The following is a 51,190-nucleotide window of genomic DNA, read 5'->3' on the forward strand; positions in this document are numbered from 1 at the left end:
CCACCCCCCAGGTCATTGGTTCGACAGGGGGGAACAGTCATGCCGGGCCCGGAGGCCAGCGGCCCTCTTGCAGGACCGCGAAAAACATAACGGGGGGAGCGGTGGATGAGGGCAAGGTCAGTGCAGTTCCATGCCGACGGGGCCGGCGGTACGGCGCCGGACGAGTACCTCGTACGCGCCGGCTACGCGCTGGGCGCGGACGACGGCTCCATCGCGGACGCCCGTAACCACGCCGCCGCCCTTCTCGACCGGGCCCGCGACGACCATCAGCTGCCGATGCCGGGGCGCACGACAGATCTCGGCCAGCTGGTGGTCAGCGAGCTGGTCACCAACGCCCGCACATACGCTCCCGGCCCGGTCCTGACGGAGCTGCGCGTCACCGTTGAGGCCGTGGAGGTCGTCGTGTGGGACAGCAGCCCCACCCTTCCCGCGGCGAAGGCCGCCGATCCGAGCCGGATCGGCCAGCACGGCCTGGAGCTCGTCAAAGCCGTGACCGAGGACCTGTCCACCGATCGGGAGCCGGTCGGCAAGCGCATCACGGCCCGCATCACCCTGTCCGACGCATCCGGCACCGCCGCCTGAGGCAGCGGCGGACCCCTGGACGAACGAGCGCCGCGACCGGACCGGCGCCCGCAGCGAAGTGGCCGGCCGGGCCGGTCGTCCATCCGCGGCGAGCGCGCCATCGCCGCCGCCTCCGGCCAGGGAGGCTCGCATTCAGTGCGGTCAGGAACCCGACGACCGGCTCCGCACCGCCTGCCGGACGCCTACCGTCCCGCCCTCCCGAACACCGGCTGCCGTGCCTGTACGGAACTTGCCGTCGAGCTCGGTGCCCGCCCGCAGCCGGACGAGCGTGGCCGCGCGGAACACCGGCAACGCCGCCGTTGTGTATCGGGTGACCTGTTGTCGCCTGCGCTGTGGGAACGGGTCGGGTCGGCCTTGCACCTTCTGCTGCGTGGCATCGGTGTCCGCTACGGCGTGCCAGTGAGCCCGCCCAGTACGTCGTACATCTGCTGTGGTGTCAGGGGCACCACGGGCAGCGGCCGTTGCGCGGCTTCCGAGCGCAGCCCGTCCAGCAGGAAGGCGACGTGGCGGCGCCAGGCGTCCGGCGCGGGGTCCGCTTGCGCGCGAGCGAGCAGGGCGCTGGTGGCGAAGACGACCATGAGGTCTTCGCTGATGAAGGACGGGTAGTCGTAAGGCAGCGTGGGCGGTTGTCCTGTGGTGCCTGCCGGGTTGTCCTCGTATCGGTTGCGTCGTCGTGGGTGCGCGGTTCGGGAACGGACTGGTCGGTCGCGTCTTCCGGCTCCTGGTGGGTGGCCTGCGGTGCGGCCCCGGGTCGTCGCTCATGCCGCCGTCCACGGCCACGAAGAGGTGGTCGCCCGTGCGCTTGACGGCCAGTACGCGGTGGGGGGCGACGCCCGCGGGGCCGACGATCGCGCATCCGGGTTCGATGATCAGGCGGGGCTCGGGCAGTCCGGCCGTGGCACACGCGTCGGCCAGCTCCGCGCGGACCCTGCGGGCCAGCGCCGCCAGGCCCAGGACCTGTTCGCCGGGACGGTAGGCGATGCCGTGGCCGCCGCCGAGGTCGAGTTCGGGCAGGACCAGGCCGTGCTGCTCGTGCAACCGCGCCATCAGGCCGACCATGCGTCGCACGGCGAGGAGGTAGGGCTTGACGCCGGTAATCTGGGAGCCCAGGTGGCAGTGCAGGCCCGTCAGGCGCAGTCGGGGCTGGTTCGAGGATGCGGGTGATGGCGTGCTGGGCGTAGCCGTCGGCGATCGACAGGCCGGACTTCTGGTCGTCCGTGCCGGTGCGGATCTTCTCGTGGCCGCCGGTGCTGATCCCGGGCACCACGCGGACCACCACCTTCTGGTGCCCGCCCGGGGCCACGGCGGCGGCCAGCCGTGCGATCTCCGAGAGGTCGTCGACGACGACGCGGCCGACGCCGAGGCGCAGCGCCGCCTCGAGGTCGCGCGGTGATTCGGCGTTGCCGTGCAGCACGATGCGTTCCGGTGGGAAGCCGGTGGTGACGGCGGTTTCGAGTTCGCCGGCGGAGCAGACGTCGAGGCCGAGGCCCTCCTCGGCCGTCCAGTGAGCCATGGCCCGGCACAGGAACGCCTTGGCGGCGTAGAGGATCTCGGCGTCGGGGAAGGCGTTGCGGTAGGCGCGGCAGCGTGCGCGCACCTCGGCCTCGTCGAGGACGTAGACGGGGGTGCCGAAGCGGCCGGCGATGTCTGCGAGGGATACGCCACTGGCTGTGTTGCTTTCTCGGGGAGGCGTTTCTCGACAACTGTGGGAGGCGCTTCGAAGACCCCTGAGTGATCAACATCGATGAGTTTCAACGTCGCTCATCTGTGCACCCTCAGGGTCACGCCGTTGCCGGCCGAAGGAGCGGGGCGAGGGCGGTGCGCAGGTCCGCGAGTCGGCGGTAGAGGATTCCTGTCATACCGAGGCGGATGGCGGCGTCGATGTTCTCCTGCCGGTCGTCTATGAACAGACATCGGTCCGCTTGGGCACCGGCCTGCTGCGCTGCGATCTTGTATATGCGCAGGTCCGGCTTCGCGATGCCTGCCTGAGAACTGTTGACGATGGCGTCGGCAAGGTCGGTCAGTCCGAGCTGCGCTAGATCTTGGTCCAGCCACGCCGTTGCGTTGGTGACGAGGATGAGCGGGCAGCCTCGTGCCCCAGCTCGCCAAGACGCTCAGCGTGCCGACCCCGGCCGTACGCAAGCCGGGCTCGGTGTGGACCGAGCTGCCCCGACCGGTGAGCGCCGGCGCCGAACCGGTCGGGCACGTCCGCCTCGGCTACGCCCGCGCCTCGACCGCCCGACAGTCCCTCGATGCACAACTCGACTCCCTCGCCGAGGCCGGGGTGACCCGCGTCTTCTCGGAGAAGATCTCTACCCGCGCCACCCGGCGCCCCGAGCTGGAGGCCGCCGTGAAGCTCGCCGGAGAGATCCGCTCCTCCGGCGTCGCCGTGACCCTCGTCGTCCACGAGCACAAACGGCTCGGCCGCGGCATCGAACTCGCCATGCTCGCCGAAGAGCTGAAGGCGAGCGACGTCGGCCTGGAGTTCCTCACCGGAGAACTCAAGGGCTCGCACGACCCGTCCGGGATCGTGTTCACCGTGCTCGCCGCGATGTCCGGCATGGAGCGCGAGTACATCCGCGACCGCACCCTCGAAGGCCACGAGTCCGCCCGCAGGCGCGGCAAGACCATCGGCGGCGCGGGCGTCACCGACGACTCCATGCTGTCCATGGCCCTGCACCTACGCGCCCAGGAGATGAGCCTGCGCGACATCGCCAAACGGCTCGTCATCACCACCGGCGCGAAGAAGGGTCAAAACCCGTCGCCCGCCACCGTCATGCGGATGCTCCGCGAGCATGACGAGCAGGCCGCCCCAGCGGTGAGCACGTGATCACCCGCTACTTTGCACCATGGGTCAGAGATAGGACGCCGGGGCCTCCGTACCGCTCACGGCCACGACGCTGCTGCTGTACGCCAACACCACCCTGCTCCGGGCGGCCGGGATCCACGAGGTGCCGCGCACCTGGGAGGAGGTGGAGGCCGCCTGCGCTGCGGTCACCGGCCCGGGAGGCGGTGCGCAGCACGGCATCACCTGGGCGAACGACGGCTGGGTGGGCCAGCAGGCGGTGGCGCAGCAGGGCGGGCTGCTGGCCGACCGGGCCAACGGGCGGTCCGGGCGCGCCCGGACGGTCGACCTGGCCTCCAAGGAGCTGCTGCGCTGGGCCGAGTGGTGGGCCGGGCTCCATGAGCGCGGGCACTACCTCCGCACCGGCGGGCCCTCGGACTGGGAGGGGGCGTTCGGCGCGTTCGCCGAGCAGCGGGTGGCCCTGGTGCTCGACTCCTCCAAGGCCGCCGACGACCTCGTACGGTGCGGGGCGCGGGCGGGGTTCACCGTGGCGGCCGCGCCGATGCCCCGCGCCGCGGCGGCCCCGTACGCGGGCAATCCCGTCTCGGGCGACTCGCTGTGGCTGGCCCGGGGGCTCGACCCCGTCAAGCGGGACGGGGCACTGGCCCTGATGCAGTATCTGATCGGCCCGGAGCATGCCGCCGGCTGGCACCGCGACCACGGTTTCGTGCCGGTGACGGGGGCGGCGTACGCGTCGCTGGAGGAGTCCGGCTGGTTCCGTGAGCGGCCGCACCAGCGGGTGGCCACCGAGCAGCTCGGGCTCTCGGACCGTTCGCCGGCCGCGCTGGGCCCGCTGCTCGGCGAGCTCCCGGGCGTCCACGACGTCATGGCGCGGGCGATGGACGAGGTGCTGCTGCGCTCGGCGGACCCGGCCCAGGTGTTCGCCCGGGCCACGGCGGAGGCGCAGGCGCTGCTGGACGGCTACCACGAGCGGCTCGGGCTCTGACGTCTGTCCTCCCCGTGGTGGCCGGGCCGAGGGGCCCGGGTGACGGCGGGGCGGGCGAGGGCCCGGCCGGACGGCCGGGCCCTCGCGTCGTGCGCCGTGCATCAGCCCTTCAGGAAGGCGGTGATCTCGGGTGCGACCTTCTTGGGCGCCATGACGACGGCGCCGTGGTTGACACCGGGCAGGACCCGGTGCTCGGCGTCGGGGAGGACCCCGGCGAGGGCCTCGCCGGCGCGGCGCATGGAGTCGCCGCTCTTGCCGCCGGTCAGCACCCGGGTCGGTACGGTCGCCGGCGACCAGTCGCCGGGGGAGAGCGGTTCGCCCCGCTGGGTGTCGCCCATGACGGCGATGTCGTAGGGCAGGGTGTGGGCCATGCCGGTGAGCGTGCGCCACACGCCGGGCATCAGCCGCATGGAGGCGACGGCGATGCCGGGCATGCCCTGGACCTTGGTCATGAAGAACTTGACCGCTTCGGCGCGCCGGTCCTCGGCCAGCAGGGTGTTCACCTGCCGGGCCAGGTCCCTGGGCGGGCCGTCGTCGCCCGCGGCCACCACGAAGGGCGGTTCGAAGAGCGCGAGCCGGTCGATCTTCAGTCCGGCCACGGCGGCGCGCAGGGCGAGGACGGCTCCGGAGGAGGAGCCGAACAGCGAGGCGCTGCCGCCCGCGTGGCCGATCAGGGCCGCGATGTCCTCGATCTCCCGCTCGACCGCGTAGTCGGCGGCGTCCCCGCTGGCGCCCCGGCCCCGGCGGTCGTAGTTGATGACCGTGAAGTGCTCGGCCAGCAGGGCGGCGAGCTTCTTGGTGTCGGAGCGGTCGGCCAGCGCGGAGGCCACCAGGATCACGGCGGGCCCGGACCCCGACTGCTCGAACGCTATGTCGGTGCCATCGGCGGAGACGACCCGTCCTTCGGTGGTGGCCGCCTTGGTTCGGGTTGCGGACATGTTCTCTCCGGTTGGTGTGATGCGGTGTCGGTGGTCGGGCGGTGTCCCGCGCGAGGGGGCCGGGCCCGCGGCCGCGAGGGGCCGCGGGCCCGGCCGGCCGCTAGGCACAGTAGCGGGCCAGGTGCTCGCCCGTCAGGGAGCCGTCGGCGGCGAGGAGTTCCTTCGGCGTGCCGGTGAACACGATCCGGCCGCCGTCCTTCCCGCCCTCCGGCCCGAGGTCGACGATCCAGTCGGCCTGGGCGATCACATCGAGGTGGTGCTCGATGACGATCACGGTGTTGCCGGCGTCGGCCAGCCGGTTCAGCAGGGTGAGCAGCGTGTCGATGTCCGACAGATGCAGACCGGTCGTGGGCTCGTCCAGGACGAACACGCTGCCGGTGCGGTGCAGCTGGTCGGCGAGCTTGATGCGCTGGAGCTCCCCGCCCGACAGGCTGCTGAGCGGCTGGCCGAGGCCGAGATAGCCGAGGCCCACGTCGACGAGGGCGCGGAGCCTGTCGTTCAGCGCCTTCTCCGGGAAGAACTCCACGGCCTCGGCCGCGGGCATCTCCAGCACGTCGGCGATGGACTTCCCGCGCAGCCGGTGCTCGAGGACCTCCTCCTTGAAACGGCGGCCCTCGCAGACGGCGCAGTGGGTGGTCACCGGGTCCATGAACGCCAGCTCGGTGATGATGACACCGCGGCCCTGGCACTCCTCGCAGGCGCCCTTGGAGTTGAAGCTGAACAGGGCCGCGTTGGCGCCGGTGGCCTTGGCGAACAGCTTGCGCAGCGGGTCCATCAGCCCGAGGTAGGTCACCGGTGTGGAGCGCGAGGAGGCGGCGATGGCGGACTGGTCGACGAAGACCGCGTCCGGGTGCGCGGCCATGAACGCCTCCCCGATGAGGCTGCTCTTGCCCGAGCCGGCGACCCCGGTGACGGCGGTGAGCACCCCGGCGGGGATGTCGACGGAGACGTTCTTGAGGTTGTGCAGGGCGGCGTCGGTGACGGACAGCTTCCCCGTGGGCTCGCGCACGCTGTCCTTGATCCGCCCGGTGCGGCGCAGGCTCGTGCCGGTGAGCGTCTGCGCGGACCGCAGGTCCTCGTAGCTGCCCTGGAAGACGATCTCGCCGCCCTGCGCGCCGGCCCGCGGGCCGACGTCGACGATGTGGTCGGCGACGGCGATGACGTCCGGGTCGTGCTCCACGACGAGCACCGTGTTGCCCTTGTCGCGCAGGGCCCGCAGCAGGTCGTTGAGCCGGCCGACGTCGCGCGGGTGCAGGCCGATGCTCGGCTCGTCGAAGATGTACGTCATACCGGTCAGCTCGCTGCCCAGCAGCCGGACCATCTTCAGCCGCTGTCCCTCGCCGCCGGAGAGGGTGCCGGTGGGCCGGTCCAGGCTGAGATAGCCCAGACCGATGCCGATGACGCGCTCCAGGGCGGCGCGCGCGGCGGCCACCAGGGACGCGGCCTCGGGCCGGTCGACCGCGGCGAGGGCGCCGACGAGTTCGCCGATCTCCATCCGGGAGAAGTCGGCGATGTTGTGGCCGTCGATCCGGCAGGCGAGCGCCGCCGGGCCGAGCCGGGCGCCCCGGCAGTCGGGGCAGACGCCGTCGGTGATGAACTGCTCGACGGTCCGGCGCTTGCGCTCGCTCAGGGAGCTCAGGTCCCGCTTGAGGTTGAGCCGGGTGAACCGGTCGGCCAGGCCCTCGTAGGCGGTCTGGAACTCGGTGCTCTTGGTCTTCACCGTCACCTTGCCGCCGGTGCCGTGCAGCAGGGTGTCCATCTCCTCCGCCGTGTAGTCGGCGAGCGGCTTGGCCGGGTCCAGCCGGCCGGAGCGGGCCCATATCTGCCAGTCCGGGCTGCCCACCTTGTACTCCGGGAACAGCACGGCGCCGTCGTCCAGGGACCTGGACCTGTCCAGCATCCTGTCCAGGTCCAGGGTGACGCTCTGGCCGAGGCCGTCGCAGCCGGGACACATGCCCTGCGGGTCGTTGAAGGAGAAGGCCGACACGGGCAGCGGTCCACCGTCGCCACAGGAGCCGAAGCGGGCGAACAGGGCCCGGATCAGCGGCTGGATGTCGGTCATGGTGCCGACGGTGGAGCGGGCGCTGCCGCCGACCGGCTTCTGGTCGACGACGACCGGGGTGGTCAGGTTCCCGATGCGCTCCGCCGCGGGGCGTTCGTACTTCGGCAGCTGGTTGCGGATGTACCAGCTGAAGGTGGCGTTGAGCTGCCGCTGGGCCTCCACCGCGACGGTGTCGAAGACGATCGAGGACTTCCCCGAGCCGGAGACCCCGGTGAAGACCGTGATCTTGTTGTGCGGGAGGGTGAGGGACACGTCCTTGAGGTTGTGCACCCGGGCACCGGTGATGCTGATGCCGTCGGCATCGCCCGGTGGCTGTGTTGCTTTCTCGGGGAGGCGTTTCTCGACAACTGTGGGAGGCGCTTCGAAGACCTCTGAGTGATCAACATCGATGAGTTTCAACGTCGCTCATCTGTGCACCCTCAGGGTCACGCCGTTGCCGGCCGAAGGAGCGGGGCGAGGGCGGTGCGCAGGTCCGCGAGTCGGCGGTAGAGGATTCCTGTCATACCGAGGCGGATGGCGGCGTCGATGTTCTCCTGCCGGTCGTCTATGAACAGACATCGGTCCGCTTGGGCACCGGCCTGCTGCGCTGCGATCTTGTATATGCGCAGGTCCGGCTTCGCGATGCCTGCCTGAGAACTGTTGACGATGGCGTCGGCAAGGTCGGTCAGTCCGAGCTGCGCTAGATCTTGGTCCAGCCACGCCGTTGCGTTGGTGACGAGGATGAGCGGGCAGTGCTTTCGAGCTTGCCGGAGGAGGTCCACGACGGTTCCGTCCGCCCAGAAGTCGGCATCGGCGAAGGCCCGGGCGAGAGTACGAGCGGTAGGCAGGGACACACGAGAGGCCAGGTTGTCGGCTATGGCATCCTCCCACTCGGTTTTGGTGATGCGTCCGAGCAGCAACGGCATGTCGACCTCCGGCGCGTAGCCAACGGCCGCGGTACTGCCCTCAGGCAATCCCGCCTCACGCTCGAGGCGGGCGACCTCGGTCATGTCGTAGAAGCGGACGACGCCGTCGAGGTCGCACAAAATGGCGTCGAAGGGCAGAGGGTGGCTGTCGGCCGGCGATGTCGTCACTCGGCATGAATAGCATCCCGGCGATCAAGGAAGCCACAGCCGACGGTGCCCTTCCCACGCGACGTCTCACCACATCCGAGTTCTGTTCCCGGGCGGAGAGTCAGGCGGAGTCGGCGTGTTCGGTTTGGGCCTTGGTGTGGGCGAGGCGGTAGGACTCGGTGCCGGTCTGGATGATGGCGCCGTTGAAGGTGAGGCGGTCGACGATGGCCGCGCAGAGCCGCGGGTCCGTGAAGGTTTTCGTCCATCCGCCGAAAGATTCGTTGGAGGCGATGGCGACGCTGTTCTTCTCCTCGCGTTCGGTCAGCACCTGGAACAGCAGTTCGGCGCCGCGCCGGTCCAGTTCCATATAGCCCAGCTCGTCGATGCATAAGAGATCGACGCGCCCGTAGCGGGCGATGGTCTTGGACAGCTGCTTGTCGTCGGCGGCCTCGACCAGCTCGTTCACCAGCTTGGTGGCCAGCGTGTAGCGGACGCGGAAGCCCTTCATCGCGGCCTCGGTGCCCAACGCGATCAGCAGATGGGACTTCCCCGTGCCGGAGTCGCCGATGAGGCAGAGAGGTTCTCCCTTGTTGACCCATTCGCAGGTGGCCAGGGTGTGGACGACGGCCGCGTCGATGTTGGGGTTGGCGTCGAAGTCGAAGGCCCGCAGCGACTTGTCGCGGGGAAAGGAGGCGGCCTTGATCCGGCGTTCGGAGCGACGGCGGGCCCGGTCGTCGCACTCCGCCATCAGCAGCTCGGCGAGGAAGCCCCTGTAGGACATCTGGTCCCGGGCGGCACCGTCGGCGAGCTCGGGGAACTGGCCGCGAATGGTCGGCAGCCGCAGCATCCGGCAGGCCTGGAGAATGGCGGTGGTCGCGGCCTCTTCGGTCAGGCCACGCTTGCGAGGACTCATGGTCCCTCCTTCCGGTCCGCCGCCGGGCGGCGGACGAGCAACTGGTCGTAGGGGGCCACCGAGGGCAGCGGCCGGGTGTCCGGCGGCAGGTGGGACAGCCGCCAGTCCTCCAGGAAGGTGACGTTCGTGCCCGCGGCCCGCGCCGGATGCCGCGGAGCCGGCGGTGCTAGGCTGCCGAGCTCGGTGTCGGCCGCCTTGCGGGCCTCCAGCGCGACCGCGTCCGCGGTCAGCGCTCCGACCCGGTGGGCCGCCGCGAGCCCGGCGACGACGTGCTCGTGCTCCATGTGCCTCGCCAGCAGCAGCACCTCGATCAAGGCCCGCGTGCCCGCGGCGTCTCCGTGCGCCGCACGGGCCGCCTCCCACCACCGGTCGTGCACGGGTGTGAACCGGCCCGCGGAGCGTGCCTGCTCCAGCGGCGTGGAGCCGGGAAAGGCGCCGGGCTTGCGCAGCAGGGCCTCCAGGTAGTGGTCCAGGTCCAGGCGGCTGCCGCCGCGGCCGATCAGGCGCTCGTGCCGGGCCACCTCGGCGCGGCCGTCGTAGACGGCCAGGTCGTTGGCGTGCAGCAGCACGCGGACCTGGCGGCCGATCAGGCGGACCGGTACCGAGTAGTGGTTGGAGCGGACACTGACCTGGCCATAGCGGTCCACCCGGGGCGTGAACCAGCGGCCCGTCTCGAACGGCTCCCCAGGCAGCCCCCGCAGCAGCGGCTGTTCCTGGGCGAAGTACTGGCCGACAGTGCCGGTGCGCAGGCCGATCCGCCGTGCCTCATCGGCCTGGTCCCAGGCGTCCACGAGCGCGTTCAGCTCGGCCAGCGAGGCGACCTGCGGCACCGGCACGAAGTGATTGCGGCGGAAGTACCCGATCTGGCCCTCCACCCCACCCTTCTCGTGAGCGCCCTCGATACCCGGCAGGCAGTAGAGCGGATCGATGCCCCAGTGCGAGCGGAAGGCCGTCCAGCGCTCGTTCTCCGCCCGCGCCCGGGTCAGCCCCAGCACCCGCTGGACCGCGGCCTTGAGATTGTCGTAGCGGATGGTGCCGCGGGGCAGACCGCCCAGCACCCGGAAGGCGTGCACGTGTCCCTCGAAGAACGCCTCCTGACCGCAGGAGGCGAACACCCGGTGCACCGCCTTGCCCGAGTACGACAGCCGCAGCGAGAACAGGAAGGCCCTCGTCGGCTCCCCGGCCAGCACGATGTGCACGTCCCCGAAGTCAACCTCCGCCTCCGCCCCCGGCGCGTGCGACTGCGGCACGAACACCGCCGCCGGCCCCAGCCCCGCCTCCCGCCGGACCTCCTGGCGCCGACGGGCGACGTAGGCCCGCACCATGCCGTAGGAGACATCGCGCGCTCCGTATTCCTCCAGCAGCCGGTCGAAGATCCGCTTGGCGGTGTGCCGCTGCTTGGGCGGCGCATCCAAATCCGCCCGCAGCATCCCATCGACCAGCGGCATGTACGGGTCCAGCCGCGTCTCCCGACGCCGCTGCGGCTTCCGCGGCTCCGGCCACTGGGCATCCAGCGCCTTGCGCACCGTCCGCCACGTCACCCCGTGCTTGCGCTCCAGCGCACGCCCCGACATGCCATGAAGGCGGTGGTCCTGGCGGATCGCCGCGTACAGGACGGTCTTCGACTGCGAGTTGCCCATACGGCCCCCAGCGGGAGAAGCACAACGAGCCTCCCACCGCAAGCCCCCGAGTGCCGTCAAAAGAAAGCGACATCCACAAAGCCGGTCAGCAGATGCCTCCCGCAGTCATCGACAAACGCCTTCCGAAGATGTCCGCATAGCCACGCCACCCACGGCGAGGTCGCCGGGTGCGGGCTGTGTGGTGGACACGGGCCACACCGACAGCTCGGTGCCGGCGGCATGGGTGGCGGGTACGTCGACGGTGGTCATGCCGTGCATCCTTTTCCCAGCCGGCCCGCAGGGCGGGGGCGGGCGCCGGTACGGCGATCGCGGTGCCAGGCCCACGTCGGGCAGGGCGGCGCTCAGCAGCAGGGTGAGCAGGGCGGGGCCGAGCACGCCGACCAGCCAGCCGGCGACGATCCGTGCACGGCCGAGCCGTGCGCCCCGGGCGGCCGGGAGACCGCGTCCGCTGCCCATCGCGTCGTGGGTGATGAGACGGACGTCCAGGTCGGGACCGGAGCCGTGGGCGACGGTGGCGCCCACGCCGGGCCCGGAGACGTACTGCCAGCCCTTGCGGCGGGACACGCCGAGCACGATCTGGGTGGCGTTCACCCCGCGGGCGAATTCCAGCAGCGAGGTGGGAATGTCCTCGCCGACCACATGGTGGAAGGTGCCGCCCAGGTCCTCGACCAGGGTCCGCTGGAGGGCCAGCTCCCTGATCGAGGCCGAGGTCAGTCCGTCGCTGCGGGCCATGCAGAGCGCCAGCACCTCCCCGCCGGCCCCCTTCTCCGCCAGGCGGGCCGCCCGCCGGATCAGCGTGCGTCCCTCCGGTCCGCCGGTCAGGCCGACCACGATCCGCTCGCGTGAGCCCCGGATCCTCGACACGTGGTGCCGGCTGCGGTACTCGGTCGGATACTCGTCGCCGCGGTCGGCCCCCCACAGCAGCGCCAGCTCGCGCAGCGCGGTGAGGTTCCCGAGCGGAAGTGGTGGGACGAGGCGGCGTCCGTCTTGTCGGGCTTGTAGACGTTGCCGTGCGCCGTACGGCGGCGCAGCGCCTGCGGTGACATGTCGGCCAGTTCGATCCGGTCCGCCCTCCGCACGACCTCGTCCGGCTCGGTCTCCCGCTGGCGCACCCCGGTGATCGACTCCACGACGTCGCCCAGGGACTCCAGGTGCTGGATGTTCACGGTCGAGATGACGTCGATGCCGGCGGCCAGCAGTTCCTCCGCGTCCTGCCACCGCTTGCTGGTGCGGGAGCCGGGGACGTTGGTGTGGGCCAGTTCATCGACGAGGACCACCTTGGGACGACGGGTCAGCACCGCGTCCAGGTCCGTCTCCCGGAACGTGGTTCCCCGGTACTCCAGCCGCCTGAGCCTACCTGCTCCAGGCCGCGCAGCATCACCTCGGTGCGGGGCCGCTCATGGTGTTCCACGAAGCCGACCACGCAGTCGGTGCCGCGTTCCACCCGGCGGTGCGCCTCGGACAGCATGGCGTGGGTCTTGCCGACGCCCGGTGCCGCTCCGAGGTAGATCCGCGACGTGCCGCGTGCCATCGTCTCGTCCCTGTTCCCTTGGTGGTCCGCAGGCCGTGCCGGCAGCCCTTGCCGGGAGCGCCGTTCAGCCCTCGAAGCGGTAGCCCATGCCCATGCCCGGCTCGGTGACGGAATAGCGGGGTGGGGAAGGGTCGGCCTCGAGTTTGCGGCGCGGCTGGGTCATGTCCACCCGCAGGTGGTTGGTCCTGCTCTCCGCTCCCTCGCCCCAGACCTCGTGCAGGAGGTGTTTCTGGGTGCTGAGGCGGCCGGGATGGGTGACCAGGATTTCCAGCAGGTGCCATTCCGCCGGGGGCAGCCGGACGTCGCCGCCGACCCGGCGGACCTTCTTCGCCGTCAGGTCGACGGTGAAGTCGCCCGTTTCGGCCGGCGTCGTTCCGGGTGCGGTCGGTGCCGTCCTGCCGCGGCGGACAGCGGCGCGCAGGCGGGGGAGGAGTTCGTTCATGCTGAAGGGCTCGGTGACGTGGTCGTCGGCGCCTGCGTCGAGCGCGGCGGTCTTCTCGCCGGAGGCGCGGCGGGCGGACAGCACCACGTCCGTGTCCGGCAGGCCGAGGCCGAGGATCATCACGTCCGGCGGGTGTGCGGCCACCAGGCGCAGGGCCGTGGCGCCGTCCGGTGCCGTGTCGACGTCGTAGTGGCGGGCCCGCAGGTTGACGACGAGCGCGCGGACGAGCTGGGGGCGTCCTCCACGACCAGCACCCGGGGCACCGGTGTGTGCCTTTCGGTGTCGTGTGCCGGGGCGGAGCGGTTGGGTGGTGGGCGGTCGTGGCGGTGGGAGCCGGCGGAACCGGGGCGTGTTCCGGGCAGCCGGCTCCCGTGCCGTTGGGGTAAGCGCATCAGCTCTCGGCCGTGAGTTCCTTGAGCGCGATGTTGAGTTCGAGCACGTTGACCCGGGGTTCGCCGATGAAGCCGAGCGTGCGGTTCTGGGTGTGCTGGTCGACGAGCTGTCGGACCTGGTCGACGGTCAGGGAGTTCCTCTCGGCGACCCGGTGGACCTGGAGGTCCGCGTACTCGGGCGAGATGTGCGGGTCCAGGCCGGAGCCGGAGGAGGTGACCGCGTCGGCGGGCACCTCGGAGGGCTTGACGGTGTAGCCGGGCACCGAGTTGTCCTCGATGACGGCGGCCCGGGCGTCCTTCACCCACTGGACGAGCTCCTCGTTGTCGGCGGAGCGGTTGGTGGCCCCGGACAGGATGAGGTCGTACTGGGTGTTGACGCTGTTGGTGCCGAGGCCGTTCTGCGGGCGGCCCTGGAACCATTTCAAGTCCGGCTCCGGGGTCTCCTGGCCCTCCCCCAGCGGCAGGTTGTACGACTGTCCGATCAGCGATGAGCCGACGACCTCGCCGTCCGCCTCGATCTCGGAGCCGTTCGCCTTGCCGGGGAACAGCCCCTGGGCGATGCCGGTGACGGCCAGCGGGTAGAGGACGCCGGTGACCAGGGTCAGGACGAGGAGGGCGCGCAGGGCCGCGCCGAGCAGCCGAGCGGTGTTCGTCAGGGAGGTGTTCATGTCCTTCAGCCGATCCCCGGGATGAGCGAGATGAGCAGGTCGATGAGTTTGATGCCGAGGAACGGGGCGATCAGCCCGCCCAGGCCGTAGACGGTGAGGTTGCGGCGGAGCATCTTGTCCGCGCTCACGGGCCGGTACTGGACGCCCTTCAGGGCGAGCGGGACGAGCGCGATGATGATCAGCGCGTTGAAGATCACTGCGGACAGGATCGCGGAGTCGGGCGAGGACAACTGCATGACGTTGAGCTTGTCCAGGCCGGGGTAGACCGCCGCGAACAGTGCCGGGATGATGGCGAAGTACTTGGCGACGTCGTTGGCGATGGAGAACGTGGTCAGCGCGCCGCGGGTGATGAGGAGCTGTTTGCCGATCTCGACGATCTCGATGAGCTTGGTCGGGTTGGAGTCGAGGTCGACCATGTTGCCGGCCTCCTTGGCGGCCGACGTGCCCGTGTTCATCGCCACGCCGACGTCCGCCTGGGCGAGTGCCGGGGCGTCGTTGGTGCCGTCGCCGGTCATCGCGACCAGCTTGCCGCCCGCCTGCTCCCGCTTGATGAGGGCCATCTTGTCCTCGGGAGTCGCCTCGGCGAGGAAGTCGTCGACGCCCGCCTCGTCGGCGATCGCCTTCGCGGTCAGTGGGTTGTCGCCGGTGATCATGACGGTCCTGATGCCCATGCGGCGCAGTTCCGTGAACCGCTCCCGCATGCCTTCCTTGACGACGTCCTTGAGGTGGATGACGCCCAGGACACGGGCTCCGCGCTCGTCCTCGACCGCCACCAGCAGCGGAGTGCCGCCCGCCTTCGAGATGCGGCCGACTGCCGCGTCCGTGTCCTCGGCGATCGCGCCGCCCCGCTCCTCGACCCAGGCGATGACCGAGCCCGCCGCGCCCTTGCGGATGCTGCGGCCGTCGACGTCGACGCCCGACATCCGGGTCTGCGCGGTGAACTGGACCCACTCGGCGCCCACGAGTTCGCTCGGTCGAGAGACGCGAAGCGCTTCCTTGGAAGGGTGGTGGTGGGAGACGGGCGGGCGCTCGCGCAGCCCGTACTTCTCCTTGGCCAGGACGACGACGGAGCGGCCCTCGGGCGTCTCGTCGGCCAGCGAGGAGAGCTGGGCGGCGTCGGCGAGCTCGTCCTCGGTGGTGCCGCGCACCGGTACGAATTCCGCGGCCTGCCGGTTGCCGAGGGTGATGGTGCCGGTCTTGTCCAGCAGCAGCGTGGAGACGTCGCCGGCGGCCTCGACCGCGCGGCCGGACATGGCCAGCACGTTGCGCTGCACCAGGCGGTCCATGCCTGCGATGCCGATCGCGGAGAGCAGGGCGCCGATGGTGGTGGGGATGAGGCAGACCAGCAGTGCCACCAGGACGACCATGGTCAGGTGGGTGCCCGCGTAGTCGGCGAACGCCGGCAGTGTGGCGCAGGCGAGCAGGAAGACGATGGTCAGCGAGGCGAGCAGGATGTTCAGCGCGATCTCGTTGGGCGTCTTCTGCCGGGCCGCGCCCTCGACCAGGTTGATCATGCGGTCGATGAAGGTCTCGCCGGGCTTCGTCGTGATCTTGATGACGATGCGGTCGGAGAGGACCTTGGTACCGCCGGTGACCGCGCTGCGGTCGCCGCCGGACTCCCGGATGACCGGGGCCGACTCCCCCGTGATCGCCGACTCGTCGACGGACGCGACACCCTCGACGACGTCACCGTCGCCGGGAATGATGTCGCCGGCCTCGCAGACCACCAGGTCACCGATGGTGAGCTCGGTGCCGGGCACCTGCTCCTCGCGCTCGCCCACCAGACGGCGGGCGACGGTGTCGGTCTTGGCCCTGCGCAGGGTGTCGGCCTGCGCCTTGCCGCGGCCCTCGGCGACCGCCTCCGCCAGATTGGCGAAGATCACCGTCAGCCAGAGCCAGGCGCTGATCGTCCACCCGAACCAGTCACCGGGGTCGGTGAAGGAGAACGCCGTGGTCAGGACGGAACCGATCAGGACCACGAACATGACGGGCGACTTCACCATCACCCGCGGGTCGAGCTTGCGGAAGGCGTCGGGCAGCGACGTGACCAGTTGCTTCGCGTCGAAGAGACCCGCACCGACACGGCCCTCGGCGGGCTTGTGCCCGGTGGGTGCGTCGCTGTGCGGCGCCCGGGTCGGGGTGGCTGTGGACATCGGGTCCTCGTGCGTGTGCGTGTCGGTGGTGGTCATGCCGCCAGCCCCTCGGCGAGCGGCCCCAACGCCAGGGCCGGGAAGTAGGTGAGGCCGGTGACAATCAGCACGTTGCCGACCAGCAGGCCGCTGAACAGCGGTTTCTCGGTGCGCAGGGTGCCCGCGGTGACCGGCACGGGTTTCTGCTGCGCGAGCGAGCCGGCGAGCGCCAGGACGAACACCATCGGCAGGAACCGGCCCAGCAGCATCGCGATGCCGAGCGTGGTGTTGAACCACTGGGTGTCGGCGTCGAGTCCGGCGAAGGCCGAGCCGTTGTTGTTGGCGGCGGAGGTGTAGGCGTACAGGATCTCGGAGAAGCCGTGCGCCCCGCTGTTGGTCATCGAGTCGCCCGGGGTGGGCAGGGCCAGCGCCGCGGCGGTGAAGGTCAGGACCAGCGCGGGGGTGATCAGGAGGTAGCAGGCGGCGAACTTGATCTCGCGGGTGCCGATCTTCCTGCCCAGGTACTCGGGGGTGCGGCCGACCATCAGGCCGGCGACGAACACCGCGATGACCGCCATGACCAGCATGCCGTAGAGGCCGGAGCCCACACCGCCGGGCGCGATCTCGCCCAGCATCATGCCGAGCATGGTGACGCCGCCGCCGAGGCCGGTGAAGGAGGAGTGCAAGGAGTCCACCGCGCCCGTGGAGGTCAGGGTGGTCGCCACCGCGAAGATCGACGAGGCGCCGATGCCGAAGCGGACCTCCTTGCCCTCCGTCGCCCCGCCCGCGAGCTCCAGTGCCGGGCCGTGGTGGGCGAACTCGGTCCACATCATCAGGGCGGTGAAGCCGAGCCAGACGGTGGCCATGGCCGCCAGGACGGCGTAGCCCTGCTTCACCGAGCCGACCATGACACCGAAGGTCCGGGTCAGCGAGAACGGGATCAGCAGGATCAGGAAGATCTCGAAGAGGTTCGTGAACGGGGTCGGGTTCTCGAAGGGGTGGGCGGAGTTGGCGTTGAAGTAGCCGCCGCCGTTGGTGCCCAGTTCCTTGATGGCCTCCTGCGAGGCGACCGCACCGCCGTTCCACTGCTGACTGCCACCCATGAACTGGCCGGCCTCGTGGATGCCGGAGAAGTTCTGGATCACCCCGCGGGCGGCCAGCACGACCGCGGCGACGAACGCCAGCGGCACCAGGACGCGGGTGACCCCGCGCACCAGATCGGTCCAGAAGTTGCCCAGCTCACCGGTACGCGACCGGGATCGGGCGAAGCCACGCACCAGCGCCACCGCGACGGCCATGCCGACCGCGGCCGACACGAAGTTCTGCACGGCCAGCCCGGCGGTCTGCACGACGTGACCCATGGCCTGCTCGCCGTAGTACGACTGCCAGTTGGTGTTCGTCACGAAGGACACGGCGGTGTTGAACGCCTGGTCCGGGTCGATGGAGGCGAAGCCCAGCGAGCCGGGCAGCACTCCCTGCAGCCGCTGGAGTGCATACAGGAAGAGGACGCCGATCAGGGAGAAGGCCAGCACGCCGCGCAGATAGGCGGGCCAGCGCATTTCGGCATCGGGGTTGGCACCGATGCCCTTGTAGATCAACTTCTCCACACGCCAGTGCGTCGTCGAGGAGTAGACCCTGGCCATGTAGTTGCCGAGGGGCACGTAGGCGAGCGCCAGCGCGGCGATCAGCGCGAGCAGCTGGAGCACGCCGGCGAGGACGGGGCTCATGTGGTGCTCAGAACCTCTCCGGGTAGATCAGGGCCAGGACGAGATAGCCCAGCAGGGCGACGGCCACGACCAGGCCGACGATGTTCTCGGCGGTCACAGCTTCGTCACCCCCTTGGCGACGAGAGCCACCAGCGCGAAGAGCGCGAGCGTGGTGACGAGGTAGGCCAGGTCGGCCATCTTCTGCTCCGGGGAGATTCGGGGATCCCGTGAACGAACGGATCCGGTCGCCTAGAGCAAACCCCGACGCCCGGCAGGATTCGAGCGTCGTTGACGAGTCCCATACGGCCGCCCCCGCGGCCTTGACGGCCCCCATACGACAGCCCTCGCGCCCTTGACGGCTCCCATACGGCCGCCCCCGCCCCTTGGCGCATCTCGCGCGCATCTCGTACGACATCGCCGCCCTGCCCTGCGGCAAGACCCGCCAATCAGCGCGCCGATCGCCTGAGAAGCCGGAAACGCAGCCGGCAGATCAACGCACCCGTGCCACACCGCACCACCTGGGCGACCACGGCACCCCGACAGCCCCCGCAGCGGCCTCCCCCACGCCCGGCTGCATGCGGTCGTGCGGTGGAACTGGAACCTCCTCTCAGGACAGTGGCCAGTTACGCAAGGCTGCGTCGGCCGGCTCCGGAGTCCATCGCGGCCGACACCGCTCGCGGCTCGTGCGGTGATGCCGTCGGCGAAGACGGTGAGGTAGCAAGGTGGCTCAGGTAGTGCTGTCCGAGGTCGTTCCGAATTCGGTGGGGAGAATCTCGCCGGCCTGGCCCGCGGTGCGGACGATGTCCTCGAAGACGAGGTCGACGAAGCGGGCGACATCCTCAAGGCGGGCGACCTTGCCGAGTTGAGCCTATTGCAACGAGCGATCCAAAATGGTTAAGGTCGCGCCATGGCCCGACCGAGGACGTTCGACGAGGACAGCGCCCTGGACGCGGCGATGCGCACGTTCTGGGAGAAGGGCTACGAGGCCACCTCTACACAGGACCTGTGTGACGCCACAGGGCTGGGGCGCAGCAGCATCTACAACACGTTCAAGAGCAAGCACGATCTCTTCGAACGCGTGCTGGCCCGCTACGTCGACTCCATGACGGCCGCTCAGCTGGCCGTTCTGGAGGACATCCGGCGCACTCCTGTTGACCGGCTGCGCGCCTTGTTCGCCATGGTCGTTGACGGTGAGACGGGGGCGGAACGCCGGCCGGGTGGACGCGGCCTGGGCTGTTTGACCGTGAACACCACGGTCGAGCTGGCCGCCCGGGACCCGCGGGCAGCGGAAATGCTGGACCGCGACACGCGGCGCCGGCTGACCGTGTTGCGCGCAGTGATCGGGGAGGGGCAGCGGGACGGCAGCATCACCTCCCGCCGCGAGGCCGGAGCGCTTGCCCGCTTCGTCAACGCGGCAATCGCAGGCATGCGTATCTCCAGTCAGGGCGGTGCCGACCGGGCCGCGCTGCAATCCGTCGCTGACATCACCATGGATGCGCTCACCGCCTGACGGCCCGGCCTGCGATGTCGGCGGTCGCGCATACCCAAGTTTTGTACCGACCTATCCATAATCAATCTTCGAGGAGACCGAAACGTGCCTCGTGCCGTATACGTCTTAGCGCTCGGCATCTTCGCCATGGTGACCAGTGAGTTCGTGGTAGCCGGACTGATGCCCCGAATGGCCGAAGGACTGGACGCGACCATCCCTCAGATCGGCTACCTCATCACGGCCTTCGCGGTGGCCATGGCTGTCGGCGGACCCTTCCTGACCGTGGCCCTGATGAGATTTCCGCCACGTACGGCGCTGATGGTGCTGTTCGTCATCTTCCTCGCCGGCAACGTACTGGCCGCCACAGCGACCAGCTACGGCACGATGATGGCCGCTCGAATCACCACAGGTATTGCCTCCCAGGCGTTCTTCGGTGTGGGCATCTCGATGTGCGCCCAGATCACCCGCCCCGAGGTCCGTGGCCGCGCGATCGCTGCTGCGATGAACGGCCTCATGCTCGGCACGCTACTCGGGCTGCCTCTGTCCACTCTGGTCGGCGAGCGTTTCGGCTGGCGTGCCGCGTTCTGGGCCATCACTCTGATCACCGTGGTCGCGGCCGTGGCCACTCTGTTCGGCGTGCCCCGCATCGAGCGTACGGAGGGTGGCGGCAACTTCCGCCAGGAGGTCGGCGTCTTCAAGAAGCCCCGTATGTGGCTGGTGCTGTCCAGCAGCACGCTGATCATCGGTGCCACCTTCTCCGCCTTCAGCTACTTCAACCCCATCCTCACCGACGTCACGGGCTTCTCCACCGACACCGTGCCCCTGCTTCTCATCGCCTACGGAGCGGCCACCGTCATCGGCAACAACATCGTCGGCCGCTTCGCCGACGGGCACACCGTTTCGGTGCTCGCCGTCGGCCTCGTTCTCAACGCGGTGTTCCTGACCGGCTTCGCCCTCCTCGCCGACGTGCCCGCCCTGGCCGTCATCTCCATGATGGGCATCGGCCTGGTCGGCGTGACCATGAACCCGGCCATGGTGACCCGCGTCCACCGCACCGGCAACGCAGGCCCCTTGGTCAATACCGTGCATTCCTCCTTCATCACCCTCGGTATCATCCTCGGCTCCTCCATTGGCGCCGTCGTCATCAACGCCTGGGGCCTGCGCGCCCCCCTCTGGCTCGGCGCGGTCATGGCCGTGGTCGGCCTGGCCACCGTCCTGCCCGACCTCTCCCGCCGCACCACATCGGTCACCGGCCCGGCGCCGGTCCTGCGTGCCTGATCCTTTTTCGGGGCGCATCCCCCGCGAGAGCTACCGGAGCGGTCCATGTGCGGGTGACTCGCGGACGGCGCCTGATTCCTAGCGTGGTTGTCAAGTCGCAGCCTGTGCGACCGCTACAGGGGAGGCCACGATGAGTACAACGTCCACCGCACGGCACGCCGGAGGCCCCGGCCCGGACACGGGCCCCGACGGTCACCACGCTCGCGGCGGTCGTCTCGGCCGGATCGTCCGCTCTCCGCTCGGCTGGATGCTGACGGGCCTGGTCGGCGTCGGCCTGGTCTCGGGCCTGACCGCCACGGGTCCCGGTCCGGTTCCGGTGCTGGGCGCGGTGGCCGCGGTGGCCGTGTACTGGCTGGTCATGCGCCGTGTCGCGCGACGCTCGACGCCGGAGATCGCCCGGCGGGGAGCCGGCCGGGAGGCGCTGCTGGGCGGCGCGATCGGCCTGGGCTTCGTTCTGGTGTCCGTCTTGCTGATCACGGCGTTCGGGGGCTACTCGTTCTCCTGGGCGGACCATGGCTTCATGGCGGTCGTCTGGTCCGCGGTCATGGTGCAGATCGGCACCGCGGTCACCGAGGAGCTGCTGTTCCGCGGTCTCGCGCTGCAGGCTCTGGAGCAGCTGTGGGGCAGCCGGGCCGCCATCGTGATCACCGGGATGTTCTTCGGCATCGCCCATCTGGGCTCTCCGGGAGCCAGTGCGTGGAGTGCGCTGGCGATCGCCTTGGAGGCGGGCGTGATGCTCGGCGCCGCGTTCCTGTGGCGGCGTAGCATCTGGTTCGTCGTGGGTCTGCACTTCGCCTGGAACACCACCGAGCAGCTGCTCGGCATCCCGGTCTCCGGACACACCTCCGAGGGCCTGTTCACCGTCGACGTGCATGGCTCCGCCGTACTGACCGGCGGTGGCTTCGGCCTGGAGGCGGCGCTGGTGCCCGTCGTCATCGGTGTGCTGCTCGCCGTCCGGATGTTCGTCCTCGCCCGCCGCGGCGGGCGTCTGCTGCCCCGTCGATCCGCACGACACACTCAGGCCGGCTGACCGGAGGAAACGGTGTTGATGTCCCCTCAGGCGCCCTGGAGCCGTGCGCTGCTCCGGGCGCCGCTCGACTGGTGGGAGGAGCGGGACGCCTTCCTCAAGGACGGCGTCCTCGCCCTGGTGCTGGCCCTGTTGGCCTTCGTGCCCACCCTGTCCAACATCGGAGCGCAGATCGGGGATCTGCCCGAGCGGCCGGCGAGCGCGCTGAGCGTCGGGCTGATGCTGGCCCAGACCCTGCCGCTGGCGGCCCGCCGGCGGTGGCCCGCGGGCTGTCTGGCTGTCGTCGCGGGCGCGTTCGCCGCGCACCAGGCGCTGGGCTTCGCGACGACGTTCGGGAGTCTGGGGCTGTATCTGGCCCTGTACTCGGCCGGGGCCCACCAGGTCCGCTTCCGCCATGGTCTGGCGGGCGTGGTGAGTGCGGGCTATGCCGTGCTGGCCCTCGTCCTGGACCGCCTCGGCTCACCGCAGGGCATCGCGGACTATCTCGCGTTCTATCTGACTCTGGCCGCGTTCTGGCTGGTGGGGAGCACCGTGCGCACACGGCGGGCGGAAGAGGCGCAGCGGCGGCGGCTGGCCGCCGAAGTGGCCACGGCCGCAGAGCGGGCACGAATCGCCAGCGAGCTGCACGACGTGGTCACCCATCATGTGACGGCCATGGTGGTCCAGGCGGACGCGGCACAGTTCCTGCTCACCTCCGCACCGGACAAAGCCGGCGAGGGACTCTCGGCCGTCAGCGACACCGGCCGTCGGGCGCTGACAGAGCTGCGATACCTGCTCGGCGTGCTGGAGGCGACCGGCGAGTCGGCGTCCGCGGACCCGGCGCGCGCGGACCGGGCACCCACTCTGGGACGGCTCGGGGACCTGGTCGAACAGGCCCGCAGGTCGGGGCAGCCGGTCGAGTTCAGCGAGCAGGGCGAGCGGCGAGCGCAGTCCGTGGACGTGGAGCTGGCCGCGTACCGGGTGGTGCAGGAGGCGCTCACCAATGCGATGAAGTACGCCGCCGGGCAGCCGACACGGGTCCTGGTCCGGCACGGCGAGGAGCGCATCGAGATCAAGGTGACCACCGACGGGCCCACCGCCTCCCCGGCGGCCGCACCTGCCGTGCGGAAGCCGGACCCTGCGGGCGGGCGTGGACTGGCGGGGCTGCGTGCACGGGCGCGGATGGTCAATGGTGAACTGGAGGCCGGACCCCGGCCCGAAGGCGGGTTCGAGGTCCACGCCACGATTCCGTCCAAGCCCGCATCGGAGTGACCCCGTGAGCGACGCGCCGCCACCGATCCGTGTGCTCGTCTGCGACGACCAGGCACTGGTGCGCACCGGCTACGTCACCATCTTCTCCGCCCAGCCCGACATGGAGGTCGTCGGAGAGGCCGAGAACGGGCACGAGGCGGTCCAGGCCGCAGGGCGCCTGCGTCCCGACGTGGTGGTGATGGACATCCGGATGCCCCTGCTCGGCGGCATCGAGGCGACCCGGCAACTGGCCGGTCCCGACGCCGAGGCACCGCCGAAGGTGCTGGTCGTCACCACCTTCAACGTTGACGCCTACGTCTACGACGCGCTGCGTGCCGGAGCCAGCGGCTTCCTCCTCAAGGACGCGACCCCGGCGGAGCTGGTCAACGGCATCCGGACGGTCGCCAGGGGCGAGGCCCTGCTGGCCCCCGCCGTCACCCGCCACCTCATCGGCCACTTCGCCGAACACCTGCGCCCGGCCGATACTTCCCGGCCTGCCAGGGAGAAGGTGGTACGGGCACTGACCCCGCGCGAGCTGGAGGTGCTCCGGCAGATCGCTGAGGGGCTGTCGAACGCGGAGATCGCCGCGGAGCTCTTCATCACCCCCGAGACGGTCAAGACCTACGTGTCGAGGATCCTGGCCAAACTCGGCCTGCGCGACCGAGTCCAGGCCGTCGTCCTCGCCTACCGGGTCGGGCTGGTGTCCTCCACCGGCTGAACCCACGCGCTCGTCGACCTGGACACCGAGGTGGGTACGACGCACGCCGACTGGTCGGGCTCTTGTGGCCGGACTGCGCGCGGCCGAGCTGACCGGAGCCTCGTGCGGTCCTCGCATGAACGGTCCTTTGCGCGAGCAAGATCAATCGCGGGTCGCCGGACCCTCGCTCGACCCGGATTCGTTCTCACTGAGTGTTTCGTCCTGGGGGTGGTGTCTGGTTCCGGGGGGTCAGGTTCCGCGCCAGTTGGTGGTGTTTCCGCCGGTGAGGCGGCGGGCCATGAGGTCGATCATCGCGAGCTGGATCATGGCTTCGGAGCGGTGCGGGTGGGTTTCGTAGTCGCGGGCGAGTCTGCGGTGGTGCATGAGCCAGCCGATGCTGCGCTCCTGGCCGTGCTGGTGGCGGGTGCCGTCGTAATTGGCGAACAGGCTGACCCACAGCCGGCTGGTGCCGTGGGCGCGTTCGACCAGCCGGGTGCGGACCGTGAGCCAGCGTTCCAGTGCGGCGCATGCGAGGGGGAGAGTGAACCAGGCGCCGTCCGCCTCACGCCGCCGTGCTGCGGGCGGCGCCGGGTGAACACCGCTCCGTGGGCCGGGGGTGAGGTGGGTCGGGCGGAGTGGGAGTGCGGTCAGTTCCCCGGCGCCCCGCGGCCCGGGACAAGGGACAGCGGTCGGAACCGGGAGGACTCCTGGTTCCGCGCGGGAGAAGGGGCAGCGCAGCCCGCCGGAGGCGAAGATCACGTCGCCGGTGATCCATGCGGCGTCCGGGGAGCCGAGCCGGCCAAGCGGGGTGATGCGGCTCACCCCGGCGACGTTCTCGTCGTTGACGAGGCCGGCCGCCCGGGAAGCCTCGGTGTCCGTGGCGCCCGCTGCCACGGCGTTGACCCGGATGTTCCGCCCCCCGAGTTCGTTGGCCAGGACTCGGGTCAGCTGGGTGACGGCACCCTTGGCCGAGGTGTAGAGGGCCGATCCGGGACTGTTGGTGGAGATGTCGGAGGTCGAGATGTTCACGATCGACCCGCCGTCTCCGGGTACCTGCTTGACGAAAGCCTGGCAGGTGAGGAACACGCCGAGCACGTTGGTCCGGTATTGCCGGTCGAAGCCGGCCGGGCTCGCGCCCGGCCAGGCTTCCTCGTCCGTCCCGAACGCGCCGGACAAGAGCTTCTCGTAGTCGTCGCGGAGGTGGGCGTGGGAGGCGCCCAGCCCGTCCGCCGTCGCGGGAGCGGGCAGGTCGTACAGACCGTTGAGGCCGAGCAGCGCGGCGGGACGGGACGGTTCCCGGACAGCGAGCGCCTTACCAGCCTGAACGGGACTGAACAGGCCCTCGGCCGCCCGGGCGAGGGCGGTCTCCTCCAGCCGGCGGATGCCACCGGGCAGGGCGAAGAGGGAAGGTCCTACCACCATGTGCGACGTGATGCCGTACTTCTCCGGCTCCGCCTCGGTGAACTCCGGGACCTCACGGCGGGCAGCCCGCGCTTCGCCGAACTGTGGGCTTCCGACGTGGTCGGCGCCCACCGGGAAGACCACCAGACCGTCCAGCACCCGGCGACCGGGCCGATCGCGGTGGACTGCGACGTCCTGAGCGACGGCGACGCGGAACGCAAGATCGTCGTTCTCATCGCGGCCCCGACACCCCGAGGACGAAACCGGGTTCCGCCTGGCGACGGTGTCGGGCATGTCCCACTCCGCTGCCCTTGGCCTCTCACGCGGATGCCGGAAACGGTGGCATTCAGCGGACCGGCACACGTGACGCCCGAACATGCGGGTTCACGTGTACCGGGGCCGGAAGCGGTCCGGCGATCACTGGGACCCTTCCGGCCCGTCGCGGTGCCGGCGACCGCTCGCCAGGCTGTACCACCGGCCGCCGGTCACGGGATCAGCAGCAGTTTCCCGGTGGTCGTACGCGACTCGATGTCGGCGTGGGCTCTCGCCGCCTCTGCCAGCGGGTAGCGGCCGCCGATCCGGACGACCAGCTCCCCCCTCTCGACCAGCGCGAACAGCTCGGCCGCGTACGTGGCGAGCTCCTCGTGCGTACGGATGTGGTCGGGAAGCGTGCCGTAGGTGAGGCGGGTGCTGCGCGGGATCTCGTTCATCGCGATGGTCGGCACGTCGCCGATCAGCGGCCCGTAGAACACCATCGTGCCGTGCGTGCGCAGTACCTCCAGTGACGCGGCGAACGTCGGCCCGCCCGCGCCGTCGAACACCGCGTGCACCCCCTCGCCGCCGGTCAGCGCCCGCACCGGCTCGACGAACGCGTCACCCGTGGACACCACGACGTGATCGGCGCCGGCAGCGGTGGCGATCTCGACCTTCTCCGGCCGCGACACCAGGCCGATCACGGTACCGCCACGCGCTTTGATCAACTGGGTGAGCAGCAGCCCGACCCCGCCGGCCGCAGCGTGCACGAGCGTGACGTCACCGGGCTGCACCGGGTGGCAGACGGTGCAGTGATGGTGTGCGGTCAGCCCCTGCAGCAGCACGGCCGCGGCCGTCTCGTCGTCGATGGCGTCGGGCACCGCGACGACGCTGTCCACGGGAAGCACGACCTGCTCCGCGTAACTGCCATGGGCGTCGATCGTCAGCCACGCGACGCGATCCCCCGGGGCGAATTCGTGCACGCCCTCGCCCGTCTCCACCACCACACCGGCACCCTCCGCGCCCGGCACCTCGGCCAACCGTCCCCGGCGGATGCCGACGTCGAAGAAGTTCACGCCGGCCACCCGGACGTCCACCAGTATTTCTCCCGGACCCGGACGAGGCGTCAGCCGCTCCTGCAGCTGCAGCACTTCCGGTCCGCCCGCTTCGCTGATGACTATCGCCTTCATGCGGCCGAAGCTAGGCTTCGCAAAATGTACCTGCAAGTACACTTTTTCGATGGCCACGAGGAAGGGTGCGGCGACCCGCCTGCGCATCGTCGAAGCCGCCGCGGCCGAGATCCGGGAACGCGGTGCGAACGCCACCACGCTTGACGACGTGGGCCGGCGCAGCGGCACCGGAAAAGGGCAGATGTTCCACTACTTCCCGGAGGGCCGGGAGCAGCTCCTGCTCGCGGTCGCCGTACACGAAGCCGATCGCGTGTTCGAAGGTCAGCAGCCGTATCTCAACGAACTCACTTCCCGCGCGGCCTGGGAAGCGTGGCGCGACCTCATCGTCGAGCAGTACCGCGACCAAGGGCTGTACTGCCCGCTCGGGGTGCTGATCTCCGACGTGGGCCGCTACAGCCCGGCCTCGCAAGCCGTCGCGGCCCAACTGGTGCGGCGCTGGCAGGAGTGCGTCCGGGCCGGTATCGAGGCCACGCAAGCGGCCGGCGAGGCCGACCCGGAGCTCGACGCCGACCGCACGGCCGCGGCCGTGATCGGTGCCATCCAGGGCGGTGTCACCGTCCTGCTCTCCACGGGCTCCACGGAACATCTGGAGGCCGGGCTGAACCTCTGCCTCGACCACCTGCTGTTGTGAACGCGCGGTCACCGGTGGCGGCTCCCCTGACGTCGCGGAGCGGCAGTACGGGAAGCAGCCGCCAGGGGGTTCCGTGCCGATCGGCGTGCGGACCGGAGGAAGACGTCTGCGGCGCGGGGTCCAACCAGGCAATGAGGCTGATCCTTTGGAGTGGACACCCTGACGATGGATCTTGTTGGTCCAGGGAGGGAAGTCCAGGCGGGACGCGAGTCTCCGTGTCCGGAGGAGTTCGGAAGGACGCGGTTGCGCTCTGCCGTGCCGCGGCCGGCGAGCGGACGTACGCGGCGGTGGCTGCGGATCTCGGCATCACTGCGAAGTCACTGCGGACGCGGGTCCGCGAGGACGAGGCCCAGGCCGTGCCCGGGCCCCGTGACGCGGGCGGCAGCGCGGCGGGGGAACTGGCCCGGCTGCGGGCCGACACCGCCCGGCTGCGCAAGACCGAAGAGGGCTTCACCCGGCATTCGGGCGGTCGCCTTGCGGCGCGGTCCGGGGGTCAGCCGGTCAGGTCGGCGAGGGTGGCGTCCAGGTCGGCGGTCCTGGGCTGGTTGTGGGGGAGCTTGGCGAGGATTCTGGCCATGCCGCAGGTGTTGGTGAGGGCGGAGAAGACCAGGCCGCCGGCGACGCCCGCGGAGAGCCAGCGGGCCGCGTTCCTACGTCGTCCGGCGATGAGGCCGGTCAGGACCAGCGTTCCGGCGGCGAGGCGGACCTGGCGGTCCATGGCCCAGGGGGTGCGGGTGCCGGCGGGTCGGTGGACGTCGTGGCCGAGCTGTGTCCAGGCGGTGGTGCCGCCGGTGAGGGTGGCGGCGGTGATGCCCTGGTCGGCCAGGCGCCGGCAGGCGGTCGCGGAGCGGGCGCCGGAGGCGCACACGATGAGGAGGTCGCCGCGGTCTGCGGCGGTCTTCAGGGCGGGCAGGGCGACCTCGAGGTGGTCGAGGGGGATGTTGTGGGCGCCGGGCAGGTGGCCGGAGGCGTACTCGCCGGGGGTGCGCACGTCGATGACGGTCAGCTCGGAAAGGCGGGCGTGGGCCTGGTCGGCGGTGAGGGAGGTGGTGGGTGCCACGGGGATTTTCCTTTGCTCTTCATGGTTACCCCCTTCGATAGGATACCCGCTGGGGTATCCGTGAAGGAGTGTGGGCTATGGACTTGACGATGGCGGCCGAGGAACTGAAGACGGTGGTCAACCGGCTGCGCCGGGCGCAGGGCCAGATCGCCGGAGTGATCAAGATGATTGAGGAGGGGCGGGACTGCGAGGACGTGGTCACCCAGCTCGCGGCCGCTTCCCGGGCTCTGGACAAGGCGGGTTTCGCGATCATCGCCACCGGTCTGCAGCGCTGCCTGACCGACGAGGACATGGCCGCGCCGGAGGACCGGGAGCAGATGCGCGCCCGGCTGGAGAAGCTGTTCCTGTCGCTGGCCTGAGCGGCCCGCCGCATATCGCGCCTGCCGGCTCAGACGACGGCGTCGAGGAGCATGAGGGCGGCCACGGTCAGCAGCACGATGGCGAAGGTGCGCTGCAGCAGGGGGCCGGTGGCCTTGGCGGCCAGGCGTCTGCCGTCCCAGGCGCCCAGGACGGCGGCGGCGATGAAAGGGCCGATCACCGCCCAGTCCAGGGAGACGGCGGCGCCCGATCGGGTGGCCAGCGAGGCCAGGGAGTTGACCGTGATGACCAGCAGGCTGGTGCCGACGGCGGCCTGCATCTCGAAGGCCAGCACCGTCACCAGCGCGGGCACGGCCAGGAAGCCGCCGCCGACCCCGAGCAGTCCGGTCAGCGCCCCCAGTCCCGCACCGGTGGCCGCAGCCCGGGCCGGACGCACCGTGTGCGGCCCGGGTCCGGGCGCCGTGCGGGCGGGCCGGAGCATACGCGCCGCGGCCAGGGCGGCGACGGCTGCGAACGCGGCGGTCAGCAGGGCCTGGGGCAGGCGCGCCGCCGCGGCGCCCGCCACGGCGGCGGGCACCAGTCCGGCCGCCGCGAACAGCGCCCCCGCCCTCCAGCGCACGTGCCCGGCCCGGGCGTGGGCGTACAAGGCGGTGAGCGAGGTGGCGGTGACGATGATCAGGCCGGCGGTGGTGGCCGCCGCGGGGGTGAAGCCGAGCAGGTAGATCAGGGCGGGCACCGCCAGGACGCTGCCGCCCCCGCCGAGCGCGCCGAGCGCGAGCCCGACCACGGCGCCGGCGAGCAGGGCCAGGATCAGCGCGCTCACGCTGTGCCGCCGCCGGCGCCGCGGCCTGCGGTGACCGGCAGGCCCGCGCGGGCCCAGGCGGTCATGCCGCCGACGACATCGGTGGCCTCCATCCCGCGGGCGGCGAGGAGGTCGGTGGCGGTGCGGGAGCGGTTGCCGGAGCGGCAGACGGTGATCACCGGTCTGTCCTGTGCGGCCCGGGGCAGAGGCGCCCCCGCCTGCAGGCGGCTCAGCGGCAGGTGCAGCGCGCCGGGTGCGTGCCCGGCCTGCCACTCCGGTGTTTCGCGGACGTCCAGCAGGACGGCCTGCCCCTCCCTGGTCTGCCGGTGGGCCTGCTCGGGCGTGAGGCGGGCAGGGTCACGGCGAAAAAGCGGGAACATCGTTCGGTCACTCCGTGCGGGTGGTGCGGGGTCGGTCGTTCAGCGGGCGTGGCCGGGCCCGATGAGGGTGAGGCCCGCCGCGGTGGCGGCGTCGAAGCCGTCGTCGACGGCGACCACGTCGCGGCCGGCGGCATCCAGCAGGGAGGCGGCGATCGCCGCGCGCATCCCGCCGGCGCAGTGCACCCACACCACCCCGTCGGGCACCTCGTCGACGCGGCCGGGCAGCTCGTGGATCGGGATGTGGACCGAGCCGTCGATGAACCCGCCCGCGCGCTCGGCATCGCGGCGCACGTCCAGTACCACCGCCTGCTCGCCCCGCGCACGCACTGCGGCGAGGTCGGCGAAGCGGGCGCGCGGGAAGGAGGCGAGCCGTTCGCCCGCGCGGATCCAGCCGGACGCCTCGCCGGTGGCGGCGGCGGCCGGGCGGTCGATGCCGACCCGGGCCAGCTCCCGCTGCGCGGCGGTGACCTGCTCGGGCGTCTCGGCCAGCAGGGTGACGGGCTTGCCCCAGGGGATCAGCCAGGCCAGGTAGGTGGCGAGCTGGCCCTCCCCCTCGAAGTTGAAGGAGCCGGCCACATGCCCCCTCGCGAAGGCGACCCGGTTGCGCAGGTCCACCACCCACTCCCCCGCCGCCAGCCGGGCGGCGATCTCCTCGGCGTCGGCGGGCGCCGGCGGGGTGAGGTCGACCGGGGCGGGGCCGGCGGCGTTGGCCGGGCCCATGTGCGTGTAGTAGGCGGGCACGTCGTCCAGGGAGGCGAGCATGTCGGCGACGAAGGTGTCGACGTCCCGGGTCAGCGCCTCGTTGGTGCGGCGCTCCTGGCCGATCGTGGTCGACTCCCCCGCCGCCTGGGCGGAGGAGCAGAAGCTGCCGAAGCCGTGGGTGGGCAGCACCGGGACCTCGTCGGCCAGTTCGTCGGCGAGGCGGTGGGCGGAGGCGTGCTGGGCGCGGGCCAGCTGCTCGGTCAGCCGCGGCTCGACCAGGTCGGGCCGGCCCACCGTGCCGATCAGCAGGGATCCGCCGGTGAACGCCGCCACCGCCCGGCCGTCCTCCTGAAGCACGTAGGAGGTGTGGTGCGGGGTGTGACCGGGGGTGGCGATCGCCCGCAGCACCAGGTGCTCGTCCACCGCGAACGTGTCGCCGTCGGCCACCGCGGTACGGGCGAAGGCCACCGACGCCCCGGCCGGCACCAGGTAGCGGGCCCCGGTCAGCCGGGCCAGCTCCAGCCCGCCGGTGACGTAGTCGTTGTGCAGGTGCGTCTCGGCCACGAAGGCGATACGCACCCCGCGCCGCGCCGCCGCGGCAATGACCTGCTCGATGTCACGGGGCGGGTCCACCACCAGCGCGGCACCGGGCCCGCCGGCCAGGTAGCTGCGGTTGCCCAGGCCCTCGATCTCCAGGGTGTCGACGAAGAACACCGCGACGACTCCTTCCTAGGTACCCCCCTGGGTATCTGACATCCACCCTAACAGCAGTACCCCGGGGGGTATTCCGAAGAGGGGAGACACCCACACTGCCGGCTTGGACGTCGTCTCAATCGGATCGCCGGTCTGACGGTCGTGGTGGCGATCGTGTGGCGGCTGGTGCCGGATGTGTCGGGGGATCTGTTCCAGCGGGTGGTGCCCGAGGCGCTTCGCGACCACAGGGCGGTGGTCGGCGTCGACATGGTGATCGGGGGGTGCTGGCTTTGCGATCGCAGACTGGCCACATGCGATGGCCCTGAAGCAGGAGCCCGTACTTGCCAAGGGATCATGCAGGTCCGAAAACTTTGCCGGGGTTGAGAATCCCGGCCGGGTCGAGAGCATGCTTCACCGCGCGATGCATCTGCAGGACAGCTGGGCCGAGTTCCCGGGTGAGACCTGGCCGCTTGAGCAGTCCCACACCGTGCTCACCCGTCACCGTGCCACCCAATTCAAGGGCGTCTGCGACTCCAGAGAACGAGGTCTGCCTGCGCGCCGGGAGTGATGACACCCACCCGGCCGGACAGGCCGAGGATCTCGGCGTTGGTCCGGGTCGCCGCCACGAGCGCTTCCATCGGCGTCTCGAGGGCTGCGCGCAGACTGAGTTCTTTGCCGCGCCGATCCTGGGCCGGACCGATGAGATCGGAACCCAGCCCGATCCGTACTCCTGCGTGCTTGGCGACAGCGAGCGCATGCGTCATCTGCTCGCGTGCGCCCTTGGCCCGGTCGCGGGCCGACTCGGCGAGACCGGCTCCGTCGGTGTCGTGCAGCAGTTGCTCGACAACGGCGAACGTGGGCACGAGGGCAACCTCGCGATCGGCCATCAGAGCCGCTGTGGATTCGTCGAGGCCGGTGCCGTGCTCGACACAGCGCACCCCGGCCTCGACCGCATTGCGTATGCCCTCGTTGTTGTGGGCGTGGACGGTCACATAGGTGTTCCGCGCCGCAGCTTCCTGAACTGCGACAGCGATCTCTTCGACGGTGAACTGGGTGTCGGTCAGTCGATCATGTCCGCCCACCACTCCGCCGGTCACGCAGAGCTTCAGGAAGGAGGCTCCGCGACGGAAGGCTTCGCGGACGTTGTGCCGCAGCTCGTCCGCGTTGCCCGCCATCATCGACAGGGCGCACAGGCCCGGGATGTGGTGGCTGCGCCACAGCTCGGTGGGTTCCCATTCGGCTCCGTAGGAGCCGTGCCCACCGATCTGGCACTGAACAGGTCCGCACGACAGGACGCGCACCCCTCTGACCTTGCCCTTCGCGATCGCGGTGACGACACCGCCGTCGATCCCGCCGGTGTCGCGAACGGTGGTGAAGCCGGCGTCGAGCGTCGCGCCGGCCGTGGCGAAGATGTCCGCCGCGATCTCGGCGGCGCTGATCTGGAACGAGAAATGCGGCTGGACCGGGCTCGACAGGCCCAGGTGGACGTGAGCGTCGATCAGGCCGGGCGTCGTCGTCAGTCCCTCGGCATCGAGACGCTCGCCGTGCGCGCTGGAGCCGCCGAGTCGGGTGATGCGGCCGTTCTCGATTGTGAGATCGAGGCTGCTGGGGTCGCGCCCTGATCCGTCGATGACCGTCGCGCCGACCACATGAGCAGGTCCCATCGTCGATCCTCCGCCATTGCATCCGCCTTTTCCAATGGATAAACTGTGGGAGTGATCCTGTCAACCTCGCAACGCAACGGCAGCGCGCGCGAGCGACTCCTGGTACGGCTTCTCGACGCCTTCGGTGAGACCCTCCCCCCGCCGGAGATGTCGCTCCGTGAGATCGCCGCCCGGATCGAGACCAGCCACGCCCTGTTGCGCTACCACTTCGGGTCGCTCCCGGGCGTCTTGGCCGCCATGCTCACGGCCCAGCGCTCCCGTGACAACGAGGCACTTCTGGAGGCCGCCCAGCAGGGCACCTTCGACGATTTCGTCGTGGCGATCTGGCGTACTTACACCCGGCCGGAGCAGCTGTCGCGTGTCCGCGGCTTCTTCTACGTCGCCGGACTGGCCGCGTACCGCCCCGAGGACTTCCGTGAGTTCGTGGAGTCGATCGACGACCTGACCGTGATGCTGTCCTCACTCGCGGAACGCGAAGGGCTCGACGCGAAGGAAGCGCGGGAGGTGGCCACCGTCACCATTGCCGCGATCCGCGGCCTCCTCCTGCAGGAACTCCTCACTCCCGGAACCCGCTCGGAGGACGCGGTCGCCTTGATCTTGCGCATGCGCGAGGGCCGACCCGCTCCACGATCACGTCCGGAACGTTGAGCGGCCTTCGGCCCCCACAGCTGAGCATCGGCGCGCATGCGCGACAACGGTGGGGTACGGCGACGGAAAGTGACGACACCAGTCGCCGGAACATGGCTCCTTACCCACGTACGGTGCGAACAACGGCGGAGCGGCGACCCGCCGCGCCTCCGCAGGAACCGTCTGGTCCGGCGATAGGAAGGTGAGTTGAAACGTTACTTGCGTCCATGTTCGGGGCGGTAACATCCGCCGGCTGAGCGGGCACGAGGCGGCATCGCTGACCGCGTGCACGCTGACCGCGACCTGGCGGTTCGCCTGCTTGCCCAGCGCACCGCAGTACTGGGGAGCCGCCCCGACCGACGTCCTGCCGTCCTTGGGGGAAGGACACATCGTCGATCGCCCAGGCGTCCGGACCGGTACACGGCATCAGCCGCTCGGCGATCCGTCGGCGGACCGGCACCGGATCCCACGTGGACTGATTCACGAACTGCTGCAGGTTCTGCTCATTGCCGTCCGGCAGCCGTGAGGCCATGGCCTGGATCGGCGCGCGGCTGCCGTCCAGCATCAGTCCCCGCAGATGGCAGTCCCCTTGGCCCGCCGGTCCTCGCGCGGCACCGACGCGAGGACATCGGCCACGAAGAACGCCGGCGTCGCCCGCATCCGGTTCACTTCGTGTGCGTCCGCACCCACAACATGCTCGCGATCAGGGCAGATGGAAAGACGTCACGGATTCCTACCAGGAGCGCAGGAAGCCCCGTCGGGGCAGGGTGACCACATGGGTCCCCTGCCCCGACGGAGCTCGGTCGGCCGGGCGGCGGGTTACCGGCGCCCGGCAGAGGCCGGTGCCGTGTGCGGCGCTCCCCGGCTCAGCCGAAGTTCACGTCACTGCACCACATGTAGGCCTGGTCGAGGTGCGAGGCCTGCCAGATCACGAACAGGACGTGGTGTCCGGTGTAGCCGGAGGTCTGGACGGGGAACGTGATGTTCTGTGCCGGGGCGAAGCGGCCGGTCTGCGTGATGAAGTCGAGGTTGCCCCAGCCCAGGGTCTGGGTCTTGGGGTTGAAGCCCTGCTTGCTCACGTAGACCTTGAAGTAGTCGGCGCCGTGGGACGCCTGGTCGTGCAGCTGGACCGTGAAGTTGTTGCTGATGTTGGTCGTCTTCCACTGTCCGGGCTTGTCCAGGCTGGCGTTCCTCGAGAGGTTGTTGCTGCAGAGCGTCCCGTCGGGGGTCCGCGCCTGGAACTGGCCGCCGAGGCCGTCGCGGAGCGCGCTCATCCAGTTCCACATGGTGTCGGAATTGGCCTGGAAGGCCTGATAACACATGGGGTCTTCGGTCTGCATGGCCGGGCTCGTGTGGTTGCTGCCCCACGTCTTCCAGCACTGGTACGCGCGGGAGGCGGGGTTGACGATGGTGCCGTGAGCCTGGGCGGGGGCCGACCAGGTCAGTGCGCCGACAACCACGGCGAACAGCATGGCGAGCGCCTGGAGAGGCCGGCGGAGGGACGACCGCGAACGCCCGGTTAACGGACTTTGTCTGCGCATGTGGGGGGAACTCCTTCCAGTGCAAGGCTGTAATGGGAGCGCTCCCAACGGTAGGTCCTCTGAGCGAAATGTCAATGAAACAAGCGCAGTTGACTACAGAGGTGAGCGGCGAGCAGGGAATCTGCCGTGAGCCGGGAGTCAGCACGTTCCCGGGACCGGACCGGAAAGCGAGGATGCGGCCCGGACTGGTGAGCGGGGCGATGCCGGGGAGGGGCGTTCGCAGCAGGGCGACGGGACCTGGTTCCGGCGTGGGGGCCGTCCAGTTCCACCGACGCTCCCACACCGCCTCCGCCTCGGCGAGCCGGACCGCGATTGGTTCCTCCTGAGGGCGAGGGCGAAGATCCTCCGCCCGCACCCGGGCAGCCGCCTTCCGCTCCTCCGGCAATCCCAGCCATCGACCGCGTCGGCCGACTCCCCCTCACTGAGCCGGGAATGAGCCGGCGAACCCCGCCACGGCGATACCGGGAGCATCCCTGACCAAAGAAGCCCAACCATCACATCCGGAGGGACGTCGGCTCACCCTGACGCCGCGTCAATCCGCCGTCTTGCAAATCCGGACCAGCAGGGGACACTGCCTTCACGACCGGGTCCGCCCGGTCCCGGCAGCACCACGCCAAGCAGGTCGGTCCACCGTCACTCCACCGAGATGAGGTCTCGTGAACCGAAACCGAGCCGCCGTCAGCGCGGTCGCCGCGACCCTGTGCACCGCCGGCCTCGCCGTCGGCCCGGCAGCCGCCGCCACCGCCACCGAGGCGACGGCCCGCGTCGGAGCCGACTGGGCAACTCAGTCGATCGTCTTCACCGCCGCCGCGGGGCAGGCCAACAACCTCAACATATTCTCCATGTACACCAGCGACGGGATCCGGCGGATCGGCTTCAGCGACGTGGTCCCGCTGGAACCGGGCGACCACTGTGCGTACTCCAGAGCCGAGGACACCACCTCCGTCGTCTGCGAACTGCCCGCCGACAGCTCCCGGCCCGACAGGATCGACGTCTTCCTCGGCGACGGCAACGACACGATCGCCGCCTTCACCCCCGGGGTCGGCACCGTCAGCGGCGGCCCCGGCGACGACGAACTGCACGCCCACACCGCACGCACGGTGCTGGGCGGCGCGGGGAACGACATGGTCATGGGACCCGCCGCCCTGCACGGCGGCGACGGCATGGACCACCTGATGGGTGACAGCAGCAACCAGCGGATGTGGGGCGGCCGGGGCGACGACATGATCGAGGGCTACGGCGGTGACGACACCGTGCACGCCGGCCCCGGCGACGACCACGCCATGGGCGGGGACGGCCGCGACATCGTCCTCGGCGGCCCCGGCGACGACACACTGGACGGCGAAGGCGGCGACGACCTCGTCTGCGGTGGCACCGGAGAGGACGCACTCGAAGGCGGACCCGGCCGCAACATCGTCCTCCCGTAAGCGCGCCTCCCTGCCCGAAGGCCCTGGCCCGCGGCGCGAACAGCGTCGCGGGCGCCGAGCCACCGCCGTCGGCGACCCGCCACCCGAGCCGCGTCAACCGCGAACGCCGCAGACGGCAGGTCCCCGCGCGACACGAGGTGACCCGGCGGAACCGGCCCGTCGAACCTGTCGGCCGGCGCGGGCGCGAGTCTCCACGTTGCTCGGCCTACCCGATCCCGCAGGGATCCGGCAGGTCGACCAGCAGGAGATCATCGCGGCGGGCCGCTGCGTCGACCAGATCGGGGACCCAACCCGGTGAAACCTGTGCCGGCGCCACGCGTTCGATCACGAGCCGCATTATCGCAGCGCTGTTATATTAGCGCTGTGACATCTCCGGATCCCACAGCGCTCCCCGATCCCTGGCACTCCCTGCACGAGCTTCTGGCAGCCATGGACGCCGAGATCGAGCAGGTCTACGTCGAGCGTGGCATCGAGGGGGTGCGGCCTCGGTTCGCCTATCCGCTGATCCGGCTCGCCCACACCGGACCACTGACCATTCGCGAGCTTGCGAAGTCCCTGGACCGCTCGCACTCCGCGATCAGCCAGACCATCGCCGCCATGCGCAAGGAGGGTCTCGTCACCTCCGAGCCGGGGCCTGACGCCCGTACCCGGCGCATCGACCTGACCGAGCGCGGCCGAGCGCTGGTGCCGTTCCTGGAGGCGGAGTGGCGCGCTACCCATGAGACGGTCGCCGAGCTGGACAGCGAGGTCCCGTACGCGATGACCGCCGTTGTCGAGGAGGTGCGGCGGGCGCTGGAACGCCGGTCGATGCGGCAGCGGATCCTCCACCACCTTGTCGAGCCACCGCGATGAGGGGGCGGGTCCGTGTCCGTCTCCTCGACACCCGCCCGCTGCGCAGCAGTCAGTCGTTCCGCGACCTGTGGATCGGTACCTCCGCCTCCCAACTCGGCGGACAGATAGCCAACGTGGCGGTGCTGGCCCAGGTCTGGGACCTGACCGGCAGCCCAGTGGGCACCGGTGCCATCGGGCTCGCCACCGGCCTGCCGATGGTGCTGTTCGGGCTGCTCGGCGGAACGTTGGCCGACACCTTCGACCGCCGTGCGGTAGTGCGGGCCACGACCGCGGGCCAGCTGCTGGCCGCCGCGGGCCTGTGTGCCCAGGCCCTGGCGGACAACCGCAACGTGCTGGTGCTGCTCGCCCTGGTAGCCATGGGGACGAGCTGCGGCGCTCTCGGAGCTCCTGCCCGGCGCACCTTCCCGGTCCGGCTGTTGCCGGGTGACCAGGTCGCGGCCGGTCTTGCGCTGACCAACGTCTCCTTCCAGGCCGCGATGCTGGCCGGTCCCGCGATGGCCGGGCTGATCATCGCCCGCTGGGATGTCCCTGCCGCATACGCGACCCAGGCCGTGGCCACGGCGGTCTCGATGCTCGCGGTGGTCCGCCTGCCTGCCATGCGGCCCGAAGGTGCCGACGCGGCAGGCGGCAGGCGCCGGCCGGAGCGCGGCGGTTGGCGGATCGTCCTGCGACGCCCGACGCTGTGGGGCTCGATGGCCACCGACCTGTCCGCAACGCTGCTCGCCATGCCCATCGCGCTCTTCCCGCTGGTCAACGAGATCCGCTTCGAGGGGAACCCGCGGACTCTCGGCCTGTTCCTCTCGGCCGTCGCGGTCGGGGGAATCATGGCCGGTCTGCTCTCCGGCACGGTGACGCGTTGGCGCCGTGCCGGCCTGGTACAGCTGTCCGCAGCCGGGGTCTGGGGCCTGGCGCTGGCCTGTTTCGGTCTGGCGGAGCCGTTGTGGCTGGCGCTCGGCTGCCTGGCCGTGGCGGGCGCTGCCGACACCGTGTCCGTCGTCACCCGCAGTGCCCTGGTCCAATTGGAGACCCCGGACGCGTATCGAGGACGGGTTTCCTCGATGGAACACGTCATCGGTGTCGCGGGCCCCGAACTCGGCAACTTCCGTGGCGGCCTGTTGGCGTCGGCCACCTCCGCCTCCTTCTCCCTGGTCTTCGGCGGACTGTCCGCCATCCTGGCGATCGCCGCCGTGACCGCGGCCAACGCGCCCCTTCGCGCCTACCGCACGCCGCCTGCCGCCGCGAAGCCGGCTGCCCCAGGAGTCGCCGACGCGGCGGCGGCCGCTGGTCAGGTTCGCTGATACGCCTCCGCCGTTGACGCCCACCTCACCGGGGCGCCGTTCCTCGCCGGCGGCGTCCGGATCCCGCGGCGGACGCAGGCCCCCAGGCAGCTCGGGGGCTGGAAGAGGTACCGGCCGAGCATGTTGATGCGATGACGGACGAACGGGGGAAGGCAGGCCACGTCCTCGTCGCGGACGTCGAGCCCGTCCTCGCGGAGCTGAGTGACGGCGGCGTCCAGGTACCTCGTGTCGGAGAGCACCAGGGCGTTGAGGACCAGGCCGAAGGCGCCGATCCGGTCCTCCGTGCCGTCCTGGTGGCGCTGGTAGAGCTGCCCGGCCCGGCCGTGGACGATCCTCCGGGCGGGAGCGTGGCGGCCCTCGTGGGGGATCGAACTGGCGACGTCGCGCAATCGGCAGTCGCGTATTCCTCAGCCCGTGAGGGCTCGTAGTCACCGTATGCAGCTGCCGGGAGCGTGAAGGCGCTCAGCTCTTCGGGATCTGTACGGTGGGGCGGGCGGTCAGGCCACCGGCCGGATCCGGTCACTGGTCGCCTGGCGCAGTGCGGCCTGGAGACGGTCCCGGACCGCGGTCTGGGCGGCGATGCGTTGGTCGAGGACCGCCAATCGCTCCAGTGCCACCCGTATGCCCCTGTCGGAGGGCGACGCCGTGGTCAGGTCTCCGTCCAGGCACGGCAGGAAGACCCGCACGTCGTCCAGGGTGAGCCCGGCGGCCAGCAGGTAGCGGATGTTGCGGACCCGTACCACCGCCCGCTCGTCATAGACGCGGTAGCTGTTGGGGGCCCGCTCCGAGGAGATCAGCCCGGCCTGCTCGTAGTGCCGCAGCGCTCGGGCGGTCGCCCCGGTCGTCCTGGCCAGCTCACCGATCCGCATCCGCTCCACCCTCCCGGGCACCACTCTTATCACGCCACGACCGCCCCGCCGTCGACCGGGAGGACCACCCCGGTGACGAACGATGCGGCCGGTGCGGCAAGTTGGGTGATCGCCCAGGCCACCTCCTCCGGTCGGCCGATCCGGCCCAGCGGCGTGTGTGCCAGCTGCCACTCCCGTACTGCGGCCATCCGCTCCGGGGTCAGTCCCTGGTGCTCGCCGATCGGAGTGTCGATCGCGCCGGGTGCGACCGCCACCACCCGGACCCCGCGGGGTGCCAGCTCGACCGCCCAGCTGCGGGTCAGCAGCTCCAGCGCGGTCTTGGTCGCCGCGTAGACCGAGCTGCCCGGCCAGGCCCGCTGCCCCACCGACGTACTCACGTTGACGATCACTCCGCCGGACGCCTCCAGGGACGGCAGCGCGGCCTGGGTCAGCAGGATGGGTGCGATCAGGTTGGTGGCGATCTGAGGCGCGATCATCTCCGGCCCGAGCGTGCCGAGGGCACCGCTGTGCACGATGCCGGCGTTGTTGACCAGCACGTCCAACCGGCCGTGCAGTTCCAGTGCGGCCTGGACGATCCGCTCGGGCTGTCCCTCGGCGGTGATGTCGGCAGTCAGCGGGGTGATCCGGTCGTGCCCGGCGGCGGTCTCGTGGAGCGGTTCGGCCCGCCGGCCGACGGCGAGGACCTGGGCGCCCTCGGCGGCGAAGGCGCGGGCGGTGGCCCGGCCGATCCCGGTGCCGGCCCCGGTGACGGTGACGGTCCTGCTGGTCTGAGGTGCGGTGCTGCTGTCCATGCCGGCCATCGTTCAACCCTGCCGCCAGCGGTAAGGTCAAGCGGCCCCCGGTGGGCTTGTGATCAGCGGGTGTGGTCGCCTGGGCACAGTGGTGCCAGGTCCCTCCGGCCTCGGCGGCGAGGCAGGCGGTGGTGCCGTCGTGGTAGCCGAGCCTGCGGGTGACCACGGGGCCGGGGCCCGGAGGACGAGGTGGCGGATCATTGATCTTGCTGCGGTTCTCCCGCTTCGCGGCCGCCCTCCCGCCCCGGGCGCGGCAGGCGCGGGGCCCGGAGAGCACAGCCGTCCCGGCAGGCCAGGCGCACCACCACCCGGCCTCCCGGGACGAGAGCGACAGCACGGCGGGGGATCCGGTGTGCGGCGTGCGACTGGATCCGGCGAGCGCCGCCGAGCGCCGGCCCGCCGGGCAGGGCGCCTACTTCTTCTGCTCCGCCCGCTGCGCCGCCGCCTTCGACGCCGACCCGGACCGCTATACCGGCCGCACGACCGGCGGTCCGCCGCAGGGAGGCGATCGGCGATGACCACCACCACCCGGCGCGACGCCCACCGGCCCGCCGCGGCGCCCGGACACGCCGGCCGCAAGGCCGACCACCTGGCCCGGCTGAGCAAGATCGAAGGCCAGATCCGCGGCATCTCCCGCATGGCCGCCGAGGACCGCTGCCGCATCGACGTTCTCACCCGGATCAGCGCCACCCGGGCCCTGCAGGAAGTCGCCCTCGGCCTCCTGGAGGACCACGTACGCGGCTGCGTCACCCGCGCCGCCCGCACCGGCCCCGTCCAGGCCGAGGGAGAGTCCGCCGAACTCACCGACACCCTGCGCCGCGCCCTGCGCCTGTAGCCACACGGCGGAGATCACCGCGCCGGGCCGGCGCGGTGACGCGCCATGGCGCCTGAGCTGCGCGGCGCTTCCCGGGCGGGCGCCGGTGAGGCGCCCGCCCGGCCCGATGACGGCTACTTGCCGAGCATCCGGTGCATCTCGGTGATCTCGGCCGACTGCGAGGTGACGATCGACTTCGCCATCCTCGTGCAGGGCCCGTAGGCGCCCTCGGCCTGCTCGGCCTTCGCCATCTCGACGGCGCCCTGGTGATGGCGGATCATCATCTGCAGGAACGCCGTGTCGAAGGCCTCACCGGACAGGCCCGTCATCTTCTGCATGTCGGCGTGCGACATCATGCCGGGCATCGCCGAGTGGTCCTTGCCCATGCCCGGCATGCTCTCCATGCCGGCCGGACCGTCGTCCGGGACCTTCTCGCCCCAGGACTCCAGCCAGCCGGACATGGTGGTGATCTCCGGGCCCTGTGCCTGCTTGATCCTTTCGGCCAGGTCCTTCACCTGCTGCGACTGGGCCCGCGTGGCGGCCAGGTCGGCCATGGCCACGGCCTGCCGGTGGTGCGGGATCATCGCCTGGGCGAACGACACGTCCTGCGCGTTGTGGCCGGCGTGTGCGGCGGAGCCGGTGGCCGAGGGGGCGGCGGGGGTCGGCGCCCCCGCGTCGTGGGTGGAGCGTCCCGACGGGGACGAGGCGGTGGACTGGCTGCTGCTGCCGCAGGCGGCCAGCACCGTCGCGGCGGTGGCGGCAGCGGCCAGCGCGGCGGTCCGGCGGATGAGGAAACGGCAAGGTGCCATGAGACGTACAACTCCTTTGTGTGCCCGCGCGGTGCGCGGGGTGCGAATGCAGGCAGGCCGGAGCACGCCACCCCTGATCGAGGGGTGCCGGGCGGGCCTTCCTAGATCCGCAGAAGCTGCAACTCGGACAGGTCCGGCGGGGCGCGGCCGTCAGCCGTCCGGGCGGCCGGGCCGCGGCACGCGGCCGCCGCAGGCGCGAGGCGGGCAGCCAGGGCGGGAAGCAACGCGGGCGGAACGTAGGCCGTGGAGATGCCGTCCGCCGCGCACGTCCCGGCGGCGTGGTCCATGACCATGCCGCCGCTGCCCGTGTCCGACATGTGCCGGCAGCCGTCACCGGCATCAGGGGCGAGCGTGGAGTGATGCCCCGGAAGCTGCACCGACATCGTCATGTCGTGGCGGCCCGCCGCCGGCATGCCCGCGGGGGACAGGGCATGCATCCCCAGCACCCCCGCCACCACGGCCAGGACCAGCCACACCCAGCGCGCAGGACGCGCCTGGGAACCGGTGCGCGGGCGGGACATCATGGGCTCATCGTAGGCGGGCTGCCGCCTTCCGGGAGGGCAGAACCCGTCAAGTGCCTCATAGCGCGCCGCCCTCCTGCCGTTCGTCTCCTCAACCGCCACGTCCGGCTTCGGCCTGGACTTCGCCATCGAGGTCTCCACCGCCACGGCGGTCTCCTGTCGGCCGGGGCGGGGACACCGCAGTCCGTGAGACTGCTCACGCTGTTGTGGCCTGCGCCGATGTCCGCTGCCGAACTCGCCCGCGAACTGGGGGTCTCGCATGCCCTGGCAAGCCAGCATCTGCGACGTCTGGCTGCCGTGGAACTGGTCGAACTGGCTGAGGAACGCCTCCGCCGCGGCGGCCGGGAACGTCGGTACCGCGCCACCCGCGACTCATCCGTGGCCGCCCCGGCCTGCGCAACACCGCTGGTGGCCGCGCCAGCGCCTCGCCCCACGAGACCAGACGCGACCGCCACGACGCGAGATCCACCCGACCGCTCACGAACGGCGTGTCAGCAACGATCTCCGCGGCGGGCCCTCCAGCCACACGCTGCAGAGGGCCGAGCGCCGTGATGCGAACACAGTTGCCCTCGTCATCACACGACAGAGCCAGATCCAACTGCTCAGCCATCGCGGCCTGCGATCCGAACGGCTGCACCGCGCGAGCGTCGCCCCGGGGAACGACAATGCACGGTAAGGGTCCAGTGCGACGGCGGATGCCTGCGCGGGGTGCGAGCGGTGCGCCCATCACCTTCCAATGGCGTGCTGCCCCTCCTCGCGTGGGCGGAGCAGCACGGCGGCCAGGAGGGCTGTGGCGGTCAGGCCGGCTGCCGCGATGACCGCGACGGCGGTGAAGCCGTGGTCGTAGGCCTGGCGGGCTGAGTGCAGCACGGCGTCCGCGGTCGGGGAGGGCAGGTGTGCCGTGACATCCTCAGCCGCGGTGAACGACTCCTCGGCGTGGGCTCGCTCCCCCGTCGACAGGCCGGACACCGGGGGCAGGCTGGTGCGGTAGACGATGGTCAGGACGGTGCCGAGGACGGCGACGCCGAGGCCTGCGCCGAGCTCGAAGGATGTCTCCTGGATGGCGGCGGCTTCGCCGGAGCGGTCGGGCTCCGCGGCGCTCATGATTGCGTCGGCGCCCAGGGTCATGACGATGCCGGCGCCGTATCCCGCGGCGAGCAACGGCAGGAGGAGCATGTCGTAGCGGGCGGTGTCGCCGACGACGGCGATGGCCGCGTACGCGAGGGCGAAGAGGGAGAGCGCTGCGGTGAGCGCCTTGCGGTTGCCCCACCGGTTCGCCGCCCAGGGCGCGGTGACCGCGCCGACGGCGTTGGCCGCGGCCAGGGGCATCAGCGACAGTCCGGCGAGGAGCGGCGAGTAGGCGCCCACCTGTTGCAGCCATTGGGTGAGGAAGAACAGCAGGGCGACGTAGCTGCCGAAGCAGCCGATGACGCACAAGGTGGCGGTGGTGAAGCGGCGCTCGTTGAAGAGGGAGAAGTCGAGCAGCGGCTCCGCGAGGCGCCGCTGGCGGTGGACGAAGGCGTACAGCAGTGCGGCTCCGCCGAGGGCCGTGACGAGGATCGCGGTGTTCACGCCCGCGTGCTCGCCGGCCTGCTTCAGCGCGTAGACCACACCGGCCAGGCCGGTGACGGACAGTGCCACGCTGGCCAGGTCCCAGCGGCGGGGCACGGGATTCTTCGACTCCGGGATGACGCGGGCGCCGACGGCCAGGATGACGACGATGACGGGGACGTTCACCAGGAAGACCGCGCCCCAGCCCCACTTCTCGGCAACCAGCCCGCCGAGCAGCGGTCCGATCGTCGCCCCTACGCTGTGGGCGGCGGTCCACACGCCGATGGCGAGAGCCCGCTCACGGTCGTCAGTGAACACGACCCTGATGATCGCCACCGTCGATGCCATGATCATCGCCGCGGCGACGCCAAGTGCCGCGCGCGCGGCGATGAGCTGCCCGGTCGATGTCGCGAAAGCGCACGCCGCCGAGGCGAGACCGAAGGCGGCGAAACCGCTCAGCACCATGCGGCGCCGGCCGATACGGTCCCCCAGTGTCCCGCAGGTGACGAGCAGCGCGGCGAGTGCCAGCGAGTACACGTCGACGATCCAGAGCAACTGCGCGGCGCTGGGCTGGAGATCCCGGCTCATGCTCGGTACGGCGACGTGCAGCACGGTGAGGTCGATACCGCACAGCAACAGACTGCCTGACACCACGGCCAGGACCAGCCACCGCCGCCGTGGCGCTGCGGTCGGCTGCTCCCCCCTGCGCGGCGCACGCTCCGGCGCGGACGCATCCCTGTTCAACATAGTCTCAGTTTCGGTATGTATCGGCAGGGGTCACAAGTACGGTCATTCGTGTCCCCTAGTGTCGTTCGGTATACCAATGGAGGTCAGCTGTGCGTTCCAGCGTCGAGGAAGCGCCGGATTACTGCGCGATCGAGTTCGCCATGGAGGTTCTGGGAGGCCGGTGGAAACTGGCCATCCTGAAACAGCTGGTACCGGGGAAGCGTCGCTTCGGCGAACTCCGGCGCGCGATGCCGGCCATCACCCAGCGCATGCTGACCCGACAGCTGAGGGAGCTGGAGGCCGACGGCCTGGTGACGCGGACCGTCTACCGGGAGGTTCCGCCGCGGGTCGAGTACGCGCTGACCGACGTCGGACACAGCCTGGACTCCATCACGGAACAGCTGGACAAGTGGGGCCGGTGGTACCAGGAGACGGTGCGTCGTCAGGAGCCGCCGTCCGGCCCTCGCCCGGCCGCGTGAGCAGGGCGAGGGCCGCCACGTCACAGCACCGTGCAGACCTCTTCGTAGGTGAGGCGCGGGCCGCGTGACCGTGAACCGGCTACCGCGGGTCTACCCAGGTTCACCACGAGCAGCGTGGACCAGGTGCCGTCCGGGAAGAACTCACGGTTGACGCCGTCCTCGTCGTAACCGCTCATGGGCCCGGCGGCGAGTCCTGCCGCCCGTATCCCGATGATGAAGTACGCGGCTTGCAGGGCGCCGTTCAGCCGTGCCGAACGTTCCCGTAGGGCCCGCTTCTCCGAGAACAGGTCCACCGCAGCGGGGAATCGAGGGAACTGGTCCGGCAGTCTTCGGTGGAATTCGTTGTCCACTGCCAGCAGTGCGGTCAATGGCGCCCTGACGGTTTTTTCCCTGTTACTCCTCGACAGATGCGCGGCCAGGCGCTGCCGGCTCTCCGGGGAACGGAGCAGGCAGATCCTGAGCGGCTGTTGGTTGAAAGCGGTCGGGCCATGTCTGACGAGGTCGTAGACGGCTCGGACCGTGCCGTCGGGGACTGGTTCGTCGGTGAACCGGTCTGCCGTGTAGGCCTGCCGGAACAGCAGGTCCTGGGCGGTCGCGTCCAGGTCCAGTCGATGTGTCGCGTGCATTTCGCCGTACCGGGTCAGAACTCAGCGAGGTTCTGCCGCAGCGTGTGCCCGGGCGAATAGCTCGTACGGGTCAGACCGCGCCGTTGCAGGGCGGGCACCAGGCCGTCGGTGACCTCGGCGACCCAGCGGCGGTTCAGCCGGAGTACCGGGGTTGTCAGCATGAAGCCGTCCCCGCCGACCTCCTCCATCACCTCACCCATCCGCTCGGCCACCTGATCCGGCGTGCCGACCAGTTCCACCGAGGAGACCAGCCCCCCGGCTGCATCCATCACCAGCTCCCGCAGGGTCTTGCCGCTGCCCCACTGCTGGAGCTGGTCCAGCGATCCCTGCTCACCATTGGTCTCCAACCGGTAGGGCAGCGGCTTGTCCAGATCGAACTGGGAGAAGTCGATCTCTGTCAGTGCGGATGTCTCGGCGAGGATGTCGTGGATGAACTGCGGTGAGCTGATCATCCGCTCGTACTTGTCCCGCGCGTCCTGCTCGGTCTCGCCGAGCGTGGGCGTCACGCAGAAGAGCACCTTGACGTCGTCGGGGTCCCGGCCGGCTGCCGCGGCGTGTGCCCGCACGTCGTCACGGAACTGCTTCATCCCGGTCACACCGTTGGCGATGGCGATGACCGAGTCCGCGTTGCGGGCGGCGAAGGCACGGCCCCGGGGCGAGGCCCCGGCCTGGACGAAGGCGGGGCGGTGCTGCGGGGAGGGCACGGTGTTCAGCGGTCCGCGCACGCTGAAGTACTCGCCCTTGAAGTGAATCGGGCGGACCTTGGTGTGGTCGGCGTAGATTCCCTTCTCCCGGTCGAGAACGACGGCGTCCTTGTCCCAGGAGGCGAAGAGCTCACGGACCACGTCGACGTACTCGTCCGCCATGGCGTACCGAACGTCCCGGGACGGCAGCTTCTCCAGGCCGAAGTTCTGCGCGGCCAGGTCCTCGGCGCTGGTGACGATGTTCCAGCCGAAGCGGCCGCCGAGCATGCTGTCCATCGTCGAGGCCAGTCGCGCGGTCATGAACGGCGGGTACGCCAGCGTCGACAGCGTGGCGACGATGCCCAGATGGGAGGTGGCCAGTCCCATGGCGACGGCCAGCGGGACCGGGTCGTGTTTGGGAACGACCATGCCCTGCCGGAGTGCTCGTTCCGAAGAGCCGCCGTAGCTCTCCGGGACCATGAGCTTGTCTTCGATGATCACGTAGTCGAAGCAGGCCCGTTCGAGCGCCTGTGCGACCTCCGTGTGGAACCGGCCGTCCCAGGGGGAGCCCCCCGTGCCGAATGGTCCCTGCCAGTCGTCCGGGGTGAAGTTGAAGATACAGGCGAGGTGGAATTTCCGCGTCACAGCTGCTTTCCTCCGGAGCGAATGGTTTCTTGCTGCCGCGGGCCCGGGTGGCGGCGGTCGGGCCGGGTCTGGGCGAAGAGCAGGCCCTTCCCGTCCCGCACCAGGGCCGTCGCCTCGTCGACCACATGACGCAACAGCTTCTCCCCGAGATCGGGACTCGCGCCCGATGTGGAGGACAGGACGCCGCGGTGGGTGGTCTGCTCGACGTCGATCGGATGCAGATAGATGCCCGCCCGGGGCGGCGCGTCGTGATCGGGGCGCTCGTCGGTGACGAGGTCGGGACGCAGGTGGAGCATGAGGCTGGTCTCGGTGACTCCGGCGTGTTCGGCGTGCCAGCCGGGGAACTCGGTGATCTCCGCGTCGGTCCAGGTGTCCCGTACCAGGCTCCACCAGCTGAACGCGAAGACCTCCGTGCCGTCCAGCAGCCCTTGTTCGCGTACCTGGTCCAGCGCCTCGAAGAGGAACGGCTCGTTCTCGTAGTGCCCGTTGACCACGATGAGGCGGGCCATGGGGAGTGCCGCCATCGCACGGAGCGTCTCGCGGAGGAACCGAATCAGGGTGTCCCCAGCGACATACACCGTGCCGGGGAAGAACAGTCCGCCGCCGCTCTGCGGCAGGGACCGGGCACCGACCGCCTGCGCCGGCAGGATGAACGCGTCGAGTTCCCGCGCGATCTCGGCAGCGATGCTCTCGGCCAGGATGAGATCCACGGACAGCGGCAGATGCGGGCCGTGCTGCTCGATCGCCCCGATGGGCCATACGACCGTACGCCCGCGCACGGCGTCGGCGACCTGGGCACTGGTCAGGTCCGTGAGCCGCCGCACAGCGGAGTGTTGATGCGTCATAGCGTCGCCCCTTGCGGTCTTCCGGTGGTGAGCGGGGCGGTGCCCTGCGGCCCGACGAGGTCGCGGGTCTCGGCCAGGATGCGCTCGAGGGTCTGGTACATGTCGGTGTGCAGCGCCGTGTACACCTGCGCCACGTTCGCTCCCACGCTGAGGTAGTCGGCCACGTCACGGCCGCTGCTCACCCCGCCGCAGCCCATGACGGGCAGGTCGATGCCCCTCCTTCGCAGCTGCCAGACAGCTGCCAGGACCAGCGGTTTGAGGCCGGGGCCCGAGTAGCCGAAGACACCGCCCAGTTCCAGCTGCCCGGTCGTGGGGGACACGGCCGCACCGGCGATGGTGTCGCTGAGGGTGACGGCATCGGCTCCGCCGGCAATGGCGGCACGCACCCGTTCCTGCAGCCCTTCGCCGATGGCCAGCTTGACGGAGATGGGCAGCGTCGTCCGGCTGCGGGTCTCGGAGGTGTAGGCGTAGACCCGGTCGGGGTTGTCGTCCTCCAGGCCGTCTTCCTCGTTGAGGCACGAGATGCCGAGTTCCAGGGCCGGGCAGCCGGTCGTCTCGACGTCCTTGGCCAGAGCGGCGAGTTCGGCCGGCGTGTCGGCGTGGAGGGAGGCGATGACGGGCAGGCGGTCCTCGGCGAAGGACCGCAGCACGTGCAGCCAGTGGTTGACCGACCGTTTCGAGTAGGTGGTGCTGTTCAGCATGCCGACGGGCAGGCGCAGAATGCGTTCGTCGAGGCCCTGGGGTGGACTGGGGTGGATGGTCTTGGTGACGACGGCTCCGGCCCCCTTCTCCAGGAGTCGGCGGATGTTGCGTTCCTGATCCGTCAGCAACCCGGATCCGACGATCACGGGATTGGCCAGTTGCAGGCCGAGGATTGACACGTCGCGCACTCGTAACTCCGTCCGGCGGGTGAGCGGATGTTCTGCGTGGGCGGGACGGTCGTCTAGGCGACCAGGCTGGCATTGACCGCCTCACGCTGCCGTTCGGTAGCGCTGAGCACGGCGTCGATGAGCAGACTCGGCTTCTCGGTGAACTCGTCGAAGTCGATGGTGCGGACCGAACCCACGCGGTACAGCCCCTTGAGGAGGTGGCTCGCTGATTCGACGAAGGGCTGCTTGGTGATGATGACGATGGGACGGCCGAGGGCTGTGGCCCAGCCGAGTTCGACATGGGTCCCATCGGTCCGCCGCAGGGTCTGGTCCTCCAGCAGCGGCAGGACGGGCACGAAGACATCGCACTTCCGCATCCAGCGGAAGTCACGCACGGAGACCTGCTCCGGGGTGAAGGCGGCGGTCTCGGCTCCGAACTTCTCGACGACGTGGGCCGAGAAGACGTTGGCGCCGTTCTCCGTGACCGTCTGGATCGCCGTGGTGATCGCGTCCTGCAAGTGGCCGACGAAGCCGTCCTGCAGGATGGCGTGCTGGATCGGACCGCCCACGAAGACGTCGAGTCCCGTGAGAAGTCCGGTCTTGTGCGCGGCCGTCACGTCCGTGGCCTGGGTGCTGTCCATGAGTGTTCGCTCCTTGGCAGAAGGTGGGTAATCGAAAGGCTGGGCGCGCGTGGAGTTACGCATGTCCGCGCGCACCCGTGAGCGCCGGCGGTCGATCGCGAAGAGAGGTGTGCTCCCTGCCGCCCGGCCGACGGCGTCGGTCGTGCCGTGTATCGATCAGGGAATGTCGGCGATCCGCGTGTACCGGCCGCGGTGGTACAGCAGAGGCTCCCGTGGCTCGGCCGGCGCCTCGAGCCGAAGCACGTCACCGATCACCACGAGGTGGTCACCGCCGTCGTGCTCGGCGTGCACGCCGCAGTCGATCCACGCGGTGGCGTCGGCGAGCCGCGGGGCGCCGTCCGGCGACGGAATCCAGGCGACATCGCGGAACTTGTCACCGCCGGACCGCGCGAACCGCTCGCTGAGCGCTTGCTGCTGTTGTGCCAGCACGTTGACGCAGAAGGACCCGCTGTCCCTGATGGTGGGCCAGCTCGCTGAGGTGCGGCTGACGCACAGGATGATGCGCGGCGGGTCGAGGGAGAGCGAAGAGAACGCCTGGCAGGTGAACCCGACGGGCCCCGTGGGCCCCATGGTGGTGACTACCGTGACGCCGGTACAGAACTGCCCCATGACGGAGCGGAACATATCGGGCGTGACATGATCCTGCACTGCTGCGGAGACACCGTCGCCTAACAAAAGCTCTGTCCTCTCGGGCCGTACAGCCAGGTCGGATGCAACAAGCTCACCATGCATCACTGTTGGTGACGGCTGATCAGTGTGCCTCAGGGGATTGATTCCGACAACAGTCCTGGCACGGGGGATAAAGATCCTGCCATCATGCGCTCATGATGAACGATTCCGACATACTTGACGGTCTCAGCCAGCGGATCACTGCCGCGCTGCAGATCAACCCGCGGGCAGGCGTGGCGGAAGTGGCGCGCATCCTCGGTGAGCATGAGCGACTGGTGGCACGGCGTCTGCAAAGGCTCCTGGACACAGGTGTCATGCGCTGTACGGCCGAGTACGACCCCGTGCGGAGCGGGCTGGGCCGCACAGTCCAACTGCGGCTGAAGACGTCAACAGACTGTCTAGAAAGCGTCTTCGAAGGATTGGCAAGGCATCCTGACGTGCTTAACGTCACCGCTGTGGCGGGAGGGGCCGGTCACCTGTGGTGCGAGTTGCTGGAGTCCCGGTCGTCTCCGCGGTTCTCGCCGACGGATGGCACTCCCAGCCTCTCCGGTATCGACGTGCTCAGCGCGCACATCACACTGCGCCCTTTTATGAGCGCGGCCGAGTGGCATGCCCCCGTCCTGACCAAGGAAGAGGAGAAGCGCTTGCGGGCGAGTCTGGTCCAGCCCTTGCCCGGCCTGGCGAACCGGTACGACGTCACTCCCACCGACACGTGCGTCGCCGAAGTCCTGACGAGGAACGCGCGCATCAGTCTCATCGAACTGGCCAGGGAACTGGGCTTCTCCACGGCCACAGCGGGACGACGGATCACCTCACTGCTGGAGCGTCGGGTGCTGCACCTGCGCACGGTCGTCGAGCCGGCTCTGCTGGGTCGTTCAGTGGAGGCGCGCGTACAGCTGAAAGTCCATCCAGCGGGCATCGAAACCGTCGGAACCACCCTGGCCGCCTGTCCCGACGTCCGTTACTGCGCCGCCGTGACGGGACGGTACAACCTGCTCGCAGACGTGTGCGTCGAGCACGAGACGGACCTGTACGGCTTCATGGTGGACACGCTGGGAACGCTTCCGCACATCCTCGACTCCGACCTGGAGATCACCCAACGGCTGTCCGCCAGCGGCCCTGCCACGAACAGCACGCGCTCTTGAAGTCACACCGCCCCACTGACCGCGACCACGGGAGCCCCCCTTTGGCCATGCCGCCCTCTGTTTTCCGAAACAGCACCGCCACGACGACCAAGCACATCTTCG

General features: G+C 70.4%; 49 protein-coding genes and 9 pseudogenes. 20 read left to right on the forward strand and 38 right to left on the reverse strand.

All coding sequences use genetic code 11. The annotated features are described in order from the left end of the window. Window positions 1-105 precede the first annotated feature (105 nt). Window positions 106-582, forward strand: coding sequence for an ATP-binding protein (locus IEZ04_RS33050; protein WP_373296397.1), 477 nt, complete (start codon window positions 106-108; stop codon window positions 580-582). Between the two features lie 386 nt (window positions 583-968). On the opposite strand, the gene IEZ04_RS33055 is transcribed toward IEZ04_RS33050, so the two are convergent. The 3 genes and pseudogenes from IEZ04_RS33055 to IEZ04_RS33065 all read right to left on the reverse strand — a co-directional run bounded on the left by IEZ04_RS33055 (window position 969) and on the right by IEZ04_RS33065 (window position 2,660). Continuing rightward, the gene (locus IEZ04_RS33055; protein WP_373296398.1) at window positions 969-1,160 is read right to left on the reverse strand and encodes a hypothetical protein; all 192 of its coding nucleotides are present in this window, start codon (window positions 1,158-1,160) and stop codon (window positions 969-971) included. Between the two features lie 163 nt (window positions 1,161-1,323). Then, window positions 1,324-2,245, reverse strand: a pseudogene (locus tag IEZ04_RS33060) (diaminopimelate decarboxylase family protein); the annotation flags it as partial. Between the two features lie 118 nt (window positions 2,246-2,363). Then, window positions 2,364-2,660, reverse strand: a complete 297-nt coding sequence (locus IEZ04_RS33065; protein ID WP_189220727.1) for an HAD-IA family hydrolase — start codon at window positions 2,658-2,660, stop codon at window positions 2,364-2,366. Window positions 2,661-2,674: 14 nt separating this feature from the next. Between IEZ04_RS33065 and IEZ04_RS33070 the strand changes: the two genes are divergently transcribed. Together IEZ04_RS33070 and IEZ04_RS33075 are read left to right on the forward strand one after the other, a co-directional pair. Next, on the forward strand, window positions 2,675-3,412 hold the full coding sequence (locus tag IEZ04_RS33070) for a recombinase family protein (RefSeq protein WP_229821448.1): 738 nt from the start codon (window positions 2,675-2,677) through the stop codon (window positions 3,410-3,412). 55 nt (window positions 3,413-3,467) lie between these two features. After that, window positions 3,468-4,373 (forward strand): annotated as a pseudogene (locus tag IEZ04_RS33075) (extracellular solute-binding protein); the annotation flags it as partial. Between the two features lie 101 nt (window positions 4,374-4,474). Here the strand turns inward: IEZ04_RS33075 and IEZ04_RS33080 are convergent. The 11 genes and pseudogenes from IEZ04_RS33080 to kdpF form a co-directional block, all read right to left on the reverse strand. Continuing rightward, window positions 4,475-5,311, reverse strand: coding sequence for an alpha/beta fold hydrolase (locus IEZ04_RS33080; protein WP_189220691.1), 837 nt, complete (start codon window positions 5,309-5,311; stop codon window positions 4,475-4,477). A gap of 100 nt (window positions 5,312-5,411) precedes the next feature. Continuing rightward, window positions 5,412-7,643: an ATP-binding cassette domain-containing protein gene (locus IEZ04_RS33085; protein WP_229821449.1), complete on the reverse strand. Its 2,232-nt coding sequence runs from the start codon at window positions 7,641-7,643 to the stop codon at window positions 5,412-5,414. Window positions 7,644-7,798: 155 nt separating this feature from the next. Next, window positions 7,799-8,446 carry an HAD-IA family hydrolase gene (locus IEZ04_RS33090; RefSeq protein ID WP_229821450.1) on the reverse strand — a complete coding sequence of 216 codons (648 nt, stop codon included), beginning with the start codon at window positions 8,444-8,446 and terminating at the stop codon, window positions 7,799-7,801. Window positions 8,447-8,546: 100 nt separating this feature from the next. Further along, the gene (gene istB / locus IEZ04_RS33095) at window positions 8,547-9,338 is read right to left on the reverse strand and encodes an IS21-like element helper ATPase IstB (RefSeq protein ID WP_189220692.1); all 792 of its coding nucleotides are present in this window, start codon (window positions 9,336-9,338) and stop codon (window positions 8,547-8,549) included. After that, window positions 9,335-10,978, reverse strand: coding sequence for an IS21 family transposase (gene istA / locus IEZ04_RS33100; protein ID WP_189220693.1), 1,644 nt, complete (start codon window positions 10,976-10,978; stop codon window positions 9,335-9,337). The genes istB and istA overlap by 4 nt, the downstream gene beginning before the upstream one ends. Window positions 10,979-11,290: 312 nt before the next feature. Then, window positions 11,291-12,509 (reverse strand): annotated as a pseudogene (locus tag IEZ04_RS33105) (histidine kinase); the annotation flags it as partial. A gap of 64 nt (window positions 12,510-12,573) precedes the next feature. Beyond that, window positions 12,574-13,214, reverse strand: a pseudogene (locus IEZ04_RS33110) (response regulator transcription factor). Window positions 13,215-13,342: 128 nt separating this feature from the next. Further along, complete coding sequence (locus IEZ04_RS33115) at window positions 13,343-14,011, reverse strand: potassium-transporting ATPase subunit C (protein WP_189220694.1); 669 nt, start codon at window positions 14,009-14,011, stop codon at window positions 13,343-13,345. 5 nt (window positions 14,012-14,016) lie between these two features. Continuing rightward, window positions 14,017-16,200 carry a potassium-transporting ATPase subunit KdpB gene (kdpB, locus tag IEZ04_RS33120; RefSeq protein WP_229821451.1) on the reverse strand — a complete coding sequence of 728 codons (2,184 nt, stop codon included), beginning with the start codon at window positions 16,198-16,200 and terminating at the stop codon, window positions 14,017-14,019. Next, window positions 16,197-17,867 carry a potassium-transporting ATPase subunit KdpA gene (kdpA, locus tag IEZ04_RS33125; RefSeq protein ID WP_189220695.1) on the reverse strand — a complete coding sequence of 557 codons (1,671 nt, stop codon included), beginning with the start codon at window positions 17,865-17,867 and terminating at the stop codon, window positions 16,197-16,199. The genes kdpB and kdpA overlap by 4 nt, the downstream gene beginning before the upstream one ends. Window positions 17,868-17,874: 7 nt before the next feature. Beyond that, complete coding sequence (gene kdpF / locus IEZ04_RS33130) at window positions 17,875-17,964, reverse strand: K(+)-transporting ATPase subunit F (RefSeq protein WP_018533641.1); 90 nt, start codon at window positions 17,962-17,964, stop codon at window positions 17,875-17,877. 789 nt (window positions 17,965-18,753) lie between these two features. Between kdpF and IEZ04_RS33135 the strand changes: the two genes are divergently transcribed. The 5 genes from IEZ04_RS33135 to IEZ04_RS33155 all read left to right on the forward strand — a co-directional run bounded on the left by IEZ04_RS33135 (window position 18,754) and on the right by IEZ04_RS33155 (window position 23,588). Next, the gene (locus tag IEZ04_RS33135; RefSeq protein WP_189220696.1) at window positions 18,754-19,356 is read left to right on the forward strand and encodes a TetR/AcrR family transcriptional regulator; all 603 of its coding nucleotides are present in this window, start codon (window positions 18,754-18,756) and stop codon (window positions 19,354-19,356) included. Window positions 19,357-19,440: 84 nt separating this feature from the next. Continuing rightward, window positions 19,441-20,613 (forward strand): MFS transporter, encoded by a 1,173-nt coding sequence (locus tag IEZ04_RS33140; protein ID WP_189220697.1) that lies wholly within the window; start codon window positions 19,441-19,443, stop codon window positions 20,611-20,613. Between the two features lie 130 nt (window positions 20,614-20,743). Then, the gene (locus IEZ04_RS33145; protein WP_189220698.1) at window positions 20,744-21,643 is read left to right on the forward strand and encodes a CPBP family intramembrane glutamic endopeptidase; all 900 of its coding nucleotides are present in this window, start codon (window positions 20,744-20,746) and stop codon (window positions 21,641-21,643) included. Window positions 21,644-21,661: 18 nt separating this feature from the next. Continuing rightward, entirely contained in the window at window positions 21,662-22,891 is a 1,230-nt protein-coding gene (locus IEZ04_RS33150; RefSeq protein ID WP_189220699.1) for a sensor histidine kinase, read from the forward strand. Window positions 22,892-22,895: 4 nt separating this feature from the next. Beyond that, entirely contained in the window at window positions 22,896-23,588 is a 693-nt protein-coding gene (locus tag IEZ04_RS33155; RefSeq protein WP_189220700.1) for a response regulator, read from the forward strand. 228 nt (window positions 23,589-23,816) lie between these two features. Here IEZ04_RS33155 and IEZ04_RS35440 read toward each other — a convergent pair. Together IEZ04_RS35440 and IEZ04_RS35445 are read right to left on the reverse strand one after the other, a co-directional pair. Continuing rightward, window positions 23,817-23,972, reverse strand: a pseudogene (locus IEZ04_RS35440) (IS5 family transposase); the annotation flags it as partial. 387 nt (window positions 23,973-24,359) lie between these two features. Further along, window positions 24,360-24,989: pseudogene (locus IEZ04_RS35445) on the reverse strand (SDR family NAD(P)-dependent oxidoreductase); the annotation flags it as partial. Window positions 24,990-25,085: 96 nt separating this feature from the next. Between IEZ04_RS35445 and IEZ04_RS35450 the strand changes: the two are divergent. After that, complete coding sequence (locus IEZ04_RS35450; RefSeq protein WP_229821452.1) at window positions 25,086-25,535, forward strand: hypothetical protein; 450 nt, start codon at window positions 25,086-25,088, stop codon at window positions 25,533-25,535. Here the strand turns inward: IEZ04_RS35450 and IEZ04_RS33170 are convergent. Then, complete coding sequence (locus IEZ04_RS33170) at window positions 25,454-26,410, reverse strand: quinone oxidoreductase family protein (RefSeq protein WP_189220702.1); 957 nt, start codon at window positions 26,408-26,410, stop codon at window positions 25,454-25,456. The genes IEZ04_RS35450 and IEZ04_RS33170 overlap by 82 nt on opposite strands. Window positions 26,411-26,459: 49 nt before the next feature. On the opposite strand from IEZ04_RS33170, the gene IEZ04_RS33175 reads away from it, so the two are divergent. Further along, complete coding sequence (locus IEZ04_RS33175; RefSeq protein WP_189220703.1) at window positions 26,460-27,041, forward strand: TetR/AcrR family transcriptional regulator; 582 nt, start codon at window positions 26,460-26,462, stop codon at window positions 27,039-27,041. Window positions 27,042-27,534: 493 nt separating this feature from the next. On the opposite strand, the gene IEZ04_RS33180 is transcribed toward IEZ04_RS33175, so the two are convergent. Next, window positions 27,535-28,101: a rhodanese-like domain-containing protein gene (locus IEZ04_RS33180; protein ID WP_189220704.1), complete on the reverse strand. Its 567-nt coding sequence runs from the start codon at window positions 28,099-28,101 to the stop codon at window positions 27,535-27,537. 77 nt (window positions 28,102-28,178) lie between these two features. On the opposite strand from IEZ04_RS33180, the gene IEZ04_RS33185 reads away from it, so the two are divergent. Further along, window positions 28,179-28,460 (forward strand): metal-sensitive transcriptional regulator, encoded by a 282-nt coding sequence (locus IEZ04_RS33185; protein WP_189220705.1) that lies wholly within the window; start codon window positions 28,179-28,181, stop codon window positions 28,458-28,460. A gap of 29 nt (window positions 28,461-28,489) precedes the next feature. On the opposite strand, the gene IEZ04_RS33190 is transcribed toward IEZ04_RS33185, so the two are convergent. The 5 genes and pseudogenes from IEZ04_RS33190 to IEZ04_RS33210 all read right to left on the reverse strand — a co-directional run bounded on the left by IEZ04_RS33190 (window position 28,490) and on the right by IEZ04_RS33210 (window position 32,660). Further along, entirely contained in the window at window positions 28,490-29,242 is a 753-nt protein-coding gene (locus IEZ04_RS33190) for a sulfite exporter TauE/SafE family protein (RefSeq protein ID WP_189220706.1), read from the reverse strand. Next, on the reverse strand, window positions 29,239-29,601 hold the full coding sequence (locus IEZ04_RS33195) for a rhodanese-like domain-containing protein (protein WP_189220707.1): 363 nt from the start codon (window positions 29,599-29,601) through the stop codon (window positions 29,239-29,241). The genes IEZ04_RS33190 and IEZ04_RS33195 overlap by 4 nt, the downstream gene beginning before the upstream one ends. A gap of 39 nt (window positions 29,602-29,640) precedes the next feature. Then, window positions 29,641-31,017, reverse strand: coding sequence for an MBL fold metallo-hydrolase (locus IEZ04_RS33200; RefSeq protein WP_189220708.1), 1,377 nt, complete (start codon window positions 31,015-31,017; stop codon window positions 29,641-29,643). Between the two features lie 331 nt (window positions 31,018-31,348). Continuing rightward, window positions 31,349-31,555, reverse strand: a pseudogene (locus IEZ04_RS33205) (FAD-linked oxidase C-terminal domain-containing protein); the annotation flags it as partial. Next, window positions 31,512-32,660, reverse strand: coding sequence for a metal-dependent hydrolase family protein (locus IEZ04_RS33210; RefSeq protein ID WP_189220709.1), 1,149 nt, complete (start codon window positions 32,658-32,660; stop codon window positions 31,512-31,514). The gene IEZ04_RS33210 and the pseudogene IEZ04_RS33205, both read right to left, overlap by 44 nt. Window positions 32,661-32,711: 51 nt before the next feature. Between IEZ04_RS33210 and IEZ04_RS33215 the strand changes: the two genes are divergently transcribed. Then, complete coding sequence (locus IEZ04_RS33215; protein ID WP_189220710.1) at window positions 32,712-33,308, forward strand: TetR/AcrR family transcriptional regulator; 597 nt, start codon at window positions 32,712-32,714, stop codon at window positions 33,306-33,308. Window positions 33,309-33,512: 204 nt separating this feature from the next. Here IEZ04_RS33215 and IEZ04_RS33220 read toward each other — a convergent pair. Together IEZ04_RS33220 and IEZ04_RS33225 are read right to left on the reverse strand one after the other, a co-directional pair. Continuing rightward, a pseudogene (locus IEZ04_RS33220) lies at window positions 33,513-33,947 on the reverse strand (transposase); the annotation flags it as partial. Window positions 33,948-34,153: 206 nt separating this feature from the next. Then, a complete protein-coding gene (locus tag IEZ04_RS33225; RefSeq protein WP_487222070.1) occupies window positions 34,154-34,828 on the reverse strand; it encodes a lytic polysaccharide monooxygenase auxiliary activity family 9 protein in 675 nt (224 codons plus the stop codon). 656 nt (window positions 34,829-35,484) lie between these two features. On the opposite strand from IEZ04_RS33225, the gene IEZ04_RS33230 reads away from it, so the two are divergent. Continuing rightward, entirely contained in the window at window positions 35,485-36,255 is a 771-nt protein-coding gene (locus tag IEZ04_RS33230; RefSeq protein ID WP_189220712.1) for a calcium-binding protein, read from the forward strand. Between the two features lie 205 nt (window positions 36,256-36,460). Here the strand turns inward: IEZ04_RS33230 and IEZ04_RS35725 are convergent, their stop codons facing one another. Then, a complete protein-coding gene (locus IEZ04_RS35725; protein WP_268245712.1) occupies window positions 36,461-36,583 on the reverse strand; it encodes a hypothetical protein in 123 nt (40 codons plus the stop codon). Window positions 36,584-36,618: 35 nt separating this feature from the next. On the opposite strand from IEZ04_RS35725, the gene IEZ04_RS33235 reads away from it, so the two are divergent. Together IEZ04_RS33235 and IEZ04_RS33240 are read left to right on the forward strand one after the other, a co-directional pair. Beyond that, window positions 36,619-37,107, forward strand: a complete 489-nt coding sequence (locus IEZ04_RS33235; protein ID WP_189220713.1) for a MarR family winged helix-turn-helix transcriptional regulator — start codon at window positions 36,619-36,621, stop codon at window positions 37,105-37,107. After that, window positions 37,104-38,405 (forward strand): MFS transporter, encoded by a 1,302-nt coding sequence (locus IEZ04_RS33240; protein ID WP_189220714.1) that lies wholly within the window; start codon window positions 37,104-37,106, stop codon window positions 38,403-38,405. The genes IEZ04_RS33235 and IEZ04_RS33240 overlap by 4 nt, the downstream gene beginning before the upstream one ends. Window positions 38,406-38,444: 39 nt before the next feature. Here the strand turns inward: IEZ04_RS33240 and IEZ04_RS33245 are convergent. The 3 genes and pseudogenes from IEZ04_RS33245 to IEZ04_RS33255 all read right to left on the reverse strand — a co-directional run. Beyond that, window positions 38,445-38,764: pseudogene (locus IEZ04_RS33245) on the reverse strand (Tn3 family transposase); the annotation flags it as partial. Between the two features lie 138 nt (window positions 38,765-38,902). Then, entirely contained in the window at window positions 38,903-39,274 is a 372-nt protein-coding gene (locus tag IEZ04_RS33250) for a MerR family transcriptional regulator (protein ID WP_189220715.1), read from the reverse strand. A gap of 29 nt (window positions 39,275-39,303) precedes the next feature. Further along, on the reverse strand, window positions 39,304-40,074 hold the full coding sequence (locus tag IEZ04_RS33255) for an SDR family NAD(P)-dependent oxidoreductase (protein ID WP_189220716.1): 771 nt from the start codon (window positions 40,072-40,074) through the stop codon (window positions 39,304-39,306). 191 nt (window positions 40,075-40,265) lie between these two features. Here IEZ04_RS33255 and IEZ04_RS33260 point away from each other — a divergent pair, with 191 nt between their 5' ends. Next, a complete protein-coding gene (locus tag IEZ04_RS33260) occupies window positions 40,266-40,583 on the forward strand; it encodes a YHS domain-containing protein (protein ID WP_229821454.1) in 318 nt (105 codons plus the stop codon). Further along, on the forward strand, window positions 40,580-40,900 hold the full coding sequence (locus IEZ04_RS33265; protein ID WP_189220717.1) for a metal-sensitive transcriptional regulator: 321 nt from the start codon (window positions 40,580-40,582) through the stop codon (window positions 40,898-40,900). The genes IEZ04_RS33260 and IEZ04_RS33265 overlap by 4 nt, the downstream gene beginning before the upstream one ends. Window positions 40,901-41,013: 113 nt before the next feature. On the opposite strand, the gene IEZ04_RS33270 is transcribed toward IEZ04_RS33265, so the two are convergent. Both IEZ04_RS33270 and IEZ04_RS33275 read right to left on the reverse strand, forming a co-directional pair. Next, a complete protein-coding gene (locus IEZ04_RS33270; RefSeq protein WP_189220718.1) occupies window positions 41,014-41,688 on the reverse strand; it encodes a DUF305 domain-containing protein in 675 nt (224 codons plus the stop codon). Window positions 41,689-41,789: 101 nt separating this feature from the next. Continuing rightward, window positions 41,790-42,356, reverse strand: a complete 567-nt coding sequence (locus IEZ04_RS33275) for a DUF6153 family protein (RefSeq protein ID WP_229821455.1) — start codon at window positions 42,354-42,356, stop codon at window positions 41,790-41,792. A 72-nt stretch (window positions 42,357-42,428) separates the two neighbouring features. Here IEZ04_RS33275 and IEZ04_RS35460 point away from each other — a divergent pair, with 72 nt between their 5' ends. Beyond that, window positions 42,429-42,761 (forward strand): helix-turn-helix domain-containing protein, encoded by a 333-nt coding sequence (locus IEZ04_RS35460; protein ID WP_229821461.1) that lies wholly within the window; start codon window positions 42,429-42,431, stop codon window positions 42,759-42,761. Window positions 42,762-42,935: 174 nt separating this feature from the next. Here the strand turns inward: IEZ04_RS35460 and IEZ04_RS33285 are convergent, their stop codons facing one another. Then, entirely contained in the window at window positions 42,936-44,414 is a 1,479-nt protein-coding gene (locus IEZ04_RS33285) for an MFS transporter (protein WP_229821456.1), read from the reverse strand. Window positions 44,415-44,596: 182 nt separating this feature from the next. On the opposite strand from IEZ04_RS33285, the gene IEZ04_RS33290 reads away from it, so the two are divergent. Beyond that, window positions 44,597-44,965, forward strand: a complete 369-nt coding sequence (locus tag IEZ04_RS33290) for a winged helix-turn-helix transcriptional regulator (protein ID WP_229821457.1) — start codon at window positions 44,597-44,599, stop codon at window positions 44,963-44,965. Between the two features lie 20 nt (window positions 44,966-44,985). On the opposite strand, the gene IEZ04_RS33295 is transcribed toward IEZ04_RS33290, so the two are convergent. The 6 genes from IEZ04_RS33295 to IEZ04_RS33320 all read right to left on the reverse strand — a co-directional run bounded on the left by IEZ04_RS33295 (window position 44,986) and on the right by IEZ04_RS33320 (window position 50,006). Then, the gene (locus IEZ04_RS33295) at window positions 44,986-45,591 is read right to left on the reverse strand and encodes a malonic semialdehyde reductase (RefSeq protein ID WP_189220720.1); all 606 of its coding nucleotides are present in this window, start codon (window positions 45,589-45,591) and stop codon (window positions 44,986-44,988) included. Between the two features lie 14 nt (window positions 45,592-45,605). Continuing rightward, window positions 45,606-46,919 carry an NtaA/DmoA family FMN-dependent monooxygenase gene (locus IEZ04_RS33300; protein ID WP_189220721.1) on the reverse strand — a complete coding sequence of 438 codons (1,314 nt, stop codon included), beginning with the start codon at window positions 46,917-46,919 and terminating at the stop codon, window positions 45,606-45,608. Continuing rightward, a complete protein-coding gene (locus IEZ04_RS33305; protein WP_189220722.1) occupies window positions 46,916-47,764 on the reverse strand; it encodes a creatininase family protein in 849 nt (282 codons plus the stop codon). The genes IEZ04_RS33300 and IEZ04_RS33305 overlap by 4 nt, the downstream gene beginning before the upstream one ends. Then, a complete protein-coding gene (locus IEZ04_RS33310; protein WP_189220723.1) occupies window positions 47,761-48,654 on the reverse strand; it encodes a beta/alpha barrel domain-containing protein in 894 nt (297 codons plus the stop codon). The genes IEZ04_RS33305 and IEZ04_RS33310 overlap by 4 nt, the downstream gene beginning before the upstream one ends. Window positions 48,655-48,707: 53 nt before the next feature. Beyond that, window positions 48,708-49,274, reverse strand: coding sequence for a nucleoside 2-deoxyribosyltransferase (locus IEZ04_RS33315; protein WP_189220724.1), 567 nt, complete (start codon window positions 49,272-49,274; stop codon window positions 48,708-48,710). Window positions 49,275-49,430: 156 nt separating this feature from the next. Beyond that, window positions 49,431-50,006, reverse strand: coding sequence for a flavin reductase family protein (locus IEZ04_RS33320; RefSeq protein WP_229821458.1), 576 nt, complete (start codon window positions 50,004-50,006; stop codon window positions 49,431-49,433). A gap of 92 nt (window positions 50,007-50,098) precedes the next feature. Between IEZ04_RS33320 and IEZ04_RS33325 the strand changes: the two genes are divergently transcribed. Beyond that, window positions 50,099-51,088 carry an Lrp/AsnC family transcriptional regulator gene (locus tag IEZ04_RS33325; RefSeq protein ID WP_189220725.1) on the forward strand — a complete coding sequence of 330 codons (990 nt, stop codon included), beginning with the start codon at window positions 50,099-50,101 and terminating at the stop codon, window positions 51,086-51,088. The last annotated feature ends 102 nt before the right edge of the window (window positions 51,089-51,190 follow it).

It is taken from the genome of Streptomyces ruber (assembly GCF_014648075.1).
Classification (GTDB): domain Bacteria; phylum Actinomycetota; class Actinomycetes; order Streptomycetales; family Streptomycetaceae; genus Streptomyces; species Streptomyces ruber.

What these genes read in the sequence shown, in the direction of transcription:
- IEZ04_RS33050 (WP_373296397.1), top strand. Translation starts at nt 106, where the DNA reads ATGAGGGCAAGGTCAGTGCAGTTCCATGCCGACGGGGCCGGCGGTACG.
- IEZ04_RS33055 (WP_373296398.1), bottom strand. Translation starts at nt 1,160, where the DNA reads ATGGTCGTCTTCGCCACCAGCGCCCTGCTCGCTCGCGCGCAAGCGGAC.
- IEZ04_RS33080 (WP_189220691.1), bottom strand. Translation starts at nt 5,311, where the DNA reads ATGTCCGCAACCCGAACCAAGGCGGCCACCACCGAAGGACGGGTCGTC.
- istB (WP_189220692.1), bottom strand. Translation starts at nt 9,338, where the DNA reads ATGAGTCCTCGCAAGCGTGGCCTGACCGAAGAGGCCGCGACCACCGCC.
- istA (WP_189220693.1), bottom strand. Translation starts at nt 10,978, where the DNA reads ATGGGCAACTCGCAGTCGAAGACCGTCCTGTACGCGGCGATCCGCCAG.
- IEZ04_RS33115 (WP_189220694.1), bottom strand. Translation starts at nt 14,011, where the DNA reads ATGAACACCTCCCTGACGAACACCGCTCGGCTGCTCGGCGCGGCCCTG.
- kdpB (WP_229821451.1), bottom strand. Translation starts at nt 16,200, where the DNA reads ATGACCACCACCGACACGCACACGCACGAGGACCCGATGTCCACAGCC.
- kdpA (WP_189220695.1), bottom strand. Translation starts at nt 17,867, where the DNA reads ATGAGCCCCGTCCTCGCCGGCGTGCTCCAGCTGCTCGCGCTGATCGCC.
- IEZ04_RS33135 (WP_189220696.1), top strand. Translation starts at nt 18,754, where the DNA reads ATGGCCCGACCGAGGACGTTCGACGAGGACAGCGCCCTGGACGCGGCG.
- IEZ04_RS33145 (WP_189220698.1), top strand. Translation starts at nt 20,744, where the DNA reads ATGAGTACAACGTCCACCGCACGGCACGCCGGAGGCCCCGGCCCGGAC.
- IEZ04_RS33150 (WP_189220699.1), top strand. Translation starts at nt 21,662, where the DNA reads ATGTCCCCTCAGGCGCCCTGGAGCCGTGCGCTGCTCCGGGCGCCGCTC.
- IEZ04_RS33170 (WP_189220702.1), bottom strand. Translation starts at nt 26,410, where the DNA reads ATGAAGGCGATAGTCATCAGCGAAGCGGGCGGACCGGAAGTGCTGCAG.
- IEZ04_RS33175 (WP_189220703.1), top strand. Translation starts at nt 26,460, where the DNA reads ATGGCCACGAGGAAGGGTGCGGCGACCCGCCTGCGCATCGTCGAAGCC.
- IEZ04_RS33185 (WP_189220705.1), top strand. Translation starts at nt 28,179, where the DNA reads ATGGACTTGACGATGGCGGCCGAGGAACTGAAGACGGTGGTCAACCGG.
- IEZ04_RS33195 (WP_189220707.1), bottom strand. Translation starts at nt 29,601, where the DNA reads ATGTTCCCGCTTTTTCGCCGTGACCCTGCCCGCCTCACGCCCGAGCAG.
- IEZ04_RS33210 (WP_189220709.1), bottom strand. Translation starts at nt 32,660, where the DNA reads ATGGGACCTGCTCATGTGGTCGGCGCGACGGTCATCGACGGATCAGGG.
- IEZ04_RS33225 (WP_487222070.1), bottom strand. Translation starts at nt 34,828, where the DNA reads ATGCGCAGACAAAGTCCGTTAACCGGGCGTTCGCGGTCGTCCCTCCGC.
- IEZ04_RS33240 (WP_189220714.1), top strand. Translation starts at nt 37,104, where the DNA reads ATGAGGGGGCGGGTCCGTGTCCGTCTCCTCGACACCCGCCCGCTGCGC.
- IEZ04_RS33250 (WP_189220715.1), bottom strand. Translation starts at nt 39,274, where the DNA reads ATGCGGATCGGTGAGCTGGCCAGGACGACCGGGGCGACCGCCCGAGCG.
- IEZ04_RS33255 (WP_189220716.1), bottom strand. Translation starts at nt 40,074, where the DNA reads ATGGCCGGCATGGACAGCAGCACCGCACCTCAGACCAGCAGGACCGTC.
- IEZ04_RS33265 (WP_189220717.1), top strand. Translation starts at nt 40,580, where the DNA reads ATGACCACCACCACCCGGCGCGACGCCCACCGGCCCGCCGCGGCGCCC.
- IEZ04_RS33270 (WP_189220718.1), bottom strand. Translation starts at nt 41,688, where the DNA reads ATGGCACCTTGCCGTTTCCTCATCCGCCGGACCGCCGCGCTGGCCGCT.
- IEZ04_RS35460 (WP_229821461.1), top strand. Translation starts at nt 42,429, where the DNA reads ATGTCCGCTGCCGAACTCGCCCGCGAACTGGGGGTCTCGCATGCCCTG.
- IEZ04_RS33295 (WP_189220720.1), bottom strand. Translation starts at nt 45,591, where the DNA reads ATGCACGCGACACATCGACTGGACCTGGACGCGACCGCCCAGGACCTG.
- IEZ04_RS33305 (WP_189220722.1), bottom strand. Translation starts at nt 47,764, where the DNA reads ATGACGCATCAACACTCCGCTGTGCGGCGGCTCACGGACCTGACCAGT.
- IEZ04_RS33315 (WP_189220724.1), bottom strand. Translation starts at nt 49,274, where the DNA reads ATGGACAGCACCCAGGCCACGGACGTGACGGCCGCGCACAAGACCGGA.
- IEZ04_RS33320 (WP_229821458.1), bottom strand. Translation starts at nt 50,006, where the DNA reads ATGCATGGTGAGCTTGTTGCATCCGACCTGGCTGTACGGCCCGAGAGG.
- IEZ04_RS33325 (WP_189220725.1), top strand. Translation starts at nt 50,099, where the DNA reads ATGATGAACGATTCCGACATACTTGACGGTCTCAGCCAGCGGATCACT.